Origin of the sequence: Paraburkholderia sp. J12, assembly GCF_905220215.1 — a bacterium.
Taxonomy (GTDB): Bacteria; Pseudomonadota; Gammaproteobacteria; order Burkholderiales; family Burkholderiaceae; genus Paraburkholderia.
Genome location: NZ_CAJMZC010000014.1, coordinates 55,589 through 113,259 on the forward strand (window position 1 = coordinate 55,589; position 57,671 = coordinate 113,259).

Annotated in this window: 48 protein-coding genes (1 of these 48 cut by a window edge); 2 read left to right on the forward strand and 46 right to left on the reverse strand. The window is 61.3% G+C overall.

All coding sequences use genetic code 11. The features are described from left to right. From U5760_RS25280 to rfbB, 27 genes are all read right to left on the reverse strand, one after another. On the reverse strand, positions 1–615 hold the 5' portion of the coding sequence (locus tag U5760_RS25280; protein WP_322015052.1) for a sulfotransferase family 2 domain-containing protein. Its footprint begins 237 nt before the window's first position; 615 of the gene's 852 nt are visible here — the first part of the coding sequence; it begins with the start codon at positions 613–615; its stop codon lies off the left edge, out of view. 175 nt (positions 616–790) lie between these two features. Further along, positions 791–2,671, reverse strand: coding sequence for a nucleoside-diphosphate sugar epimerase/dehydratase (locus U5760_RS25285; protein ID WP_322015053.1), 1,881 nt, complete (start codon positions 2,669–2,671; stop codon positions 791–793). 16 nt (positions 2,672–2,687) lie between these two features. Continuing rightward, positions 2,688–3,710: a glycosyltransferase family 4 protein gene (locus U5760_RS25290; protein WP_322015054.1), complete on the reverse strand. Its 1,023-nt coding sequence runs from the start codon at positions 3,708–3,710 to the stop codon at positions 2,688–2,690. After that, the gene (locus tag U5760_RS25295) at positions 3,710–4,672 is read right to left on the reverse strand and encodes an NAD-dependent epimerase/dehydratase family protein (protein ID WP_322015055.1); all 963 of its coding nucleotides are present in this window, start codon (positions 4,670–4,672) and stop codon (positions 3,710–3,712) included. The genes U5760_RS25290 and U5760_RS25295 overlap by 1 nt, the downstream gene beginning before the upstream one ends. A 186-nt stretch (positions 4,673–4,858) precedes the next feature. Continuing rightward, positions 4,859–6,802 carry a hypothetical protein gene (locus tag U5760_RS25300; protein ID WP_322015056.1) on the reverse strand — a complete coding sequence of 648 codons (1,944 nt, stop codon included), beginning with the start codon at positions 6,800–6,802 and terminating at the stop codon, positions 4,859–4,861. Positions 6,803–6,954: 152 nt separating this feature from the next. Beyond that, complete coding sequence (locus tag U5760_RS25305) at positions 6,955–8,274, reverse strand: NAD(P)/FAD-dependent oxidoreductase (RefSeq protein ID WP_322015057.1); 1,320 nt, start codon at positions 8,272–8,274, stop codon at positions 6,955–6,957. 13 nt (positions 8,275–8,287) lie between these two features. Further along, positions 8,288–9,313 carry a lysylphosphatidylglycerol synthase transmembrane domain-containing protein gene (locus U5760_RS25310; protein WP_322015058.1) on the reverse strand — a complete coding sequence of 342 codons (1,026 nt, stop codon included), beginning with the start codon at positions 9,311–9,313 and terminating at the stop codon, positions 8,288–8,290. A 102-nt stretch (positions 9,314–9,415) separates the two neighbouring features. After that, positions 9,416–10,189, reverse strand: coding sequence for a glucose-1-phosphate cytidylyltransferase (gene rfbF, locus U5760_RS25315; RefSeq protein WP_322015059.1), 774 nt, complete (start codon positions 10,187–10,189; stop codon positions 9,416–9,418). A gap of 10 nt (positions 10,190–10,199) precedes the next feature. Further along, positions 10,200–11,162, reverse strand: coding sequence for a glycosyltransferase family 2 protein (locus U5760_RS25320; RefSeq protein ID WP_322015060.1), 963 nt, complete (start codon positions 11,160–11,162; stop codon positions 10,200–10,202). Beyond that, entirely contained in the window at positions 11,159–12,010 is an 852-nt protein-coding gene (locus tag U5760_RS25325; RefSeq protein ID WP_322015061.1) for an NAD-dependent epimerase/dehydratase family protein, read from the reverse strand. Before U5760_RS25325 ends, U5760_RS25320 begins: the two co-directional genes overlap by 4 nt. Continuing rightward, positions 12,007–13,083 (reverse strand): CDP-glucose 4,6-dehydratase, encoded by a 1,077-nt coding sequence (rfbG, locus tag U5760_RS25330; protein ID WP_322015062.1) that lies wholly within the window; start codon positions 13,081–13,083, stop codon positions 12,007–12,009. The genes U5760_RS25325 and rfbG overlap by 4 nt, the downstream gene beginning before the upstream one ends. A 382-nt stretch (positions 13,084–13,465) precedes the next feature. Continuing rightward, on the reverse strand, positions 13,466–14,608 hold the full coding sequence (locus tag U5760_RS25335; protein WP_322015063.1) for a glycosyltransferase: 1,143 nt from the start codon (positions 14,606–14,608) through the stop codon (positions 13,466–13,468). Then, positions 14,605–15,489 (reverse strand): NAD-dependent epimerase/dehydratase family protein, encoded by an 885-nt coding sequence (locus tag U5760_RS25340; protein ID WP_322015064.1) that lies wholly within the window; start codon positions 15,487–15,489, stop codon positions 14,605–14,607. Before U5760_RS25340 ends, U5760_RS25335 begins: the two co-directional genes overlap by 4 nt. Before the next feature lies 1 nt (position 15,490). After that, positions 15,491–16,537, reverse strand: a complete 1,047-nt coding sequence (gene gmd / locus U5760_RS25345; protein ID WP_322015065.1) for a GDP-mannose 4,6-dehydratase — start codon at positions 16,535–16,537, stop codon at positions 15,491–15,493. A gap of 42 nt (positions 16,538–16,579) precedes the next feature. Then, positions 16,580–20,380 carry a glycosyltransferase gene (locus U5760_RS25350; protein WP_322015066.1) on the reverse strand — a complete coding sequence of 1,267 codons (3,801 nt, stop codon included), beginning with the start codon at positions 20,378–20,380 and terminating at the stop codon, positions 16,580–16,582. Positions 20,381–20,401: 21 nt separating this feature from the next. Beyond that, positions 20,402–21,373 (reverse strand): glycosyltransferase, encoded by a 972-nt coding sequence (locus tag U5760_RS25355; protein WP_322015067.1) that lies wholly within the window; start codon positions 21,371–21,373, stop codon positions 20,402–20,404. 65 nt (positions 21,374–21,438) lie between these two features. Further along, a complete protein-coding gene (locus U5760_RS25360) occupies positions 21,439–22,635 on the reverse strand; it encodes a glycosyltransferase (protein WP_322015068.1) in 1,197 nt (398 codons plus the stop codon). After that, on the reverse strand, positions 22,628–23,749 hold the full coding sequence (gene wecB / locus U5760_RS25365; RefSeq protein ID WP_322015069.1) for a non-hydrolyzing UDP-N-acetylglucosamine 2-epimerase: 1,122 nt from the start codon (positions 23,747–23,749) through the stop codon (positions 22,628–22,630). The genes U5760_RS25360 and wecB overlap by 8 nt, the downstream gene beginning before the upstream one ends. Next, entirely contained in the window at positions 23,746–25,338 is a 1,593-nt protein-coding gene (locus U5760_RS25370; protein ID WP_322015070.1) for a polysaccharide deacetylase, read from the reverse strand. Before U5760_RS25370 ends, wecB begins: the two co-directional genes overlap by 4 nt. Next, positions 25,335–26,717, reverse strand: coding sequence for a phenylacetate--CoA ligase family protein (locus tag U5760_RS25375; protein ID WP_322015071.1), 1,383 nt, complete (start codon positions 26,715–26,717; stop codon positions 25,335–25,337). Before U5760_RS25375 ends, U5760_RS25370 begins: the two co-directional genes overlap by 4 nt. Positions 26,718–26,810: 93 nt before the next feature. Further along, complete coding sequence (locus U5760_RS25380) at positions 26,811–27,623, reverse strand: ABC transporter ATP-binding protein (protein ID WP_322015072.1); 813 nt, start codon at positions 27,621–27,623, stop codon at positions 26,811–26,813. 4 nt (positions 27,624–27,627) lie between these two features. Further along, complete coding sequence (locus tag U5760_RS25385; protein ID WP_322015073.1) at positions 27,628–28,449, reverse strand: ABC transporter permease; 822 nt, start codon at positions 28,447–28,449, stop codon at positions 27,628–27,630. After that, positions 28,449–29,864 carry a mannose-1-phosphate guanylyltransferase/mannose-6-phosphate isomerase gene (locus U5760_RS25390; RefSeq protein WP_322015160.1) on the reverse strand — a complete coding sequence of 472 codons (1,416 nt, stop codon included), beginning with the start codon at positions 29,862–29,864 and terminating at the stop codon, positions 28,449–28,451. The genes U5760_RS25385 and U5760_RS25390 overlap by 1 nt, the downstream gene beginning before the upstream one ends. Before the next feature lie 502 nt (positions 29,865–30,366). Continuing rightward, positions 30,367–31,305, reverse strand: coding sequence for a dTDP-4-dehydrorhamnose reductase (gene rfbD / locus U5760_RS25395; protein ID WP_322015074.1), 939 nt, complete (start codon positions 31,303–31,305; stop codon positions 30,367–30,369). Further along, positions 31,298–31,849: a dTDP-4-dehydrorhamnose 3,5-epimerase gene (gene rfbC / locus U5760_RS25400; RefSeq protein ID WP_322015075.1), complete on the reverse strand. Its 552-nt coding sequence runs from the start codon at positions 31,847–31,849 to the stop codon at positions 31,298–31,300. Before rfbC ends, rfbD begins: the two co-directional genes overlap by 8 nt. Continuing rightward, positions 31,834–32,727 carry a glucose-1-phosphate thymidylyltransferase RfbA gene (gene rfbA, locus U5760_RS25405; protein ID WP_322015076.1) on the reverse strand — a complete coding sequence of 298 codons (894 nt, stop codon included), beginning with the start codon at positions 32,725–32,727 and terminating at the stop codon, positions 31,834–31,836. The genes rfbC and rfbA overlap by 16 nt, the downstream gene beginning before the upstream one ends. 11 nt (positions 32,728–32,738) lie before the next feature. Further along, positions 32,739–33,800: a dTDP-glucose 4,6-dehydratase gene (rfbB, locus tag U5760_RS25410; protein ID WP_322015077.1), complete on the reverse strand. Its 1,062-nt coding sequence runs from the start codon at positions 33,798–33,800 to the stop codon at positions 32,739–32,741. Positions 33,801–34,123: 323 nt separating this feature from the next. Between rfbB and U5760_RS25415 the strand changes: the two genes are divergently transcribed. Continuing rightward, positions 34,124–34,975, forward strand: coding sequence for a symmetrical bis(5'-nucleosyl)-tetraphosphatase (locus U5760_RS25415; protein ID WP_322015078.1), 852 nt, complete (start codon positions 34,124–34,126; stop codon positions 34,973–34,975). A 38-nt stretch (positions 34,976–35,013) separates the two neighbouring features. On the opposite strand, the gene U5760_RS25420 is transcribed toward U5760_RS25415, so the two are convergent. From U5760_RS25420 to U5760_RS25450, 7 genes are all read right to left on the reverse strand, one after another. Next, complete coding sequence (locus tag U5760_RS25420; RefSeq protein ID WP_322015079.1) at positions 35,014–35,760, reverse strand: lysophospholipid acyltransferase family protein; 747 nt, start codon at positions 35,758–35,760, stop codon at positions 35,014–35,016. 63 nt (positions 35,761–35,823) lie between these two features. Beyond that, complete coding sequence (locus U5760_RS25425) at positions 35,824–37,101, reverse strand: dihydroorotase (protein WP_322015080.1); 1,278 nt, start codon at positions 37,099–37,101, stop codon at positions 35,824–35,826. Between the two features lie 25 nt (positions 37,102–37,126). Further along, a complete protein-coding gene (locus tag U5760_RS25430; RefSeq protein WP_322015081.1) occupies positions 37,127–38,149 on the reverse strand; it encodes an aspartate carbamoyltransferase catalytic subunit in 1,023 nt (340 codons plus the stop codon). Positions 38,150–38,257: 108 nt separating this feature from the next. Continuing rightward, entirely contained in the window at positions 38,258–38,716 is a 459-nt protein-coding gene (ruvX, locus tag U5760_RS25435) for a Holliday junction resolvase RuvX (protein WP_322015082.1), read from the reverse strand. Beyond that, entirely contained in the window at positions 38,713–39,291 is a 579-nt protein-coding gene (locus tag U5760_RS25440; protein WP_322015083.1) for a YqgE/AlgH family protein, read from the reverse strand. Before U5760_RS25440 ends, ruvX begins: the two co-directional genes overlap by 4 nt. Positions 39,292–39,611: 320 nt before the next feature. Further along, entirely contained in the window at positions 39,612–41,105 is a 1,494-nt protein-coding gene (locus U5760_RS25445; RefSeq protein ID WP_322015084.1) for a hypothetical protein, read from the reverse strand. Positions 41,106–41,282: 177 nt separating this feature from the next. Next, the gene (locus U5760_RS25450) at positions 41,283–41,453 is read right to left on the reverse strand and encodes a rubredoxin (RefSeq protein WP_008342674.1); all 171 of its coding nucleotides are present in this window, start codon (positions 41,451–41,453) and stop codon (positions 41,283–41,285) included. A gap of 281 nt (positions 41,454–41,734) precedes the next feature. On the opposite strand from U5760_RS25450, the gene U5760_RS25455 reads away from it, so the two are divergent. After that, positions 41,735–42,619 (forward strand): hydroxymethylpyrimidine/phosphomethylpyrimidine kinase, encoded by an 885-nt coding sequence (locus U5760_RS25455; protein ID WP_322015085.1) that lies wholly within the window; start codon positions 41,735–41,737, stop codon positions 42,617–42,619. A 43-nt stretch (positions 42,620–42,662) separates the two neighbouring features. On the opposite strand, the gene U5760_RS25460 is transcribed toward U5760_RS25455, so the two are convergent. The 12 genes from U5760_RS25460 to U5760_RS25515 form a co-directional block, all read right to left on the reverse strand. Further along, positions 42,663–43,949 (reverse strand): O-antigen ligase family protein, encoded by a 1,287-nt coding sequence (locus tag U5760_RS25460; RefSeq protein ID WP_322015086.1) that lies wholly within the window; start codon positions 43,947–43,949, stop codon positions 42,663–42,665. Positions 43,950–43,962: 13 nt separating this feature from the next. Next, a complete protein-coding gene (locus U5760_RS25465) occupies positions 43,963–44,856 on the reverse strand; it encodes a glycosyltransferase family 9 protein (protein ID WP_322015087.1) in 894 nt (297 codons plus the stop codon). A gap of 370 nt (positions 44,857–45,226) precedes the next feature. Then, on the reverse strand, positions 45,227–46,867 hold the full coding sequence (groL, locus tag U5760_RS25470; RefSeq protein ID WP_322015088.1) for a chaperonin GroEL: 1,641 nt from the start codon (positions 46,865–46,867) through the stop codon (positions 45,227–45,229). Between the two features lie 46 nt (positions 46,868–46,913). Continuing rightward, the gene (locus U5760_RS25475) at positions 46,914–47,204 is read right to left on the reverse strand and encodes a co-chaperone GroES (protein ID WP_028218320.1); all 291 of its coding nucleotides are present in this window, start codon (positions 47,202–47,204) and stop codon (positions 46,914–46,916) included. A 534-nt stretch (positions 47,205–47,738) separates the two neighbouring features. Continuing rightward, a complete protein-coding gene (locus U5760_RS25480) occupies positions 47,739–48,431 on the reverse strand; it encodes a phosphatase PAP2 family protein (RefSeq protein ID WP_322015089.1) in 693 nt (230 codons plus the stop codon). 765 nt (positions 48,432–49,196) lie between these two features. Further along, entirely contained in the window at positions 49,197–50,105 is a 909-nt protein-coding gene (locus U5760_RS25485) for a glycosyltransferase family 2 protein (RefSeq protein WP_322015090.1), read from the reverse strand. Positions 50,106–50,298: 193 nt separating this feature from the next. Beyond that, positions 50,299–51,120 carry a glycoside hydrolase family 16 protein gene (locus U5760_RS25490; protein ID WP_322015091.1) on the reverse strand — a complete coding sequence of 274 codons (822 nt, stop codon included), beginning with the start codon at positions 51,118–51,120 and terminating at the stop codon, positions 50,299–50,301. Then, on the reverse strand, positions 51,117–52,325 hold the full coding sequence (locus U5760_RS25495; RefSeq protein ID WP_322015092.1) for a glycosyltransferase family 4 protein: 1,209 nt from the start codon (positions 52,323–52,325) through the stop codon (positions 51,117–51,119). The genes U5760_RS25490 and U5760_RS25495 overlap by 4 nt, the downstream gene beginning before the upstream one ends. Positions 52,326–52,374: 49 nt before the next feature. Further along, positions 52,375–53,673, reverse strand: a complete 1,299-nt coding sequence (locus U5760_RS25500) for an oligosaccharide flippase family protein (protein WP_322015093.1) — start codon at positions 53,671–53,673, stop codon at positions 52,375–52,377. Then, the gene (locus U5760_RS25505) at positions 53,666–55,045 is read right to left on the reverse strand and encodes a hypothetical protein (protein WP_322015094.1); all 1,380 of its coding nucleotides are present in this window, start codon (positions 55,043–55,045) and stop codon (positions 53,666–53,668) included. Before U5760_RS25505 ends, U5760_RS25500 begins: the two co-directional genes overlap by 8 nt. Before the next feature lie 88 nt (positions 55,046–55,133). After that, positions 55,134–56,351 (reverse strand): glycosyltransferase family 4 protein, encoded by a 1,218-nt coding sequence (locus tag U5760_RS25510; protein WP_322015095.1) that lies wholly within the window; start codon positions 56,349–56,351, stop codon positions 55,134–55,136. Then, on the reverse strand, positions 56,339–57,442 hold the full coding sequence (locus U5760_RS25515; protein ID WP_322015096.1) for a glycosyltransferase family 1 protein: 1,104 nt from the start codon (positions 57,440–57,442) through the stop codon (positions 56,339–56,341). Before U5760_RS25515 ends, U5760_RS25510 begins: the two co-directional genes overlap by 13 nt. Between the last annotated feature and the right edge of the window lie 229 nt (positions 57,443–57,671).

Here is a 57,671-nt window from a genome sequence, read left to right on the forward strand (position 1 = left end):
ATGATCGATGCGCAATGCCTTGATGTATTCGTACTGCGGCATCCAGTGGGCGTCCGGCGTGGCCTGCCGGTCCGACATCAGGAACTTCATGAGTCGGCGCAACCAGAACTCGCACGGATTGCTCTGCGCCCGGGAGTCGGACGCCTCGCCAAAGGCTTCGACCACCTGCCTCGAATGCCGCTGAGCCATCGGATTGGCGGCTTCCTGCACGAAGAAGTGGTTGCACGCGCTGACGATCCGGTCCAATGGATCGCGGAAAACGGCAACGCGAAGATACTCTGGATCCTTCAGGATTTCGTCCACGCGTGCAGGCGATAGATCCTTGAGCAGCAGCCCCGTATTGTTGCCTCCCAGCACGGCGTGAATCTTGTCCTCGTCCGTACCGAACTGCGCGTCGAGTTCGTCGACAATCGGCAGCGCCCGCCAGTCGATGCCGCGGTATTTCAGGAACCCAGTCAGAATTGACGTGTGCGCGTTCTTGGCGATCGGCACGAAGACGAGCTTCGCCTCCTCGAGGATGCAGATTTTCCAGGCCACCGGCATGTTCGGAATCTGCAGAAGGTGATCATTTCTCTTGAACTCTTCAGAAGCGACAATCGCGCGCTCGACCTCCACCGGCGAATCGTATTGCTCGAAATGTTCGAGCCCCGATGGATCGGCCGGGCGGTCCAGGTGTCTTTCGTAAAACCCGCAAACGATTGCTTTTTCGACTGTCATCAGTTCTTCCTGCTTCGTGTGGTGTGCGAGGCAGTCCCGCACACCCGGACTCGCCTATCCCTCGTCCCTTGCCTTAAGAGACGCTTCTTTTCGCCACGACGCTGCGCAGCGTCGGCAGCGCCGGCATCTGATATTCCGGCACCCACCGGTGCAGATCCCTGCGTACCTGATCGTCATTGAGGATGTGCCGCTGCATCAGCCACGGCATCAGTTCCTCGAGCAGATTGGCGGGCACTTCGCGCGAGCGGGCAATACGAAGCTTCGAGTGGGGCGTACGCGTCGTCGTCTCGTCATCGGCCAGCAATTCTTCGTAGAGCTTTTCACCCGGCCGCAAACCGGTGAACACGACAGGAATCTGCTCGTTGGTGAATCCGTAGAGACGGATCAGGTCGAGCGCCAGATCCGCAATGCGTACGGGTTGCCCCATATCGAGAATGAAGATCTCGCCCCCCTGCCCCATGCTCGATGCCTGCAGCACGAGCAGCGACGCTTCGGGTATCGTCATGAAGAACCGCGTGATTTCCGGGTGCGTCACGGTGACGGGGCCACCGCGAGCAATCTGCTCCTGAAACTTCGGAATCACGCTACCTGCGCTTCCGAGCACATTGCCGAAACGCACGATCTCAAAGCGCGTTCGATGTGTCGCGCCCTGCTGCAGGGCAGAGCACACCATTTCGGCCAACCGTTTACTGGCCCCCATCACATTGGTCGGATTAACGGCCTTGTCGGTGGAGATCAGAACGAAACGCGCCACGTTGTGCCGGATCGATGCCTGCGCTACCCGGTACGTGCCCAGCACGTTGTTACGCACGGCCTGCCAGGCGTTGTTCTCCTCCATCAAGGGAACGTGCTTGTACGCCGCCGCGTGAAACACGATGTGCGGTCGGTGGCTCTCCATCACCTTGTCGAGCACGAGTGAATCTTTCACGTCGCCGATCGTGGGCAACACCGACACCTCGGGATAGCTCTCCTGCAACTCTTCATTCAGGCGGTAGAGCGCATACTCCGAACTGTCGAGCGCGATCAGTTGCGCGGGACCGAAACCCATGATCTGGCGGCACAATTCGGAGCCGATCGATCCGCCCGCGCCCGTCACCATGACCACCCGGTTCTTCAGCAGCTCCTCGACGTGTGCGGTGTCGATGTACACCGGGTCCCGGCCGAGCAGATCTTCGAGATCGATCAGACGGATACGCGCGAGCGACGCCTGCCCTTCGCTCAGTGACGTGAGCGCCGGCAGCGTCAATGCCTTGACGCACGCGCGAACGCACAGCGTGGCGATCCGCCGATGCACCTCCGGCGAAGCGGAAGGCACGGCAATGATGACGTGCTCGACCTTCATCTGCGCGCTCAAACGCTGCAGATCGTTGATCGTACCCAGCACACGATAACCATAGAGTTCGCGGCCCTGCTTGACCGGATCGTCGTCGAGCAGGCCCACGAGCCGCCATTCGCCAGAACGCTTGAGCTCGCGCACGAGATTGGCGCCGGCCGTGCCCGCGCCAATCACGAAGACCGGCTTGCCCTGCCCCACGAGACCGCCGTAACGGTAGAACTCCTTCGCACTACGATAGAGCGCCCGCGAGCCGCCCATGATCAGGAACAGCAACATCGGGGAAACGAGCCAGACCGAGCGCGGCACAATAGGCTGCGGCTGCAGCAGGGCCGTGCCGATCACGACCGCGAGAGCCCCCATGCAAATGGCCTTCGCAATACGAACAAGATCGGGCAGGCTCGCGAACACCCACATGCCGCGATACAGCCCGTAGCCGCGGAACATGACCGAGTAGGCGATCAGCACCCAAATGAGGGCGCGAAGTCCGCTATGGAGGTAGTCGTAAGGTACCGGTCCGTTGAACCGGATGACGTAAGCCAGCAGCCATGCAGCGATGACTGCGCATAGATCGAAGGCAAATGCGCCTAACGAAAGCCAGCGGCCCTTGAATTTTTTCATCGACGCAAGATAACTTTCAGGTTTGCACAAGACGGGACTGGTGCCTGCGCCAGCGCCTGTCGACATACATCCCGGCCACCCCTAATACTGCCGCCCACACGGCAACCGCGAGCCACTGATGGACGGGGGCGAATCCCCTTGCTGCGATAGCGAGTATTATGCCTGCCGCCATAACCGAGTACCAAATTCGCGCTGTGAGGGCGTGCCCACAGCCCATCCGCACCATGCGCTGGTAGTAGTGCTCCCGATGCGCCTGCCAGATCTTTTCGCCCCGAAGCAAGCGCCGCGCCAGCGTGACAGAAGCATCGGCAATAAAGGGCGCGAACGTTAGCGCGGGAAACCAGATTGGCCACGCTCCGTCACGCCACCCCCAATAACCCAGCGCGCCGGCGAGAAAACCCAGTGGAATCGATCCCGCATCGCCGAGAAATATGCGTGCCGGATGAAAATTGAACAGCAGGAATCCACCGGCCGCCCCGGCCGTCAGCGCACCAGTCAAGGCAAGCGGCATGTCCGGACGCGCGGCCGCGAGCGCCGCTACGGCGTAAGCACCGAACCCGAAGAGCGCCATGCCGCCGGCAAGGCCGTCGGATCCGTCCATGAAGTTATAGAGGTTGACGAGCCAGATCATCAGGAAGGCGATGATGACGAGCGCCCACCATGGCACGGGTGCGGGATAGACGGTGACGAGCGCAGCCACGGCCAGCACGTGGGCGCCGAAGCGCGCCCAGACCGGCAGCCCGCGACGATCGTCGACCTGGGACAGTGCAGCGAGAAACGCGAAGACAAGCGCGACCAACCACAGCGAAGGTGCCACCACCCCGGTCAGGACGGCCACCACCGGCACGATGCCCCAGCCGCCCGTACGCGGCACGGGAAGCGTATGAAGCGAGCGCTCATTGGGAATATCGGTAGCGAGCCGCCATGCAAGGCCGGTCTTGAGCAGCGCCCACAGAACGAACGCGCAAAGACCGAACGCGAGGATGGCGCAACCGGCTACGTACAGGATCGGGTCCAATGGCATCGAATTCGAGAACATCAGTGCGTCGCGCGATACCACGCCGCGGTTTCGAGCAGGCCCTGCTCGACGGTATAGGGCGGCTGCCAGCCCAGCACACCCGTAATGTGCCGACTGTCTACCCGGAATTCGTCGAGCAACCGCCCGACCTGGGCGGAGCGGCCCGTCAAACGGCCGGCGACGCGCAACAATGCGGGCGGAACCGAAAGGAAGCGGCCCGGTGCGTGCAGTTGCCAGGCGAGCATACGCACCAGTTCCACTACGGAAAGATCGTGGCCATCGGTGACATGGAAAAGCCTGCCCACAGCGTGCCGATCCATTGCGCAATGCACGATTGCATCGGCGAGATTGTTGACGAAAACCATGCTTCGGCGAGCTTCGATCGCCGCGAACGGGAGTGGTACGCCCCTCGCGATCGCATTCATCAGCTGCAGGAAATTCGCACGCACGCCCGGCCCGTACACGAGCGGCGGTCGAACGATGACCACATCGAGGCCGGATGTACTGCCGTACTCGGTCAGCGCCCGTTCGGCTTCGAGCTTCGACACGCCATAAGGATCGACTGGGCGGGGCGGTACCAGCTCGCTGAGCGGTTCGCGGCCGTCGCTCGACTCCGCCACCGCCTTGATGCTGCTCACGAACACGAAACGGCGTGCGCCAGCACGGCGGGCGGCGCGCGCGACGCGCAAAGTCCCGGCGACGTTGGTTTCCCGGTAGGCCGCGAGTGGGTCCTCCGAACGATCGCGCATCACATGGACACGGGCAGCAAGGTGCACGACCGTGTCACATCTCAGGTCGGCAGGCCAACGGGATTCGATGTCGTTGAAATCGTCGGTGTCGAGCAGCCATGAATGGAGTCCGTCGACTGAAGGGGCCGGCCGGCGAACGATACCGGTAATCTGGTTGCCCTTCGCGAGCAGGAGACGCGAAACCGCCTGGCCGACAAAGCCGTTCGAACCGGTCAGCACTATCCGTTGGGTCATCGAAGTCAAATAGGCGATTTCAGCAGCGAGGATTGTAGTCGATTGCCGTCTCTGCACCCCGATAGCCGAAAGCTCGTTACATACCGCAACAATTTAGGTCCCTGAGCGGGAACGAGCGCCCGAGCCACGCCCGCTCGTTGCGCCAAGCCGTCGGAAACGCCTCAGAGACACCGGCCGGTCATAGCTCTAGATGGGCTTGCCGTCGCCACCAAGAAGCAAGATCGACTTCACATAGAGGCCCAGTTCGCGCATGTCAGCCGATACCCCCATCGCATTCGGCGACACGGCGTCAGGAAGCAAGAATTTGATCTGAATGCTGGACGCTCCCGGCGGGACCGGAAGAACCATTGACTGATCGTGTGTCGAACTATCAAACATGAATTCGCGAGGCACCCCGCCATTGATCGAGATCCCGACATGTTGAACGTGTGTCGATGGGACAAAAGCAAAACCAGAAATGCGGATTGATTCCGGATAGTCTGCGAGGTGCTCCGGCATATCACAATGAAATGTCGCCACTTTATTATCCGTCCATGTCCCCTGCTCCTCAGGCCAGCTAAAACCTTGCAGGAAGCGAGAATCTGTCAAATGCATCTCTCCGCGACAGAAGCGACGATTCGGCATACTCTTTGCGTAGCACGGACCATCGATCACGGTAAGAGTAGCATCAGGAGATCGCAATCGACACTCCGGTGTGTCATAGCGTGATATCTCCTTGCCAGTAACAATCAAACCAATTTGATCCGCAAGCGAGAGATCCCGATTCTCCAAAACATCGATCGTGTTAGCCGATCTTGCCGATTTGAACACGCCAAGTGAGAACATATAGTCGACCAATGGCGGCTCACCGGGGAGTTGTACCGCGTAGGTAGAGGTGCCAGCGGGAGTTGTCGGTTGAGACGATTTAATCGCTTCTAACCGGTGTTCCATCGAGACAAGGTTCGACAGCGACAGGTACTTTTCCTTCGGAAACATCGCAAGAACAGCAACCGTCACGACAATACCAACGGCACAGTAATCGAATATCTTGCCTGGAGTAGTCAGACCCGGTTTCGCCACCTGTTTCGATCCAAAGCGCTGCGCTAACAGCAAAGACGCGTTAACCAGCAGAACCGTCCATAATCCAAAAGCATATTTGCGACAAGCGTACTCGGACCCGCGCCCTATAGCGAGTGCGATCATCTGCAAAGAACAGAGGATCGCAATAGACAGACCAAAAATCGCAAAATATTGGATTAGCAGTTGCTCTTTCTGCAACTGAGGATCTTTCAGCCCTAACCAGCACCTCATGGCCAAAATCGATGATATTGCCACTAGCAACACTAACGCTAGAAGTGCCAGCTGATCTGGAACAAACGACAGGTAAAGTACACCATCGTTTTCACTGATTGTCGCCATTGCCCGAAATACTGGATTGACAACGACAACAAGTAAAGCCACGACCGGAAAGGCAGCGCTGATCAGCAAATTCCGCCAATCCCATTTGCGTACCTGCCAATATTGATCAAAAACAACTAATAAACCAAGAAAGCCTAGCAGTTCGACCGCCGGCAACAGATGGATCGATTCTACGACCCAGATTCCAGCGATCAACAAACTATAGACGGCAAACCGGGACACTCCTGCCTGAGAAAGTCCCAGTGCAAGCGCCAAAACCACAAGTGCGGCAGCCTGAGCTACAAATTGAGCGTAGAAATAATTGTAGACGACTTCCATGCCCCAAAAATCAACGTGCATGAAAAGGCCGCCAACGAGCAGACCCAAGAGCAGGATCCAGGTCGCTCGACGGGCCTGGGAAAGCGGCAGGGTCCAAAGCATCCAACCCATTCCCACCCAGAGAACAATCGTCGACAGGAAGGCTACAAACTGCATGCCTGCGAGCGGCGATCCCCAGAGGTGACCTAATGCAGCGGCTATTCGGTGACTCATTCGCGGATAGATTTGCATCTCACCGAGAGACGGATCGGTTAGATGAGGCAAATTCCCGAACTCTGTAAGCCGCGCTACCAGCGCATAATGATGCGCTAAATCAACACTGTGAGTCCAGATGTCGTCCCAGAAGTGGAGACAAAGAATCACACCACACATTAGCGCAAGCAAGATTTGCAATATGCGAAGCCGATATTTCATTGAATTAGTCAACTAATAGTTTCAGCGTAATCTGTGCTCGATCGGGTCGATGTGTGTAAAAATTCTAACCAGCCACCCGAAAAACCTGCCGCCAGCGGACCAATACGTCCCAAATCTATTCGTTTGAGGACGTATACGGCCATTCGCGATCTTCAGGCTAATAGTTCGTTAATTTTGACAGCGGCAGATCGGCCTTCGCGAACCGCGTAATTTGTCCCGCGATCTTCCGGATAGATCTGCGCCATAGTCGAAATCATGGCATTCGAAAATGGCGTATCCGCCGAGGGCACATATTTCGAGTAGTCGCGCTCGGTCACTGGTTGCGCATACTCCGCCCGCCAGACTTTTGCGTCCTGAATCCACGATCGTTCCATTGCCGGGAACATCCGCTGAAGATGTTTGATAGCGAAGTCAAGATACTCGTCGTCGCTGTAACTCCAGACCGGGTCCTGTGTCGCAAGATAACGCGAAATAAACACGAGGTGCTTCCCGTGATAGTTCTCAGGCGGATCGAAATTCGTGTGTTCGATAACTCCAACGAACGGAAAACCCGGATCGTTGACGTTTAGCCAGTATGTATCCGACAGACTGCGATCCAGTTGCAGAACCAGACACATGTTGCCCAGATAGTTGACCCGTCGAAGTGACTCCAGCCACGCGGGATTCGCCACCTGGTCAAGGATGTTCGCAATAATCGGGAAAGATGGAGTAAACAAAAACTGCCTGGCCGAAATATCACCGCCGGACGTCTTTAATGATTGAATTTTTCCGTCTTCTATGTTGGCCCCGGAGACATCTACCCCGTAGCGAATCTCACCTCCGCTCGCGCTGATCGCATCGGACATATATTGTGCGAGTCGACCAAATCCTCCACGGAAGTAAGCCAATTGCTCGCCGCCCTGCTTGTCCCGTGTACTGCCTCTAAGCACCAGTTTTTTCCAGAACCATACTGCATTCACAGCATCGGCATAAACTGAAAACTTGGATTCGATAAGCGGTTGCCAGACGATTTTGAATACATTTTTCCCGCAAAGCGGCTCAAGCCATTCTCGAATCGAAAGATGCTCGATCGTCTTCCAGTCCCGAATCTTGCGTACCTTGAACACAAGAAGCCCAAGACGAATTCGGTCCAGAATGGAAAGCGGTGTGAACTTGAGCAAATCAAGCGGCGTGGAAAGGCGCCACAGGCGTCCATTAAAGTACATGCCTGTACGGGACGGCTGCGTTACGATCAGATTCTCCACTCCCAGCTCCCGTGCGATTTCGGGAATATAGTCGTCGTTATTAAACCAGTGGTGGTAGAACTTCTCGACGGTTACCCCGTCCTTAAATTCAAATGTCCCTGCGAGGCCGCCGGGACTACTGTCCTTCTCCAGCACGAGGACCTTCCGCCCGGCGCGAGCGAGGTCCAAAGCTGCTGTTAGTCCAGTAAAACCAGCGCCGATGATTACGACATCGTATTGATCATGCATTACGTGATCCAGTTCAAAAGGTATTTTCTACAGCCTTGCGCTGCGCAAAAAGCGATGGCTTCAGCAGAATTGCAATTCCTCCTGCCACTGTGGTCGGTATCCAGAGTGCAAGGTGTGACAGCACAGCGAAACTAGCCGCGGCTGACGGTGAACTGCCGGACATGACCGCCATTGTATATGCAGCAAAATGAAAGGGACCCACGTATCCCGGCGACGACGGCACCAACGTAGACAACGTGGTCACAGCCATAATCATGAGCGCAGCGGGAAAATCCACATCGATGTTCAGGCCATGAAGAATTGACCAGAAAAGTCCGGTTTCCCCAGTCCATATGCACGCCGACAACACAACAACAGGGAGCAACACACTCAGTCGCGACATGGCTCCCGTGTTCCCGACAAGGTCCGCCACGGTGGCAATGACCTTGGCCGCCTTCGGACTTTGGGGCGCAATTCGAGCCTCAAAATACGCGAGCAACCTGACAACGTAGCGGCCCAATATGGCAATCAAAAGGAGTGCTGTACATCCAGCAACTGAAAGCAGCACTACGGACTTCTGCAACCATTCTGGAATGGTCGCAGAGGAACTGACGAGCACACCGATTCCGAGGCAAGCGAGCAACGTAAGCATATCAATCAGCCGCTCGAAGACCAGACTGGCGGTTGCCGTTACTCGACTTATGCCGAGAGCGGCGGGAAAGACGAGGGCTCGAACCACGTCACCGGCCCGAAACGGCAGAACATTATTCAGCGTAATTGAACCCAGGAACGGCGCTGCACAATTGCGTGAGGCAATGGTCGCGCCACCGGCACGTAACATGACCGCCCAGCGGATGATTCGAATGGAATAGTCCATCGTAAGCGCAAGCAGTCCAGCGACGAGATAGTGCCAACGAAAGTTCTCAACCGCAGCTTTAATCTGGCCGAAATCCACTTTCCGAAAAACAAGCGCCAGGCAAACAATCGAAATCACGATTCCAATGACCTGTCTGGCGAAGACCTTCTTCGAGTGAGTTGAATTTGGTGATTTTTTCGTCATTTCCTTCCAGTAAGAAGTCCGCTGTATCAATCGGACCCCGTTCAAATGCGAGGCGCAGGGATTCCCGCTCAACGCCTTAAGTCGCAAGCGGAATTTCTTCACCTACGACCAGACCCGCCATGGTGCCCGATTGCTTGACCATAGGGATTCGAGTTCCCGCTTGTCGCGGAGCGTGTCACATGGTTGCCAGAACCCCGTATGCTGAAATGCGACCAATTGCCCGTCGCGCGCCAGATTTGAAAGCGGGGCCCGTTCCCAGGAAGTTTGATCGTCATCAATATATGAAATTGCCCCCGGTTCCAGAACGAAGAAACCTCCGTTAATCCAGCCAATTTCATCGTTCGGTTTTTCCTCGAAACTCGTTACCAGTTTCGAGCCGGAAATATTCAGAACACCAAATCGTCCCGGTGGCTGAACAGCAGCCACAGTGGCAAGCTTGCCGTGCTTGCGGTGGAATTCAATTTCTGCGCCAATATCGATATTCGACAAACCATCGCCGTACGTAAGGCAGAACGTCCCTTGGTCTATGTAAGGTGCAACACGTTTCAGGCGTCCGCCAGTCATGGTGTCGGGCCCTGTATCGACTAACGTGATCCGCCAATCCTCTGCTTGAGTGTTGAGAATCTGATGATCACCGGTTTTCAAATCGATAACCATGTCGGACATGTGCCGGTAATAATTAAAGAAAAATTCTTTAATTACATACCCCTTATAGCCAAGACATATTACAAAATCATTTATCCCATGGTGGGCATAATTTTTCATGATATGCCAAAGCAACGGCTTACCTCCCACCTCCACCATCGGCTTTGGCTTGGTATCTGACTCCTCGGCAATACGCGTCCCAAAACCACCAGCAAGAATAACCGCCTTCATAACTTCCCCATTAGAGCTTCAATTCGGAAGGTTGCATGTTGAGACTTTGCTCAACGACAGCAACAGGATCTGCCCGGAGCACGAGATAGATTCTTAAAATATATTCCCCAATGATCCCAAGCAAAAATGAGTTCAACCCAATTCCAAATAAAACAAGTATGTGTATGCTCGCCAGCCCCTGAGGAAGAGTCGGGTGCGATATCTTCAAAAAAATATAATAAAGCGCCCCGGCAAGACTCGCCAATAAAATGAGAACCCCGACAAAGGAAGCTGCACGCAAAGGTACCGTGGAATGATTAAATACTGCGGTCAAACCAAGCCTCAGCAACCTTCCGACATTAAATTTGCTCTTCCCGGCAGTTCTTGCATCGCGGTCATAGGGAATACCGGTCTGATTAAATCCCAACCCAGCGATCGTTCCGCGCAAATATGGGTTGGCGGTTTTTACCTGAGACAGCAGGTCAACAATTTTTCTATCGATCAACCGGAAGTCGCCAACATCCTTTGGGATAGGGTGCTCGCTGATCTTATCGATTACCCAATATCCAAATTTTCGAAATGCCCTGAGCAAAACCCCCTCAGGGCGAGCTTTTCGGACTCCGTACACGACCTGATAGCCACTACGCCATTTCTCGTAGAAAGCCTCGAGCATTTCAGGCGGATCCTGCAAATCTGCATCGACCTGCATTACCGCATCGCCTCGAGTGTGCATGTAATTCGCCAATATCGAGCGCTGAAAGCCGAAATTTTTCGAGAACCGAATGGCTCTTACTCGACTATCTTTTTCTGCCAGACGAGATAACAGAGACCACGTACGGTCATCGGAATGATTATCAGAAAATACGAATTCCAGTTCGCACCGGTCGGCCATCCTCTCTGCAAGAGCACATAGGCGTCCGTACAGCATTTCGATATTCCCTTCCTCGTTAAGCACAGGAATGGAAATGGAAATGAGTTGTCTCCTGTTCGTCATTGAACGCGTTCCTCTCCGAGACCGGGGTCCTTCAATAGGCATGTCTTCAGATACTCAGCAATCGCCGGCAACGAATCACGAAATTCAATCGCCCATGGCAGCACTGCTGGTTCAAAAATTCTTTCGTAATTCTCTTCTTCGGAATCGGGCAGGGCACCGACCTCCAGCAATTCACTTTTACCAACCGCACGGAAGATGATTTCTGCGATTTCCCGCAGCGTCACCGGCTTCCCATGGCTCAGTGCGACTGTGCCTCGTAATCCTGATTCGACCAGCGATCGAATGGCACGAGCGTCGTCGGCCAGATGATGGTATTCACGTAGTTGCCGTCCAGACGTCATCCGAAATACCTCTCGCTGACGAATGGCCGCCAGAATCTGCCCAAGAAACATAAATGGCGTCGGTTCACCCTCACCGTAAAGAGTGTGAATCTGGAGATGCAGCCCGGCCCCACCTGCACTAACGGAATCGTTGATGTATCTACTTAGGCGTCGCTTACTTTCGATATAGGGATTGTTGGCGCGAGACAACGCCTCCATGGCGGTACCAAAAGTAATCACCCGCATCCCAAGCGGCGACACAGCATCAATCACATGCTTCGGCAGGAAATAGTTGACTCCCAGAAGAGCTTCTTCCGGCAAGCGTGGATCAAGCAATCCAGACGTTACGAAGATCAGTGTGTCGCTTGGCAGACGGTCGAAATATCGGGCGACCTGTCCCGCAGCCCCCTCCCTCGACCAGACCTCATAGACCGTTCTATCGAGCGCAACGACTTCATCGTTGGCGTACTCACGAGCGAGAGCCTGCCCCAGTCGACCTCGCCCTCCTATCAGGTAGATCCTCTTCACTGGATATCGGCCCGCCAGGCATTTATCTGATTTTCGGTAATAAGCCGCACTGCGTCGGGATTTTCGTAGAAATCCCGATACCAGGCTGCGGTTTGTCGCACCGAATGCTCCGTATTCCAGGGTGGCAGCCAGCCTAGCTTGTTCCGTGCGAGTGCACTGTCCAGCGCGAGTGCCTGCGCCTCCGGTAATGGATTGTCCATATACTGGAGCGACGGTCTCCGCCACGACTCACTCATCAGTTCGAGTACATCGCGTACTGAGTACTCCGTAGCATCGTGCGGACCGAGGTTCCACGCTTGAGCGACCTTGGCAGGTTCTGCGCCGGACAACCCCGCCAATAGCATCAAATATCCTTGTACGAGCGCCAACACATGCTGCCAAGGCCTTGTAGCATTCGGGTAGCGAAGCGTGAGGCTTTCGCCGCCAATCACAGCTCGCACAAAGTCGGGAATGAGTCGATCTTCCGACCAGTCTCCTCCACCGATGATATTGCCGCCCCGGGCCGTCGCGATGGCAGGTCCTTTGCCCTCAGACCACGGATACGACACCGCATAACTTTGGATAGCCATCTCCGCGGCCGCCTTGGAGGCGCTGTACGGATCCTTTCCGCCTAGCGGGTCATTCTCCCGATAAGACCAAGGCCATTCGTTGTTTTTGTAGACCTTGTCCGTAGTGATGCATAAAACCCCTTTGACGCTCTTCACCGAGCGCGCCGCCTCGAGCACATGCACCGTTCCCTGCGCGTTGACGAGGAAGGTGTTCAGTGGCTCGCGATAAGAGCGGCGCACCAAAGGCTGTGCCGCAAGATGGAGAATCAGATCGGGCTCAAACGACGAAATGGACTCGAGCAAATGGTCATAATCGACAATATCGCCGAACGTAGTTGATACATCCTTCTCCAGACCCGCAGCAGCAAACAGGGAAGGTGAAGTCTCCGGTGGAAGAGAGTAGCCCGCAATTTCAGCACCGATCATTCGCAACCACAGGCAAACCCAGCTTCCGGTGAAGCCGGTGTGGCCAGTCACGAAGATCTTCTTGTCGGCCAACGCCAGTTCAAAGGTAGTCGCGCTCATCAGTTATCGACACATCCAAAAATATTGTGCGGCCCGCATCCAGGAGATCAAAGACTGAAGGTTTGCGATCTTCACTGTTTCGAGTTGAGATTCAAACGAACGCTCAATGCCGTGATCCCAAATACTCCGGGCCCTGCTTGTTCATGCATCTCACATGCCCGATGGAAAGACGGGCCATACGTCGCGCCAGATTCTAATAACTAATACGGTACGCAGATCAACAACTTCGCAAGTTTACTGAGCGAGCGCAGCAGTGTCATCCGAATATTCTTATTTGGCCCCATATTTCCTGCACCGCCTGAGCTGGACAACCGCTCGCGAGAACCTGACACAGATGCCCAACAAACAAACGATCGTAGTCCTGTCGGTCCGAAATTGTGGACTAATCCCTGGCAGGGCTGTCGCCGAGAACATGCTCGTAGAGTGAAACGTAGCTGCTACCCAGCGCCTCGTCGGAAAACAACCGTTCATACCGTCGCCGCGCCGCCGCGCCCATCTCGCGGGCCCGCTGCGCATCGGTCAGCAATGCGTTAACTGCACCCGCGAGTTCACCCGGCGTTTCGGGCGGCACGACGAACCCGGTCACGCCGTGCTCGTTCACATACGATGTACCGGATCCGATTTCGCAGCACACCAGCGGCTTCGCGAACATTGCCGCCTCCACCAGCACCATGCCGAATGCCTCCGAACGCACCTGCGAAGGCAGCACGAGCCCATGGCAACCCTTCAGCAGCGCGACCTTCTCGGCATCGGAAACCTGGCCGGCAAAGATCACGTTCGTAGCGCCCCGTTCCTGTGCCAGACGCCGCAGCCGGGGCATCTCTGGCCCGGAGCCCGCAATCACGAGTTGAGCCGGAATGGACGAGGCCGCCTCGATCAGCGTATGCAGGCCTTTGTAATAGCGCAGCACACCCAGCGAAAGAAAATAAGGGCGGTCGTCGAGTGCCAGGCGTGCCAGCGGATCGCGCTCTGAAGCCAAAACATCGTTCTTTGCGTAGTCGGCAATGCCGAGAGGAATAACGCGCACACGCTGCGGATCGACGAGCTCCGTCAAAACCGGGCTGGACTGCGCGTAGGCGGGCGATGTTGCGACAACCGCCGACATGGAATCCAGCATCCTCCGCATGACCGGTCCGTAGACGTATCCCAGCCAGCGCTGCCTCACGACATCCGAATGGTAGGTCATGACGGCAGGCTTGCTGCGATCGCCGAGCAATCGCAACACGTCGCCGAACGGCCAGGGGAAATGGAAGTGGAGCACATCGGCCCAGTCCGCGAGTTCCCGATAACGCCGCACCGAATCCAGTCCGCCGAGATCGCACGACGCCGGCGCCGCCCAGGACTTCGAGCGCCACACCTGGGCTTCTGGAAAATCCACCTCGCGGGGGTGCGGATTGGGCGACAGCGTGAAAATACGCGGATTCACGCCCTTTGCCTGTGTGGCGAGGCAGATCTGCCGGATCGCCTCCTGAAGACCACCCGGCGGATCGGGAAAATACGTGCGATAGACATGAAGCACATTCATGCTTCATACATCCAGCGCAGCGTCTCCTCGAGCGAAATCCGGTTTAGCGGGCCGATTGCGGCCTCGAGCTTCGCGTTGCTGCCGCGCAGGTACTTGACCTCGCCGTGACGCAGGAAGGCCGGATTGACCTTCACGTTGATCCGGTATCCCGCGAAGCCTTCCAGCATCCGGACGACGTCGCCCAGGCCATATGCCGTGCCGGAGCAGACGTTGTACACCTCGCCCGTGCCCGGAATTTCGAGCAGCTTCGCGTAGGCATCGACCACGGTACGCACATCGGAAAGGTCACGCGCGACATCGAGCGCGCCCATTTCGATATCGGCCGCGCGGCGCCGGAAATGATCGACGATCTTCGGCAGCACGAAGCTTGTCGACTGCCCCACGCCCGTGTAATTGAACGGACGCACGAACGTGATCGGCAGGCGATCGGTCCACAGCCTCGCCATGTACTCCATAGCGAGCTTGCTCACCCCGTAATCGTTGGCCGGCGCGGGCGCAATGGCCTCGGTTAGCGGATCGACGGGCGTGTTGCCATAGATGTTCGCACTGCTCGCGATCAAAATGGACCGGGGATTGCCCCCGGAACCATGCACCACTTCCAGCAGATTGCGCGTACCGACAACGTTCGTTCTGTAGATCGCGTCCACGTCGCCGTGCGCTACGAATGCGATGGCGGCAAGATGGACGACATGGTCTGGCTTGACCTCGTTCACGACACCGGCAAGGGCACTGCTATCCAGCAGATCGCAGCGATACAGCCCCTTGGCCGGCGCGTGGACGTCGCGCGCGAGCCCGCTCACGCGGTAGCCGCGGCTACGCAGCAAGTCTGCGAGATGCCGGCCGGTGAAACCGTCGATGCCGGTGATCAGGACGTTAGACATGTCAGAAGGACGCGCCCTTTTCGTTGCGGCGCAGGTCGGCCTCGACCATCATCGCGCACAGTTGCTCGAGCGTGGTCTGCGGCTTCCAGCCCAGTTCGCGCGTCGCCTTGTCCGGGTCGCCGATCAGGAGGTCGACCTCTGCCGGGCGGTAGAACTTCGAATTGATCCGCACGACGGTCTTGCCGGTCGTTGCACACACACCCGTCTCGTTCTCGCCCTCGCCCTTCCAGGTGACCGGAATGCCGGCGGCCTTGAAGGCCATCGTCACGAAGTCACGCACCGTTTCGGTACGGTTCGTCGCCAGCACGTAGGTGTCGGGTTTGTCTGCCTGCAACATACGCCACATGCCTTCGACGTATTCCTTCGCAAAACCCCAGTCGCGCTTCGCGTCGAGGTTGCCCAGTTCGAGCACGTCGAGCTTGCCGAGCTTGATCTTCGCGACCGAGTCCGTGATCTTGCGCGTCACGAACTCGCGGCCGCGCAGCGGCGACTCGTGATTGAACAGGATGCCACTGCAACCGAAGATGCCGTACGACTCGCGATAGTTCACGGTGATCCAGTGCGCGTAGAGCTTCGCCACACCGTACGGGCTGCGCGGATAGAACGGCGTGCTCTCGGTCTGCGGCACGGCCTGGACCTTGCCGAACATCTCCGAGGTCGAGGCCTGGTAGAAGCGGATCGCCGGATTGACGATGCGAATCGCCTCGAGCAGATTGAGCGGCCCGATGCCGGTGATCTCGGCAGTAGTGACCGGCTGGTCGAACGACACGCCCACGAAACTCTGCGCCGCGAGGTTGTAAACCTCGGTGGCCCCGGTGCTCTGCAGCAGGCGGATGCTGGACGAAAGATCGGTCAGGTCGTATTCCACGAGGTGCAGATCCGGGTGATTCTGGATGCCGAGTTCCTCGATGCGCCAGAAGTTCACGGAGCTCGTACGCCGGTAGGTGCCGTACACGGTGTAACCCTTGTCGAGCAGCAGTTCTGCGAGGTAGGCGCCGTCCTGGCCTGTGATGCCGGTGATAACTGCGGTTTTGCTTCGATTATTCATCAAAATATCTACTGTAAAAGTCGAATCTGCCAAGCGGAAGGACTAGTTCGTTGCGGCAGCCACCGCAGCGGTACCGCTGCCGTGCAACTGCCCGGCGACCAGCCCGCCGAACCTGCGGGCGCTCTGTGCCCACGTGTCCCACGTCAATGTACTGGAGTCTGGTACTGCGCCTCGCTCCCGAAGCGACAGCCACATATTGATGGCGCGCTCCAGATCTGCGCCGTCGGTGCCTGTGAAATAAAACGCGCCCTCTCCCGCCACCTCCCGGAAAACAACGAGGTCACGCGCGATGATCGGAACGCCGTGCTTCGCGGCCTCGATCAAAGGCAATCCGTAACCCTCGCCTTCGGAGGCCGACAGAAGGCACGATGCGCTCGCGTAGATCTTCTCGAGGTACTCGTCGGTGATCCCCTCGAGCCAGAAGAGACGCTTGCCCAACTCCGCCGAACCCCTCATGGCGTCCACGATTGCCGGGATGGTTCTGCGATCTTCGGGCGGCAAGGGCTTCCAGCCTTCGTAACCGACGATCACGAGATTGACGTCCACGCCGGCCGCCCACAGGCGCTCGAACGCCCGCACAGCTTGCAGATGCCCCTTGCGAGGCTCGATGGTCCCCACCATCAGGAACGTGGGCCGAGCGCGAATTGCGTCAAGGGTGTGTGATGCGTCGTCGGGCAGGCCCGAGGTTGGAAACGACGCCGCGACATCGGCGCCGTGATGGGACACGAGGAGCACCGGCTCGTTCCCGCCCTCCGGGCGACGTGCTGCAAGCCAGTTCTTGACGTCTCCGCGCACGTGATCGGAGATGCAAACCAGCAAATCCGAATTCGCGCACACCGTCGCGAACCATTCCGTATGCGACCCGCATGCCCATGGCGGAAAGAATTCCGGGCGTGTGATGGGCAGCAAATCGTGAATCAGGAAGCCTATCTTTGCGCCGCTCTGACGCCAGTACGAGTAAAGACCGAACCGCGCAGCCCCAAGGACTCCGTCCGGGAACAGGTCGAGCCCGATCAATGCGTCGCCGGGCATCGGGATAACCACCTCGTCGCGAGACTCGACCAGACCGAAACCTGGCTGTGCAGCCAGGTAACGCTGTGCGCGCCGCACGCGCCAGGTTCCGTTGTCGTTACTCAAATAGACGGGAACCACGTCGAAGCCCGCCGGCGGCTCGAGTAACAGTTCGCGCAACAGAGAGCGCGCGACACGCTCGATCCCGGTCTTCAGGTCATTGCGTACCGTTGCCGAGATATCGAGGTAAATGCGCGGCTTGCGCGGCGCGACGACCACTTCGGCAACCGTCTGTGCCGCCTCGTCGCGCACATCGGCCGTACTTGCGGGATAGCGCTGCCACAAGCGCGTCACCTCGCGCTTTTCACGCTGCACCTGCGCGTCGGAAAGCGCGTCCTCGATTGCAGCGGCATAACCAGCCGAGGTTTTGTGCGGCTCATGGACTGCCGCGATATAGTCCGGGCCGCGTGCGCTCAACTCCCTGCGCCGTGCGGAATCGGTGCGCAGGCGCGTAAGCGCGGCGACGAGATCCTCGACCTCCAGTTCGTCGTCGAGCTTGATCAGAACGTCGTCGGGGTACTCGGCCATCGGGCCATTGGCATTGACGATCAGCGGCACGCCGTGAGCGAGGCAGTCCAGCACCGTACGGGACGTTTCCCCGCGCGACATCGTGCGCAGTTGTACGGCGATGTCGGCCGCCGAAAGATAGGTCACGAAGGTATCGCGATCGGCAAAACCCGTGATCTTGATCCGGTCGCGACCAGCGAGCCCCGCCATCGTCTCGCGCAGACTGCGTCCGTACTCCGACTCGTCCTGACCGCCGACGAAAACCAGCGTGCATTTCGCATCGTCCGCAAGACCGGAGCGGGCCCAGGCTTCGACGAGAACATGATTGAGCTTGGTCATGTCCATGAAGCCGAACGCGCAGACCAGAATGTCGTCGTCGCCGTATCCCAGCCGCTGCCGCGCCTCGATACGGCAGCGCAGGTCCTCGGCCGCCCGATGTTGCCTGACGAGATGAATCTTGTCGGTAAATGCCTCGCCGTAATACTGCGCGACGAGATCCCGGCTGTAATTCGAGTGCACGACGAGCTTCAATGCATCGCGCACGACCTCGTAGCTGCATGGCCAGCGCCACTTGGCTGCAAGCTCGCCTTCGCGCGCCAGTTGCTCGAGGGCGCCATAGCCGTGCGAGCGAACCAGCGCCTGCTTGAACGCGTCGCGCCGATAACCCGTCTGCTCGGCCCACAACATCAGGCTGCTGATGAAGAAGTCGTGCAGCACGACGACACCGGGGTAGCGCTGCATCAGGTCGGGCATGTGCGCGTGGAACGGCGAATTGCCCATCTGATACACAATCCGGTCAAAATCCGACGCGTTCTGCTCGAACCACTGAACGGGACGGACTTCAAACCGCTCGCCCGTAGGTGCGGGCCAGACTTCGGCCTGATCCGAAATCACCGTGATGTCATAGGTCTCCGCTAGCGTCGGCAGCAATTCTGCTACGTAGTCGGCAATCCCGGTCTGTTCCGGCGGCAACGGTGAAACCATCGCAACGCGCGGTTTTGCGGCACTCGGCACCTTGCTTGCGGGAACTGCTGGTGCCGCATTCGGCCGCTTGTGCCGCGCAAGCTGGGTCTCGATCGCCTGCAACGCTCGCTGAGCCGTCTTGTCCCACGAGAAAGCCGCGGCCTGCCGGATACCGTGGTCGCGCAGCGATGCGCGATAGCCCTCGTCCGTCAGGGCACGCGTCATCATCGCGGTCAGTTCGACCGACGATTTCGGATCGAAAAGTGCGTCTTCACGACCGATCACCTCGGGCACGCTCGTCGCGTTCGACCCGAGCACCACCGCGCCACAAGCCATCGCTTCGAGCGGCGGCAAACCAAAACCCTCGTGCAGGGACGGGAACACAAACAGTTCGCATGCCTGATAAAGCGCAAGGAGCTCTTCGTCGGTCACATGGCCCAGCACGCGCAATTGATCGGGCGCGAGGCCCGCATCGAGCGCTTTGCGCTGGATCGCTTCAACCCGGTCGGCATCGGCACCGCCCGCGAATACGAGCAGGCGGCCTTGCCTCAATGCCTCAGGCAGCGCACCGAACGCGGACACCAGTTGCTCGAAATTCTTGCGCGATTCGAGACTGCCCGTGGACAAGACGAACGGCTTGTCGAGACGGAATTTGCCCTCGATCACCGGGTCTACATCCCCCGTGCGCGGGCGGAACATGTCGTTACACGCAGAGGACATATTGACGACACGGTCCCCCAGTTCCGCAATCGCGCCAATGCATTCTTCGCGCGCATAGCCGGAAATGGACAGCAGCAGGTCAGCCCGCTTGAGCGAATCGATCTTCAGGTCGTAGTAGTTCTTGTAGTGACCGGGCCAGTTCGGATCCGGATTCAGATAGGGAATCAGGTCATAGAGCGTGACGGCGGTGAAAGGACCGTCTTCCAGCAGTCCTACCGAAGTCACCGCTTCGTCCACGAAGCCCTCGAACAGGCTGGTCAACAGCACCGCGTCGGGAGCGACCGACTGGATCAAACGCTCGCGAGCGAGCTCGGCAAGCCGGGCGCGCCCAGTGTTCGCGGTATCGAATTCGGCAACGGGTCCATCGGCCGTGAAGACCAGGATCTCGTCCACGGCGAGTTCGCCTTCGAACGTCTTGCGCAACTCGTCCAGCCCTTCGGGGTAAAGGCCGTTCAGCAGCAACTTGATCGAGTGCGAACCACGATTACGGACAATCGCCTGGACGAGAGCGAGCGAATACCGCCCGATACCCCGGAAGCGACTGGCAGATTGACAACCTTGCAGATCGATTAATAGTTCCACGTTGGTTCGCGACCGTAAAGGCTACAGAAGTTTATTGTAACAATTGACGATTTCTGGGGCGATTTGCGGCCAGAGCAAGCGGTGCCGTGCTGCCCAGATCGACTTCTCCGTCGAAGCATTGACCACTTCTGCAATACCCGAGCGCATGGAGTCATGGGACCACGGATCGATGTACGTCACAGAATCGCCGAAATATTCCGTGGTCGATCCGACCTTCGTGAGCAGCACCCTGGCGCCAATCGCGGCAGCCTCGATCGCCGCGATGCTGGGCGTCTCCAGCAAGCTCGGCATCGCAAAGAACTCACAGCCCGCCATCGCCGAGCGAATCAGTTCCGAGGCATAGGGCAGATAGCCGATGATGCGCACCCGGTCACCACCTTCCCGGATGCAGGCATCCGCATAGTATTGGTCGCGAATGCCGCCGGCAATGACGAGCTTCAGATCGGGGCGCTCCTGCATGAGCAGCCGCAGAAACTCGAGCTGATTTTTGCGCGGCTCGACGTTGCCGACGTTCAATACGAACGGCCCTTCGATGTTGAAACGATCCCTGAACACACGTGTGTCGGCCGGCACGAGAAACTCGGTTTCCGCCCCGTTGTACACCGTATGGAACTTGTCGCGCCCCATGCTGAATACATCGCTCAGGGTATCCCCTTCCATGTTCGAATTGACGATCACACGATCGGCGACTTCGAGGATGTTCCAGATGTCCGAATACGGATAGTTGTCTCTCGTCTCCGGCGTAATCCAGAGATTGGGATTCACGACGACCTTCATGCCACGGCGCTTCGCGTAGTCGCACATTTCGATGACGTTCGGCATCACCGAAAAAACATGGAAAATCTGGTATTTGTCGAACTGCGGGTTCCACATGTCGAACAGATCGACCTCAACGCCGCAGCTGCGCAGGTGCCGCGCGTATGCGTACATCTGTCGCTCGCCGCCACCGGGGGTATCCATCGCCCAGGGATAGCTATAAAAGAGCACATTCATTCAAAAACCCTCTCTGAACCCGGTCAAAGCCGGGCACTAACAAAGACGTAGCCGCGTAGCAACCCTCAGACCTGCGCCAGCATCCGGTCCACCCGGGCGTCCCACGTATTATCGCCTACGCAGGCAAGCGACTCGTCAGGGGTCAGGCGCCCCCGGCGTAGCTGGCGTTCGATGGCCGCGACGAACGCTTCGGGGGTGCCCCCCACCTCCAGCCCGCCGAACTGGCCGCTTGTGAAGTCCAGCGGTGTCGATACCACGGGCAACCCCGCTGCGAGATATTCGAAGAACTTCATGGGAAACATCGACCGCGTATAGCCGTTCAGCAAGGTCGGCAAGAGGCCGACCTGCATGCCCCGCAGATAATCCGGCAGATCCTCATAGCGCCGGTATCCGAGGAAGTGAACGTTGGGCAATGCCTTGAGCCGGCCGACCCATTCGCTGCGCTGCCCCTCGCGCTCTTCCCCGATGAAAAACCACTGCCACTCGGGCCTTGAGCGCGCCGCCTCGAGGATCAGCGCAAAGTCCACCTTGAAATCCGACAATACGCCGTGGTACACGAGACGCGGTTCGGCGAGCGCTGCGATCTCCGGCGGCAGCGCCGCCCCCGCCTCGAGCGCCCGGCCGAAATGCGCGGTATCGACGACGTTCGCGAAAAAATGCGTATTCGCGTTATAGGGCGCGCACTTCTCCTTCAGCGTTTGTGCCGTGGTGAAGACCGCATCGCACGACGCCAGCAGTTGTTGCTGCGCCGCATTGAACGCTTCGACGTCCACGCCCGGAATCGCTGCAAGATCATCCACGCAGTGATACACGAGCGGCCCGCGCGGCAGCGACGCGATCGCGTCCTGCATGAACGGGTGATAAGTCCACACCACGGGGTCGCTGAGGCCATGCCCGCGGGCAAACCGGTCGATGCCGTGCCGCAGCAACCACTGGTTGAGGCGCCTCACCACAGGCCAGTGATGGCGCGCGGGAAACATCAGCGGCGAAAGCACCCAGACGTTGGGCTCGCGCTGCGGCGGTGCAATGAAGTTCGAACGCAAACCGCTCCATAGCCGCCGGGCAATGCGCTTCCAGTCTTTACCGCTCGCGAGCCTCGGCGCGCGCAGTCCCACGCTTTCGACGTAGAGGACACGCCATCCCCGACGCGCCAGCGCGCGGGCCGTGTGCTGCTTGTTGGTCCAGTAAGGCTCGTCCCAATCCGCCGTGGAAAAGAGGATGCAGTCGCGCGGACCCTGTTCGAGGTGCGCGGCGTCAGTCACCAGGCACCTCGACCGCCTCGCTCACGAGGCTCGCCACGATGCGTTGCGCGGCACGACCGTCGCCATAGGGGTTCGCGCGATCACGCAGCGCAGCGCGCCGCTGCGGATCGTCCAGCCAGGCGCTCACTGCGGCTTCGATGCGCTCGGGGGTCTGCCCGGCCAGCGTCGCAAACCCGGCATCCACGCCCTCACGTCGCTCGGTATGACTGCGCATCACGACGACCGGCACGCCGAAGGTCGGCGCCTCTTCCTGAATCCCGCCCGAATCGCTCAGCACGAGCACGCTCTTGCTGATGAGATACAGGCTCGATGCGTAGTCCACGGGTTCCATGAGCGTCAGGTTCGGCACCGCTCCCAGCTCGCGGAGCACGGGCTCTCGCACTGCCGGATTCAGATGCACCGGGAATACCCAACGATGCCCCGCATAGCGCGCGCACAAATCGCATAACACCTTGCAGATGCCGTCGAGCGTGGCGCCGAAATTCTCACGCCGATGACACGTCACCAGAATATGCGGAGTTTCCGTGCCGCGCCATCCTGCGCGGGCAAGCGACGGAGGAAGTTGCTCCCAGGCGTGACGCGCCTGCATGATTGCGTCCACAACGGTATTGCCCGTTACCACAATCCGTGCATCGTCGATTCCCTCGCGCACGAGGCACTCGCGGGCTCGTTGGGTCGGCGCAAAATGTCTCGACACGATCTGGGCCAGCAGTCTGCGATTCGCTTCCTCGGGAAACGGGTTCGCCAGATCGCCCGTGCGAAGCCCCGCTTCCACGTGTGCCACCGCCACGCCGCGATGAAACGCGGCGAGTCCGGCACAGTAAGCCGTCGTAGTATCGCCCTGAACGACGACCCAATCAGGACGCACGCGCTCCAGCACGCCGTCCATCTCCATGAGCAGCCGCGAGGCAAGCACGTTGAGCGAGCGCCCGGGACTCATGGTGTCGAGCGTGACATCGGGCTCGATACCGAAGAAGTCCAGCGCCTGCGCCAGCATTTCCCTATGCTGGCCTGTCGCGCACACCACCGTCTGCGCGACGGGCCGCAAGGCCTCGATTACCGGTGCCAGCTTGATCACTTCCGGACGCGTGCCGAGCACGACCAGCACCCTCATCGTGGCAGCCCTTCGCCAGTGACCGGTACACGCTGGCCGCGATATTCGACTGCGAACGGCAGCGCATGGGGGGCGGCAACATCGACGGTACTAAAACCGCCTATGAAGCGAAAAGCCCCGGCCTGCTCGACGACCTGCAGCGAGGACTTTGCCGCCAGGAAATCGAGCGCGACGTTTTCGTTCATGAAAAGAGGCTTGTGCGCACGTGCCCGGATATAGGCGACGAACTTCTCGTGTGCGTCGATCCGCACGGCCTCGTCCGGCCAGCCGTACTGATAGCGCGGCGAGAACGGATGATCGAGGTAGCCGAACAAGGTTTTCGTCTCGTACGCGAGATCGAACGCCTCCTTGAATACAGCAAGCGGATCCCCGGATACCAACATGCAATCGCCGTGCAGCATCGTCTGCTGGCTGTGTCCGGTGAACCCTTGCGACAGGCCCGCCAGCGAACCACCTCGCGCAATGAGGAACTCGGGATCGTTACGGATGATCCCGCCCACGCACCCTGCGTAACCGGCGTCGCACAACCCGGCAAGCGCATAGTCCGGACTCTGGTGAAACGGCGAGACCGCATAGCGAACGCGCTGCCCGGTCACCGCCTCGATGCGTTCCATCGACTCCGCGCCCTCTGCACGGGCCGCCTCGTAGCTGCCGCCCCAGTTCGGCGCATGCGTCGCGGTGTGCGACAGGAGCGCCGTATCCGCCGCCGACGCGAACTCGCGCAGCATGCCGAAGTGCGTATCGTCGCGCAGATTGGAGGTATGAATGGCCAGCGAAAACGGAACGCCGAGCCGCTGATACGCCTGCCAGAGAGGACGCGCCGATTCGATGTCCTCGTCGCAGTCGAGACGCGACGTGATCGCGGCGTCATACCCCCATGGAATCTCGCTCAAGACCGGCTGACAAGGCAGATCGGCAGCGCGGTGATCGCACAGGAAACGCTCGACGAGGCGCCATTCAAACGAGTCGCACGGTCCGACCGCCCGGTTGAACCAGAGCACGCTTGACGGCCCCTGCTGCCAGAGCGCGGCATACGCGAAAGTGGACGCGCCGTCGATTTCGACCGATGCGAGGCGCGCCGCGTCGGGCACATCGAGCGGTTGGCTTACTGCCCAGATCGACTGATCGGCACGAATCGCGCCGTAGCCCAGGTTATTCCATTCGTCGGTGAAATCGAAGCGTTCGAAAGGGCGCACCCACGCGCGCCCGCCGAGGACTGCGGCATGTTCGCCATAGCACACCTGCGCGGCGCTCGATGCATCGTGACCGGACAGGGCAGGCGCGCTACGCGCGGCCGCAACCAGATTCTCCGGCCATGTGCGTCCCTCGCAACCCAGGCGCTGCGCAAGCGCCCGCGGCAGACGACCGAAGGCGACCAGCTTGACCGCATGCGCGTCGAGCCATTCGACAAGTACATCGCCCCAATCGTCGGGTGCATCGACCACGACAACGATTGCGGGTGCGGGCTGCGTGGACAACATCGCACGTGCGATAGGGTACGCCTGCGTCGCGCTAACGGAGCGGCGCAGCGCAGCGAGCACCAGCCGCCCAGCTTCGCTCGACGTGGCAGGAAACAGGACGCCAATCATGCGGTCACCACATGGCGGAACTTCGAACGGCGCCCGACGCGCACGAGGTCGTCGTGACCGACATAGGCAATCGTGAAGGCATCCTGCCAATATCCGCGCAGCTTCTTCGTCGTGTCTTCCTCGTTGGCCCACGGTTCGAGCACGATACGCAACGTCGGCGGCAAAGTGCGCAAATCGATCTGGAACTCCTGGATGCCGCCCACACGGTGATCCAGCATGTCCTGAATGTGATGCGTGGGATGAGCGACGCCGTTGATCGGCACCACGTCATGGATGCGTCCTACCACGTCGGTCAGGAAGAAACCGTTATCGCGCTCTTCGACCCGCGCCATGTCGCCCGTCGCGTAGCGAATGAGCGGCATGAGCCGGTTGCGAAAGCCCGTGAGCACGAACTCATGGGTCCCGTCGATGCCGTCGTGGGCAATGCGGCTCTCGGGCCAGCCCTCCGAATCGAGGATCTGGAAACCGCGTTCGTGTCCGTCGAGCTCGTAGGCCATCACGCCGAGTTCGGCGAGCCCGTAACGGTCGATCACACGGCAACGCAGCGCCCGTTCGATCACTTCGCGCTGATGCGGCTCCAGCAATTCGCCACTCGATTCGAAAACGGAAAATGCCTTGTCGCTGCCGTACTTGCGCTCGACGTAGCAGGCAAGCGCATACATGGTCGAGGGGTGTCCGTGCGCAAGATAGGGCTTGCGACGCTTCAGCGTACGCCACATCTCCTCGAGTCCGGTGTCGTCGATGCGGTCGAAGAAGATGTTGCTGCGGTTCATCGCGAAGCATTTGAAATCTTCGCGCGACGGCCACGGCGGAACGACCTCGTCGGGAAATCGGCAGGCGAAGTGCAGCTCGGAGCGGTAGCCGTGCTTGCCGATCCTGCGGCGCGCGTAGAACGTAACGGCAGACGAATAATCGGCTGCCACCTGATCATAGAAGATCGTGCAGGAGAGCCCCGTCGACCCGCCGGTCTTGCAGGCGTGATGGCGCACCTGCTCGAGGGGGCGAGAAAAGAGCCGCCCCCCCTGCTCCCGGATGATGTCCTTGGTCAGGTACGGCAGGTCCTCGAGATAGCGTGGATCCTTGCCGGCCTTTGCGGGGTCGAAATTCCGTTCGCGGAACAGGTCGCGATAGTACGGCACCTGTTCGCCGGCGAATTGCAGGATCGACTCCAGACGCTCGAGCGCAATCTTGCGCCGTTGCGCGAACGGTTGCCGATAGTAGCGGCGCAACTCGGCGATCTTCGGCCGCACGCTGCGCTGCTCGCGACTTTCGGCAATCGGATAGGCCACGTACGCGCCGGCCACGCCCTTCAACAGCCGGAACGGTTGGTGAAGAAAGAGAGAACGGCCGTAGCGAACCAGCGGATGATCAGCGCGCATGGAATACATGCCTTATCTAGCCCTTAAACTCAAGCTCGGAGAATAGCGACTGCCTTTTATGCAGAACCCTGGCGCGGGCGCCAGGGTTCTGTATCAGGCAGCCGAGCGGGAATCGGTTGCAGCGGCCGAAAGACCGGAAACTTCCGAGTCGGCACGAACACCATTTTCACTGGCAGGCGGCGGAGCCGCGACCGGCTCGTCCGCGACAATCTTGCCGTGCTCGAGGCTGATCTTGCGGGTGCACACCCGCTGAACCAGCGCAGGTTCGTGGCTGGCAATCACGACAATGGACGCCTGGCCGACCAGGGCCTCGAGACGCTGGGCCGCCTTCGCCTTGAAGTCCGCGTCGCCCACGCTCAGCCACTCGTCCATGATCAGGATGTCGGCTTCGATGCTGGTGGACATCGAAAAGGCGAGGCGCAGCATCATCCCGCTCGAATACGTGCGCACAGGCAGATTCAGATAGTCGCCGAGCTCGCTGAAGTCGGCGATCTCGTCGATCTTGCTGCGTATGCGGGCCGGCTTGAGACCGTCCAGAATCCCGCGCAGATAAATGTTCTCGAAGCCGGTCGCGTCCGGGTCGAGACCCATCGAGACATCGAGCAGCGACGCAATGCGGCCGTGCACCTTCAGCTTGCCGTGCACCGGCTCGTACACCCCAGTCAGCGTGCGCAGCAGCGTGGTCTTGCCCGAACCATTGTGGCCGACCAGCCCGATGCGTTCTCCGTCCGAAAAACGAAAGCTGAGCTCGTCGAGGGCGCGCACGACCGTGTGCCTGCCGGCATCGTGACCGATGCGCCCCCCCGTCGTCAGATTCAGCACCGCCTTCTTCAGCGAGCGGTGCGAGTTTTCAAAGATCGGGAACTCGACGACGATTCCCTCTGCAGCAATGGAAGAACTCGTCATGATGTCAGAGCCAGTACGGAACCCGGTTGCGCGCGCGGCGCATGAGGATGTGAGCGAAGACGAACCCGAATACGAGCAGGCCGATCGACCACGCCCATGACTCCCACTGCAACGGGCGCCCCATCAGCGGCGCGCGCACCAGTTCGATCATGTGATACAGCGGGTTGTACGTCGCCACCCACGCACGCGACTTCAGAACCTCCGGCGACCACATGACCGGCGTAAAGAAGAACGCGACCTGGATAAGGTTGGCCACGATAGGCTGAATGTCCCGAAAACGCGCACACAGCACGCCCAGAACCACGCTGAGCCATACGCCTTGCAGGAACAGCAGAAGCAATGCGAACGGAACGAGCAGAAATTCCACGCTCATGCTGCGCCCGAGCACGACGATCAGCACGACCACGACAGGCAGGCTGTGCAGCAGGATCACGAAATTACGCCAGACAATGCGACAGACATGCACGGTCAGGGGAATACGTATCTGCTTGATAAGGTAGGCCGCCCCAATGAACGTACTGCAACCTTCGTTGGCGACCGATGACAGAAAACCCCAGACGACGAGGCCGATCGCCAGATACGGCAGATACTCGTGGATGTCCTGGTGAAGCAGTTCGGAATAGAGCGCACCCAGCACGACGACCATGATGGCCGTGCTGAGCGTGAACCAGAACGGCCCGAGCACGGAGCGGCGATAGCGCTGCCGAATATCGTGCCAGCCCAGCGTACCCCATACGCGCACGGCCGCAATGCCGGCGATCAGATCGTCGCCGCCATCGTGGCTCGCCAGATCCTTTTTACCTCGATCGATTACCGCTCCACCCATTACGCACGCCCGTAAACGTCCTCGAACCGCACGATATCGTCCTCGCCGAGGTATTCGCCACTCTGAACCTCGATCATCACGAGACCGACAACGCCGGGGTTCTCCAGCCTATGCTTATGGCCCGCCGGAATGTAGGTCGACTCGTTGGTCGACACGAAAAGCTCCTTCTCGCCATTGACGACCTTCGCCATACCGCTCACGACGATCCAGTGCTCGCTGCGATGATGATGCATCTGCAGACTCAGGCTCGCACCCGGCTTGACCTCGATGCGCTTGATCTTGAAGCGCGGCCCCTCTTCCAGCACGGTATAAGTGCCCCAGGGACGATGCACGGTGCGATGCATCTTGTGAGCGTCATGCCCACGTGCCTTCAATTCGGAATAGATATGTTTGACGTCCTGCGCCCGGTCGCGATTGGCCACCAGTAACGCGTCCGGCGTGTCGATCACGATCAGGTTGTCCACACCAACGGCACCGATCACGCGGTCGCGGCTCACGAGGTAACAGTTGTCCACGTCGTGGAGGAGCGCCTCGCCTTCTACGCGGTTACCGTGACTATCCGGATGGCATAGTTCGCTGAGCGCGGTCCATGAGCCGATATCGCTCCAGCCGATGCTGCACGACACGACCGCAGCCTGCGTGCACTTCTCCATCACGGCATAGTCGATCGAATTGTCGGGCACCATGCCGAAGCTCTTCGGGGCGAGCTGCACCTGCGCCCAGCCGTCGCCTTCCGAGGTGCGCGACTCGCGCAGACACGCTTCCGTGCTCGAGAGAATCTCGGGACAATGCTGACCGAGTTCGCGCAACATCGAAGCTGCGGTAAAGCAAAAAATGCCTGAGTTCCACAAGAAGCGCTGAGACGCGAGATACTCGCGCGCCTTCTCGAGCGAAGGCTTCTCGACGAAGCGCAGCACCGTGTTGCCATCGGCTTCGATATAGCCGTAACCGGTTTGCGGGGAATCGGGGCGAATACCGAAGGTGACGATCTTGCCCTGGCGAGCCAGTTCCTGCGCCTTGCCGACTGCCTCCGCAAACGCCTCCTGGTCGGCGATCAGGTGATCGGCCGCGAGGACCAGCATCGTCGTGTCCGGACCGTTGGCCTTTGCGACATGCAGTGCCGCTGCAGCAACGGCTGCCGCCGTGTTGCGGCCAAATGGCTCGCAAATGAACGACGTTGCAACGCCGCGCTCGTTGACCTCGCGGAACTCGTCTTCAGTCTTGAAGAACAGGTCGCGATTGGTCACCGTGAGGATCTGCTTGACGTCATCGAGCGCGGCCGCCCGCAGGAAAGCCTTCTGCAGAAGGCTTTGACCATCCGCCAGACGAATGAAAGGCTTGGGATGCGATTCCCGGGATACCGGCCACAGCCGGGATCCCGCGCCGCCACACAGGATAACTGGTATCAGACTCACAAATTTCTCTCTAGATACTATGCACTTCAGACGGCGCAACCATCCCCGGGCACTACGACTACGGTATGGCCAGATCCCAGGAATGCTGGCGTCCGTCTGCCGGTCGGGGCGCCTGGGTAAGCGCGCTATGGTGGCATTTTATTCGGAGTTCGACAACAGAACTGTTCGGAATTGCTACAAAATGAAAGTGCTTATGGGCGGGCCAGTTGACTGAAAATAAAATTCGGCAGATGGGCAGCAAGGCCACGGAAAGTGCGACACGACGGCCCGCGGACACCATACATTGTCATGAATTGGTCATCGGGATCTTACACAAATCTTTCGGCGCGACGTAAGGGCATGGGCTTCCTCCGCGGAACTTCGAAGTCAACTTGACCCATCGTGCATTCAATCGATTCGCTCACAAGCGAAGGATCCCAGGTGAGCAACAGTCGATGGAGCCCAAAGGAAAGAAGCAAGCTCCAGCCCTTGAACAATAAATAGCCAAGGCTGGGAATACCTTCTATGCCGCCTGCCGATAGCCCTGCAAACACAACGCAAGCGACTCCCTCCAGTCAGGCGCCCGCAGACCGAAGACCGCGGCAAGCTTGTCGCAGTTCAATCGCGAATTCGCCGGTCGCCGGGCGGGCGTAGGATAATCGCTGGTCGCGATGGGTGTCACCGCAACATCCTCGTACTGCACGGCCTCGAAAACGGCACATGCAAAGCCATACCACGACGTCGCGCCCCCTGCGGTAAGGTGATAGACGCCTGAGCGCTCGCACCACCATTCAGGGGAAGCAACGCTCGCGCAATACCTTGCGACCACCGCTGCACTCAACGCAGCGATGGTTGCGCTCCATGTCGGCGCCCCAACCTGATCGTCGACCACAGAAATGCTGGCGTCCGCCTGCTTCGCCAGCCTCAGCATGGTCAGCATGAAATTGCGCCCTCGCGCACCGTAGACCCAGCTCGTACGGAACACGAGGTGTTTGCCGCCGACCGCCGCGATTGCCTGCTCTCCGGCAAGCTTGGTGTGGCCATACACATTCAGGGGATTCGGTTCGTCGCTCTCCACATAGCAACCTGCTTTCGTGCCGTCGAAAACATAGTCGGTCGAATAGTGGATCAAGAGAGAATCAAGCCGTGCCGCTTCTTCAGCCAGCACACGAGGAAGTCCCGCATTGAGCAGTTGCGCCGTCTCGGCATCGGCTTGCGCACGATCGACCGCCGTATAGGCCGCCGCGTTCACGATCAGCGCAGGCTTCACTTCGCGCACCAGGTCCCGGACCTGATCGAGCCGGGTCAGATCGAGCCGGCTGCGATCCACGGCGACAACCGTGCCCAGCCCCTGCAACGCGCGCACGGCCTCAAAGCCCACCTGCCCCGCCGCGCCGGTCACGAGAATGACCGGCGGTTCCGGCAAGGCAGAACGTGCATCGACTTCGTTGCGCTCACTCATAAACGTCTGCCTCCGCCAGCGTGCGGCCCTCGGCGTCCTTGGGCGCGAGGACGGGTGCGCCAGTCAACGGCCATTCGATACCCAGCCGACTATCGCTCCAAAGCAGCGACCGTTCGTGCTCCGGGTACCAGTAGTCCGTGGTCTTGTAAAGAAGCTGGGCAGACTCCGAAACCACCACGAAGCCATGTGCAAAACCCGGCGGCACCCACAGTTGGCGGTGGTTATCGGCCGAAAGCGTCACACCGACCCACTTACCGAAATCGGGCGAGCTGCGCCGGAGATCGACACACACATCGAACACCTCGCCTTCCACCACGCGCACAAGCTTGCCTTGCGCATGCTCGATCTGATAATGCAATCCACGCAGCACGCCTCTTGCCGAGCGCGAATGATTGTCCTGCACGAATTCGACACCGGACTGTACCTTTTCGGCGAACTCCCGCGCGTTGAAGCTCTCGAGGAAGTACCCGCGCGCGTCGCCAAACACCTTCGGCTCGATCAGCTTGACGTCGGGGAGCGCCGCAGCAGTTACTGTGATGGCCATGCAACCTGATCCGTGAGTAGGTTCAACAAGTACTTGCCGTATCCGCTCTTCGCAAGCGGCATCGCAAGCTTCTGCATCTGTTCGGCGTCAATCCAGCGGCGACGGTAGGCAATCTCCTCGGGACACGCCACGACGAGACCCTGACGCTTTTGCAGCGTGGCAATGAACGTTGCCGCATCGATGAGCGAATCGTGCGTGCCGGTATCGAGCCAGGCGTAACCGCGCCCCATGATCTCGACATTCAATGCGCCGTCGGCAAGGTAGCGCGAGTTGACGTCGGTGATTTCCAGCTCTCCGCGCTGCGAGGGTTTGATATCGCGCGCAATGTCGCACACCCGGTTGTCGTAGAAGTAGAGTCCAGTCACCGCGTAGTTCGAACGCGGCTGCGCAGGCTTTTCCTCGATCGAGAGCGCTCGGAAGGCCTTGTCGAACTCGATCACGCCGTAGCGCTCCGGATCGGTGACGTGATAGGCAAACACCGTCGCGCCCGTCTCCTGTGCGCTCGCATGCTCGAGTTGCTTGACGAGGTCGTGGCCGTAGAAAATGTTGTCGCCGAGAATCAGCGCCGACGGATCGTGACCGACAAATTCACGGCCGATGACGAACGCCTGGGCAAGCCCGTCCGGCGAAGGCTGCACCGCGTACTGAATATTCATGCCCCACTTGCTGCCGTCGCCGAGCATCGCTTCGAAGCGCGGCGTATCCTGCGGCGTCGAGATGATCAGAACATCGCGAATACCCGCGACCATCAACGTCGACAGCGGGTAATAGATCATCGGCTTGTCGTAGACCGGCAGCAGTTGCTTCGACACCGCATGCGTAATGGGGTAGAGCCGTGTGCCGGAACCGCCCGCGAGAATAATGCCTTTACGTGCCATCGCACTGCCCCTTATGCGCGCTGTACATAGTTCGTTTCGACCCATTTTCGATAGTCGCCCGAAGCCACTTCGTCGACCCACTGCGGGTTGTCCAGGTACCAGCGCACTGTCTTCGCCAGGCCGGTTTCGAAGGTTTGCGCCGGCTTCCAGCCGAGCTCGCGCTCGAGCTTGCGCGCATCGATCGCGTAGCGCCGGTCGTGACCGGGCCTGTCCGTGACATAGGTGATCTGGTCGCGATACGAGCCCGACGCCTTCGGGCGCAATGCGTCGAGTAGTTCGCACAACGTATGCACGACTTCGAGATTCGTCTTCTCGTTCCACCCACCGACGTTATACGTCTCGCCGACCGTGCCGCGTGCAAGCACTTCGCGGATCGCGCTGCAATGATCGCCTACGTAAAGCCAGTCCCGCACGTTCTGGCCGTCGCCATAGACGGGTAGCGGCTTGCCGGCGAGCGCATTCGCGATCATCAGCGGAATGAGCTTTTCAGGGAACTGATAGGGGCCGTAATTGTTCGAGCAGTTCGTGGTCAGCGTGGGCATGCCATAGGTATGGTGCCAGGCACGCACGAGGTGATCCGAGCCAGCCTTGCTCGCGGAATAGGGACTGTTCGGGGCATAGGGCGTGGTTTCCGAGAACTGCGGATCGGTAGCCGAAAGCGAGCCGAATACTTCATCGGTGGAAACGTGCAGAAACCGGAACGCCGCCTTGCCTGCGTCGTCCAGGCTATTCCAATGCTCTCGCGCAGCCTCGAGCAGCGTGAATGTGCCGACGATATTCGTCTGAACAAAATCCGCCGGACCATGAATCGAGCGGTCCACGTGACTCTCGGCGGCAAAGTGCAGCACCGCGCGCGGCCGGTGTTCGGCGAAGAGCGCATCGAGGGCCGCGCGGTCGCAGACGTCCACGCGGGCAAAAACATGTTTCGGATTGCCTTGCAGCGACTTCAACGTGCCGAGATTGCCCGCGTAGGTCAGCTTGTCCACGTTGACGATCGCTTCGTCGGATCCATCCAGCCAGTCAAGCACAAAGTTGGCGCCGATAAAGCCGGCACCGCCCGTCACCAGAATCATGGGACTCCCTTGCAAACGCGGCAACCCGAAACGGCTGCGGCACGTACTTCAGTTTTTCGAAAGACGACTGCGACGATGCTATTTTTTATCAAAACGGCCCGTGTCAATTGAAAGAACACCGTGCCCGGAATCTGTCAATTCGTAGCAATTATAGGGCGGCGCATTCACGGCAAAAACCATACCATGACCGCGCGCCACGCCCATGACCACGGTTTCAGCCTCACATTACAGGTCAGCCGGAACCATTGCGACTCCCCCGTTCGTTTTCCTGTGTTACCGTCTTGCGCTTGACCCAGCCACGCACGCCACCGGTTTCCGCTTCGATGACTACGCCTGCCGTCCGCCCCTCCCCCCTCGCCTTCGGCGACCTGCAGGGCTGCCACACCTCGTTTCGCGAACTCCTCGCCAAGGCCGCGCCCTCGCCCGACACACCGCTATGGTTCGCGGGCGACCTGATCAACCGCGGTCCCGAGTCGCTCGCCACGCTGCGCGAGCTGATCGGACTCGGGGAGCGTGCCGTCGCCGTGCTCGGCAATCACGACCTGCATCTGCTGTCGGTATCGGCGGGCATCCGCAAGGCGAAGAAGGGCGACACCATCGATGCCATCCTGAACGCGCCCGACACCGCGGACCTGCTTCACTGGGTCCGCCATCGCCCTATCGCGCACCACGACTTCGGCATGCTCATGGTGCACGCAGGCGTGCTGCCGCAATGGGACATCGATCTGACGCTGGAATTGGCGCACGACCTCGAAAAGGCGTTGCGCCGCGACACCTGGAAGGAGACCCTGGCGGGCCTGTACGGCAATGAGCCGAACCGCTGGTCGAACGACCTGAAGGGCATCGACCGGCTACGCATCACCTGCAACGCGCTGACCCGCATGCGCTTTTGCAACCGCGACGGCGCCATGGACTTCAGCACGAGCGGCGGCCTCGCCTCCGCGCCGACGGGCTACATGCCGTGGTTCGACGTCCCCGGACGCAAGACGAGCGGCAACACCGTCGTCTTCGGTCACTGGGCCGCGCTCGGCCTGACGCTGCGGGACAACCTGATCGGGCTCGATTCCGGTTGCGTCTGGGGCGAGCAGCTTTCGGCCGTGCGGCTCGAAGCAGACCCGGCGCGCCGCATGCTCACCCAGGTCGATTGCCAGAGCTGCCGCGCCGCCGGCGCCTGAGACCGCGCCCGGCGCTGCGGCCTCCCCGCTCCGCCCCGCTAAATCACCGCCGGCCCGCGCATCGACTCCAGCGCCGCCTCCACGGCCGCCTGCGCCTGCCCGGCGAGCTTGCGCCGGTCGCCTTCGGCCGCAATCGGCTCGCCCACATACACGTGCGCCGTGAGCGGCCCCGCCTTCAGCAGCGCATCGAGCGACTGCTTGAGCGACACATCGTCGATATACGCCGGCGCCACCGACTGCCGCCCCTGCGCATCCTCGTAGTAGATGCACAGCGGCTGCACCGGCCGCTCCGCTTCCACCGCCGCCTGGAACATGTTCGTGTGAAACGGCTTGAGCGCGCGCCCATCCGAGGTCGTACCTTCGGGGAACACGCACATCAGCTCGCCGCGTTGCAGCCGCGCCGCGAGTTCGTGCATGATGCGCCGCGCGTCGCTGCGCTTTTCGCGCTCGACGAACACCGTATCGAGGTTCTGGGCGAACCAGCCGATCAGCGGCCAGTTGCGGATCTCGGCCTTGGAGACGAACGGCGTCGGCCGCCACGCATTGATCACGTAGATGTCGATCCACGAGATATGGTTGCTGACGACGAGCGCGCCCGCGTCGAGCGTCGCCGCGTCGTTGTGCACGACGAGCTTCATGCCGCACAACTGGAGCATTTTGAGCGACCACGCGCGGTTCATGGCGTGGCGCGCTTCGGTGCTCGCGCGCGGAAAGCGCAGCGCGACGGTGAAGGCGCCGCGCAGCAGGTGGCCAAGCAGACGGGTCTTGCGTACGAAGAGGCTCATGGTCAACGAAACGAAAACGGTATCGATCGGTACGTGCTTGTTACGTGGATGGTACGAAAGCCCTCAATGGCGCTCGAAGCCGACGCGCCCCGCGACGATCGTCGCGCGCACCACGCCAGGCAATTCGTAGCCGAGGAACGGCGTATTGTGCCCCTGGCTCTTCAATGCCCGCGGCTCGACACGCCAGTGCGCCCCGGCGTCGAAGAGGCAAAGGTCGGCGTTCGCACCCGGTGCGAGACGCCCCGCCTCCGCCTGCATCACCGCAGCCGGCGCCGACGTCACGCGCGCAAGCGCCTTCGCGAGCGGCACGCCCGCTTCCTGCGCCCATTTCACGGTCAGCGAAAGCAGGAGCTCGAGTCCCGTCGCGCCCGGCGTGGCCTCGCCGAAGGGCAGCAGCTTTTCGTCGTCGTCCACGGGCGTGTGGTCGGAGCAGATCGCGTCGATCGTGCCGTCCGCGAGCCCCGCACGGATCGCTTCGCGGTCGCGCTGCTGACGCAGCGGCGGATCGAGGCGGAACTGCGCATCGAAATAGCCGATGTCCATGTCGATCAAATGGATGTGGTTCGCGCTCACGTCGCAGGTCACGGGCAGGCCTTCGGCCTTCGCCGCGCGCACGAGCGCCACGCCCGCCGCCGACGAGAGATGCATCACATGCACGCGCGCGCCCGTTACGCGCATCAGCTCGAAGAGCGTGAAGAGCGCGATCGTCTCCGCACTCACGGGCACGCCGGAGAGGCCGAGGCGCGATGCCACCGCGCCGCTCGCCGCCACGCCGCCCTTCGAAAGATACGCGTCCTGCGGCCGCAGCCAGACCGCGTAGCCATAGGTGCTCGCGTACTGAAGCGCACGCAGCAGGACCTGGGTATCGGCGATCGGATGGTCGGCCTGGGTGAAGCCGACGCAGCCCGCTTCGGTCAGCGACACCATTTCGGTGATCACCTCGCCTTTCAGGCCCACCGTGAGCGCACCCAGCGGATACACGCGCGAGCGTTCGAGCTTGCCCACGCGAAAGCCGAGCATTTCGATCAGGCCCGCTTCGTCGAGCACGGGGTCGGTGTCGGGCGGGCACACGAGGCTCGTCACCCCGCCCGCAAGCGCCGCGGCCATTTCGGAGTCGAGCGTCGCCTTGTGCTCGTAGCCCGGTTCGCGCAGCCGTGCGCACAGATCGACCAGGCCCGGCGCGATATGCAGTCCGCGCGCGTCGATTATCCTGTCCGCGCGGAAATCAACGGGCGCCTCGCCGAGCGCGACGATCTTCCCCGCCGCGATAGATACGTCCTGCCGCTGTTCGGTGCCGGCCGCGGGGTCGATCAGCGTGCCGCCTTGAATATGGATCTTCATGCGCTGCCTTTGTTGTCTCGCCTGTTCACGCGGGGTTGCCGGCGACAATGCCCATCACGGCCATGCGCACCGCGATGCCGAAGCTCACCTGGTCGAGGATCACCGACTGCGGGCCGTCGGCCACCTGCGAGTCGATCTCGACGCCGCGGTTCATCGGCCCCGGGTGCATCACGATCGCGTCGGGCGCGGCCAGCGCCAGGCGCTCCGGCGTGAGCCCCCAGCTCTTGAAATACTCCTGCGCGGAAGGCAGCAGCGCCCCGCTCATGCGTTCGTTCTGCAGGCGCAGCATGATGATGACGTCGACGTCCCTGAGGCCCTCGTCGAGGTTGTGGAACACGCGCACGCCCATCTGTTCGAGGCCGCCCGGCAGCAGCGTGCGCGGTCCGATCGCGCGCACTTCGGGCACGCCCAGCGTGGTGAGCGCATGAATGTCCGAGCGCGCGACGCGCGAATGCAGGATGTCGCCCACGATCGCCACGCGCAGGTTCGTGAAATCGCGCTTGTAGTGGCGAATCGTGTACATGTCGAGCAGCCCCTGCGTGGGGTGCGCGTGGCGCCCGTCGCCGGCGTTGATCACGTGCACGTGCGGCGCGCAGTGTTCGGCGATCAGATACGGTGCGCCGCTCGAGGCGTGACGCACGACGAACATGTCGGCGTGCATGGCCGAGAGGTTGCCGATGGTGTCGAGCAGCGATTCGCCCTTGCTCGTCGACGAAGCGTTGATGTTCAGGTTGAGCACGTCCGCCGAGAGGCGCTTCGCAGCGATTTCGAAGGTCGTGCGCGTACGCGTGGAGTTCTCGAAGAACAGGTTGAACACCGATTTGCCGTGCAGCAGCGGCAGTTTCTTCCCGTCGCTGTCGGCGGCGCTCACGAACTGAACGGCCGTGTCGAGGATATGCGTGACGATCGCGCGCGGCAGGCCCTCGATCGTCAGCAGGTGCTTGAGCTCGCCGTTCTTCGTGAGCTGCGGATTGCCCTTCAGGAAGCCATAGCGAAAGGGTCCGCTATCGGTACTGCGGGCCTCGACGGAGGCGGGCTGGGTGTTCATCGTAGTGGTCCTCTGGATGCGGGGCCGGTTCGCACGAAGCCGCGCCGCGAGCGAGCGCCCATGCCCCGGCATCCGGCGTCTCGCCAGGAGTCGTGACACGCGTGACGTTCATGACGGGGAGGCGGAGCGTTCGTCGAGATATTGCTGGAGGATCACGCAGGCGGCTTCGGCGTCGATCTGCCCGCTCGCGTGGTCGCCGCGATATTCGCCGCGCTCGCGCAAACGCGCTTCGGCATCCACCGACGAATAGCGTTCGTCCACCCACAGCACGGGCAGGTTGAAGCGGCCGTTCAGCTGGTTGCCGAAGCGTTTGGCCTGCTGCGTCATGGCGTGCGGCGTGCCGTCCGGATGACAAGGCAGGCCCACCACCAGCAGGTCGGGCTGCCACTCGCGCAGGAGCGCGCCAATCGCTTCGAAGCGGTAATCGCGACTGCGGTTCTGGATCACGGTGAGCGCGCGCGCGCTATGCGTGAGCGCATTGCCCAGCGCCACACCGATGCGCTTTTCGCCGTAGTCGAACGCAAGCAGGGTGGCCTCGGCCGCTCCCCGCCCGACGGCTACGCTCATGCGTGACCCGCCTCGCCCGAGAGCATCGACGACGAAATGCCGAGCAGCGCGAGCGCCGCTTCGAAACGCTCTTCCGCGGGCACGTCGAAGACGATCTTCGGATCGGCTTCCACGGTGAGCCAGCCGTTCTTCGAGATTTCGTCTTCGAGCTGGCCCGCGCCCCAGCCGGCATGGCCGAGCGTGAGCAGGAAACGTTCGGGGCCCTTGCCGTTCGCGACGGCTTCGAGCACGTCCTTCGACGTGGTCATCTCGAGCCCGCCCGGCACGGACATCGACGACGTGTAGTTGGTGCCCTCTTCGGGCGCGTGGAGCACGAAACCGCGCTCGGTCTGCACCGGGCCGCCGAAATAGACGGGCACGTGCAGGAGCGGTTCGATTTCGAGCTTGAGGTCGATGCGCGAGAAGAGCGCCTGCAGATCGATGTCGGTGGGACGATTGATAACGAGACCCAGCGCGCCGCGCTCGGAATGATCGCAAAGGTACACCACCGTTCCTGAAAAAGTGGGATCTGCCATGTTCGGCATGGCGATCAGGAACTGGTTGGTCAGATTGATGCGATCGTTACTCTTGGACATGGTTTGAATTCTAGCAAAGACGATGGGCAATGGCGGACGGGCCGGTGTGCCTGGACCCTCGCCGGGCACTCCTGACAGGAGACACCCCGATGCGCGCCCTGGCATGGTGCGCCGTGACGCCACTGTGCCCGGTGGCCACACGCCCTGTTGCAGGGCCTTGCGCCCACTCTAACACGCTGACGCGCCGGGCCTGCAAGGGCCAGCCACCGGGGCGCAGGAAGCGCGAAGAGGTTGGAAAGAGAAGACGGGCTGAACCGCGATCGACAAGCCGGCACGAACGGCAGTCAGCGAAGGCGCGCAAGCACGATGCCCGCCTGCGGTCATTGCACTGCCGGTGCAGGGCGCGCCGGCAATGCGGCAATCGCCGCGGCGAGCGCACGCACGGCAGCCGACGCATCCGTCTGCGGCACACCGGCCGCGATCTTGTGCAGCATCGCGCGCAAGGCCTCGCTCGCCTGTTCGATGGCATCCGGGTCCGGCTCGGCGATCGCGCTCGCCGCAAGCGGCCGCTCCGCCGCTTCGGCCTGCGACATCGCATGCGCCGTGCGCCGCCAGGCGAGACCCAGCGCATCCGCCAGCAGCCCCACGTGACCGAGCCCGAGCGCCCATGCCGCCGCGCCGAGGCGATACGCCGCCTCCGCCGAGAGCAGCGCATCCGCCGCCTCGCGCCGCGTACGGCGCGACAGCGCGCGCGCATGGTCGGTCAGCGCGACCATGGCGGCATCGGCCGTTTGCAGGAAATCCTCATAGGCGTTGGCATTGACCGCGAGGGCGCCCAGATCGCGCACGCGCGCCACGCGCGAGGCCAGCGCGTCGGCCTCGGCCGCACCCGCTTCCCAGAGCGCCTCGGAAGCCTGCGTGCCGGCGACGTGCCAATCGACCGTCAGGCCGTGATCGTTGAGCAGGTCCACGTCGGCGGTATCCTCCGCCGCCGCGCCGAAAAGCGCGTAATCGCGCCACAAGAGCGCAAGCGTCGCGCGCACGAGCGACTGCGGCGCAATGCGCAACCCGTGCGCATGGTCCGCCAGCAGCAGATTGCAGCGGGCGTAGAAGCGCCGCAGGTCCTCGTCGCCCCAGAAGCCCGCGCCACGCCGCAGCGCGCGCGCGCAGGCCGCCGCGAGGCGCCAGTAATCGTAGGGATCGGTGCTCGCGAGCTCGGCGAAACAGGCGTCCATCTCGTCGAAGGCCGCGCTCGCCCACGCGGCCGCCGCGCGGCTGCCGGCGGCGATAGTCCGCGTCTTGAGCGCGGGCAAGAGCGCCGCTTCGTAGCGCGCACGCAGCTGGGCCAGCCGGTGCGCCGGCTGTGCGCGCAGCGTGGCGGGCGCGACGGGCCGGCCGAGCAGCGCGACATCCTCGTAGTGAAGCGCAACGCCGGGCGTATGTCCGGCCAGCACCTCGAAGAGCGCGTGCTGGCGCACAAAGAGTGCGGGCGAGCACGCGAGCTCGCGCAGGTTGTGGCGCCCGAGCGCCGCCCGCAGGTCGCCGGTCGCGTCCCTGAAGCGCGCGCGCACGTCGCCATCGCCGTCCGCTTCGGCGGCAGCGCGCGACGGCTGGCTGTGCGGCGTCGCCACGGGCTCCGGCGCGGACAACGCGAGCGGCGAAGCCAGCAGCAACGTATCGGCAAACCGCGCCGCCGCGAGCCAGCCCGCGTCGCGCAACGCGCGCGCAGCGCGGCGCAGCGGCGTGGCCGCATCGCCGTGCGTATCGAGTGCGTCGAGCGCTTCGGCGAGCGCCGCCTCGGCGAACGGCACCTGGCCGCCGCGGGGATTGGGCAAGGCTTCGAAACGGGCAACGGACGTTGAACGAAGACTCATGAGCGAGCGCCGAAAACGATTGCCAAAAGATTGCAGGCCGGGGACGTCACCTTAGCTCCGACGAGGCCCGGCCTTCGCCCCGGCCGGCATCGCCGGCACCGCAGGCACCGAACAGACGGCGTGCGGACGAAGCATGCCGCCGGCTGCGCAGGCACACGGGCCCCCAGCCACGGCGCGTCAGATCTGGACCATCTCGAAGTCTTCCTTGCGCGCACCGCATTCAGGACAGGTCCAGTTGATCGGGACATCCTCCCAGCGCGTGCCGGGCGCAATACCTTCGTCCGGCAAACCGGCTTCTTCGTCGTAGATCCAGCCACAGATCAGGCACATCCAGCTTCTATATTCCATTCTTATGCCGCGTCGAAAGGTCGAAAAAATCGGTCGGGAAACAAGAGCATGAATGGTACCGTGTTGCCGATTTTGTGCCTAGCAACCGTGCGCAGGGAATCGTCGCGGCGAACAGGCAGCGATCCGGCGGCGAACGCCGGCCGCGGCATCATGCCCATGCAACCGCGCCGCGCAAAAACCCCCGCGCCGTGCGCGCCATCCGTCCCCGGACACGCGGATAAGCCGCATAATTGGAAACGCCGGCGCAACCGCGTCAGGCCATCACTCACTTCGTCACATCCATGTCCAGCGAGTCCCCTCCCATCGTCCTTACCTTCGGCCTTTCCGATCCGACCGGCGGCGCCGGCCTGCAGGCCGACCTGCTCACGCTCGCCAGCATGGGCTGCCACGGCGTGAGCGCGCTCACCGGCTATACGGTGCGCGATTCGGCGGGCAGCGACGAAGTCACCGGACTCGACCCCGAGGTCGTGGCGAACCAGGCGCGCATGCTGCTCGAAGACATGCCGGTGGCCGCATTCAAGGTGGGCGCCACCACGCGCGCCGAAGTGGTGAGCGCGATTGCCGAAGTAGTCGCCGACTACGACGACGTCCCGCTCATCCTCGCCCCCGACTTCACGCTCGACGACGAGCACGTGCTCGCCGCCGACGAACTGCGCGAAACGATTGCAGACCTGCTGGTCCCGCAGACCACGCTGCTGATCGCCGATGCCGCCACGCTGATCGCGCTCGCACAGCCCGACGGCGACGCGGAAGCGCCCAGCCTCGACGCGGCGATCGCCCACCTGCTCTCGACCGGCTGCGAGTACATCCTCTCGATGGAAACGGGCACGCACCGCGTGGTGAACACGCTCTATTGCGAAGACGGCCAGCTGCGCCAGGACCTCTGGGACCGCGCGACGCAGCCGATGCTGGGCCTGACCGACACGCTCGGCGCGGCCATCGCCGCCCTGCTCGCCAACGGCCAGGAGCCGCCCGAGGCCGTGCGCGAAGCGCAGGAATATCTCTATCAGGCCGTGCAGAGCGCATTCCGGCCGGGGATGGGGGCGTGGATGCCGGACCGCTTCTTCTGGGCGCGCAGCAACGAGAACGAAGACAGCGGCGAGGACGGCGAAAAGCCCGCGGGCGACGACGCAGACTTGCCACCGCCGGGCGAAGCACGGCACTAAAAAGCGCCCGGAGCGGACGTAGGGGCGGCGGCCGCTGCCCTATCTATCGAAGCGGAGTCGGCGAATCCGGTTTAGCGCCACCGGCCGCCGCCAGTTCCCGCTCGCGCGCATCGATCGCCGCGAGGAAAGTCGCCGTGAAAAGCGCCACCAGCACGGTCACCATGATCGGCACGAGCACGTCGATCGTCAGGCCGAAGACGATCGTGCTGGCCGAGACGGCCAGTCCCGACCATGCGGCGGTCCGCACGAACCGGTCGGCCGAGCGCCGCTTGCGCCAGAAATAAACGATCGTCCCGTAGTAGTAGAGCAAAAGGCACGCAAGCCCGACCGATCCCAGTTCCGCGATGGTCGAGAAGAAGTCGCTATGCGCGCGCGCATTGACGACCAGTTCGGGCATGAAGCCTTGCTTCGACAGATCCTCCATGGCGCCCTCCAGCCGCCCCTTGCCGACGCCGTAAACCGGATGCATCGAATAGAGATGGGCCGAAGCGCGCCAGAGCTCCAGACGGATGCCCGTCGAAGAGTTCGGGTCGCCGCTATGGAGCCGCGTGATATCGACCGAAAAGTCGTGAATGCGCTGCGCGATGCGAGGCGAGGCGAGCAGACCCGCCGTGCCGATCACGACGATGGCTGCCGCGGCCGCCAGGCGCCGGCGGTTGGTGAACCACCCGTACTGCACGCCGAGCATCACGAGAAAAACCGGAATGGCGACCCAGCCGCCACGCGTGCCCGACGAGTAGGAGGAGAAGCCGCCGGCCATCAGTGCCGCGAGCTTGATGGCCGTGGCCAGCTTGCGATATTTGCCGTCGTTCCAGCCGATCGTGAAGACCGCGAGAAATGCGAGCAGCAGCGCCGTGTCGCCATAGGGAATGGCGTTGGTGAAGTCGTTGTTCAGGCGATCGTCGTCGGTCCAGCCGCCTTCCGGGCGATGCGCGAGCGCGAGGGCGCCCAGGACCAGCGCGCCGAGCGCGCAGCCCCAGCCGAGCGCGCGGAAGTAGCGCGACGGCATCTGCCGCAGCATCAGAAAAATCGGGATCGCGAGCGCGAAGCGCGAATAGGCATCGAACTGGCGCGGCAGCCACATGCCATAAAGGATCTGCTGCACGAACGCGGCGATCACGAGCCCGCACATGCCGGCGACGAACCAGCGGTATTCGGAGAGCGGCGAAAAATAGCCGTCCACGCGGCGGTAGCGCACGGCGGCGTATAGCGCCATCGCGAGCAGGATGAAAAAGCAGTATCCGGTGCCGCCCCGCCAGACGAGATTGACGGCGGGGGCGATCAACAACAGCAAGGCTACCGCCGAGGCAGCCACGGGAGAAAAACGCATGGATTAATCAGACTCAACGAACAGTAGCGGCCGCGCTCGCATCGCGCAGCGTTTGGAATCCGGACATCACGCGGCGAACCGAAAGCAATTGCTTCCACAAGCGCTCCTTGAGTCCGCCGAACGGCACGACGTCGGGCGGCAGGACGATTTCGCCCGGCCCCCAGCCCGGCCGCCAGGAGCGTGCGAGACCACGGCGCATGAAGAGCGTGAGCGTGGGCACGCCGATCGACGAAGCGAGGTGACCCAGGCCCGAATCGTTGCCGATGAACCAGCCCGAACTCGCAATCCACTTGCCGACCTCGCCGAGCTTCGCCAGCGCGTTGACCTCGTGCCCTTGCGCGGCGATGTCGCGCCACGCCTCGAATTCGTTGGGCGCAACGAGAAAGCTCGGCTGCAGCCCGAGCTCGGCCAGCGAGCGCGCGAGCGCCAGAAACTTCTCGCGGCTCCACATCTTTTCCGGATGGCTGCCGGTCGGATGAATCACCACGCGGTTCGCCACGCTGTTGCGCACGATGCCGGGCGGCACCGTGAGCCCGTTCGAACGCGTGACATCCTTGAGCGCCAGCTCGCTGCCCGCAATCTCGACGATGCGATCGACCATATGATGAATCGGGCCGTGATACGCGGGCAGATCGGCGAGGCAAAACGGCTTGCCCGACTTGCACAGCGTATGGCCGGTTTCGGTCGGACGCAGCTCGATCACCGTGTCGAAGGCGCCGGCATGTTCGGCCATGCGCCCGACGCGCACCCAGGGAAACCAGTCGGCAAGCTGCTCCGCCACCCAGCCGAACACGACCGGCTGGTAGCCGTTGCGAACCAGGTTGTGCACGAGGACCATGCCAATGAGGCTGTCGCCGATGGGCGGTGGCAATACGACCGCCACGCTGCTGTTCGTCTCAATTTTCATTGATGATGTGAAATTCCACCCGATGCTCGATCCAGGACGGGGCGCCGACGGATCCCCAATAAGGGTCCTTGCCGACGATCGCGCCGCCGCGCCTGCAGGAAGAGCGGACCAGCGGGAGTATACCGTCCCCGCCTGGCCCTCAGCAGATTCGCCCTGGCCGCGCACCTTCCTGGATGGCTCAATCGCCCGCCACGCGGGGACTTGCGGGGAACAGCAAGATTCCTGCCCGCGCCTTGAAAAACGGCGCAGAAATAAAAAAACCCGCATCGCTGCGGGTTTTTCGTTCGGGTGCAACCGGTGCATGGCACCGGGGAAACACGCCATCAGGCGCATTTCCCTGCACGTCGATGCAATCGGGCTCGTCGCCTGATTACATGTCCATGCCCATGCCGCCCATGCCGCCGGGCATACCGCCGGGCATCGGAGCATCTTCCTTCGGCAGTTCTGCAACCGCTGCGTCCGTCGTCAGGAGCAGGCCCGCAACCGAAGCTGCGTTTTGCAGCGCGGTGCGCGTGACCTTGGTCGGGTCGACCACGCCGGCTTCAACCAGGTCGCCGTACTCGCCGGTCGCTGCGTTGTAGCCGTAGTTGCCTTGACCGGCCGCGACGGCTGCCACGACCACCGACGCTTCTTCGCCGCCGTTCGTGACGATCTGGCGCAGCGGCTCTTCCATCGCGCGCAGGACGATCTTGATGCCGGCGTCCTGGTCTGCGTTGGCGCCCTTCACGCTGGCGATCGCCGTACGTGCACGGATCAGCGCAACGCCGCCGCCCGGGACGATGCCTTCTTCAACGGCAGCGCGGGTTGCGTGCAGCGCGTCTTCCACGCGTGCCTTCTTTTCCTTCATTTCGACTTCGGTCGCAGCGCCAACCTTGATCACTGCCACGCCGCCTGCCAGCTTGGCAACGCGCTCTTGCAGCTTTTCGCGGTCGTAGTCCGAGGTCGCTTCTTCGATCTGCGTGCGGATTTGCTTCACGCGCGCTTCGATGTTCGCGGCAACGCCTGCGCCGTCGATGATCGTCGTGTTTTCCTTGCCCACTTCGATGCGCTTCGCCTGACCGAGTTCGTTCAGCGTTGCCTTTTCGAGCGTGAGGCCGGTTTCTTCCGCGATGACCTGGCCGCCGGTCAGGATCGCGATGTCTTCCAGCATGGCCTTGCGACGGTCGCCGAAGCCCGGAGCCTTGACGGCGACGGTCTTCAGGATGCCGCGGATGTTGTTGACGACCAGCGTTGCGAGCGCTTCGCCTTCGACGTCTTCAGCGATGATCAGGAGCGGACGGCCAGCCTTGGCGACTTGTTCCAGAACCGGCAGCAGATCGCGGATGTTCGAGATCTTCTTGTCGAACAGCAGGACGAACGGGCTTTCCAGCACGGCGACTTGCTTGTCCGGGTTGTTGATGAAGTACGGCGACAGGTAGCCGCGATCGAACTGCATGCCTTCGACCACTTCCAGCTCGTCTTGCAGCGACTTGCCGTCTTCGACGGTGATGACGCCTTCCTTGCCGACCTTGTCCATCGCTTCAGCGATACGGTCGCCGATCGACGAATCGCTGTTCGCCGAGATCGAGCCGACTTGCGCGATTTCCTTGTTGGTCGTGCAGGGCTTGCTGATCTTGCGCAGCTCTTCGATGGCGGCGGCAACAGCCTTGTCGATGCCGCGCTTCAGGTCCATCGGGTTCATGCCCGACGCGACGTACTTCATGCCTTCGCGAACGATCGATTGCGCGAGGACGGTTGCCGTCGTCGTGCCGTCGCCTGCGTTGTCGCTGGTCTTGGAAGCCACTTCCTTGACCATTTGCGCGCCCATGTTCTGGAGCTTGTCCTTCAGCTCGATTTCCTTTGCGACCGAGACACCGTCCTTGGTGACCGTCGGGCCGCCGAACGAGCGCTCGAGGACCACGTTGCGGCCCTTCGGACCCAGCGTGACCTTCACTGCATTGGCGAGAATGTTCACGCCTTCAACCATCTTGGAACGGGCGGAATCGCCGAACACGACGTCTTTAGCTGCCATCTTTTAACTCCTTGAATCCGGGAATATTTTTAGCGGTGCAATGAACTTACTTGTTCACCACGGCCATGATGTCTTCTTCGCGCATCACCAGCAGTTCGTTGCCGTCGACCTTGACGGTCTGGCCAGCGTACTTGCCGAACAGCACGCGATCGCCGACCTTGACGTCGAGGGCGATCAGGGCGCCCTTGTCGTCGCGCTTGCCCGGGCCCGTGGCCAGGACTTCACCTTGATCCGGCTTTTCTGCCGCTGCGTCCGGGATCACGATGCCCGAAGCGGTCTTGGTTTCTTGATCCAGGCGCTTGACGATCACGCGATCATGCAAAGGACGAAGGTTCATGGATAGATCCTCTCTCTCTTGATTGGGACTTGAAGACTCAAGCAAACCTGGCGGGCCGGTTGGCCAGCCAGCGAATTGTTAGCACTCTCGTGCGACGAGTGCTAATTATATGGACGGGTAGTGACAAATTCAAGAACGGGGGCGGATGGGAATGTGACGATCGGTTTAGCGGGGTGTTTTGCGCCTTGAGGAGCGCGCTGCAGATTTTGCGAGGCTGGCAAGGGAAGTCTTATTTCTCAATTAAAACAAAGAGATAAGAAGTTTTTTGTTTATATGACCCTTTCAGGGAAAGGTGCCCTCTGCGCACGGTTTGCGACAGGAAAGCGGCTCATCGGGAGGCGGCGGACCGGTAATCTTCGGGAAATCCCCAATCTTTTCCCAAGCCGGAATCGAAGCGCTGCAGGAATGTCTTCGATAGCACCCCATTTCTGCCGATACCGACTACCCCAAACAAAAAACGGGCTACCGCCCAAGGCGTAGCCCGTGCAGAAGTCCGGCGCGCGCAGCAGCGATGCCCCCTGCCGCCGGCAGAGATCACATGACCTTGAACGCGGATTCGACGAGCGTACGTATATCGTCAAACTGCGTAACCAGCTCGAGGCTCAGGACGAATGCCAGCATGGAGAACACGCCTGGGTACCGCTCCATCCATCGCAACGACGGAGGCCCAAACCAGGTTCGAACGGAGTCGCGGGTCAATACGCAGGTTGTAGCGATTCCGAGCGCGATTCCCGCGAGGAGATCGGTCGGATAGTGATAGCCGAGATAAAAGCGCGGCGCGCAAATGAAGACCAAGGTGTAGAGGAACGCCAACAGGCCCGCTCGCCAGCTAATCAGGAAAATTCCCGTCGCAACTGCCGCCCACAGCATGGCGTGATCGCTGGGAAACGAACTCCATGCCATCAGATCGGCGCTTTTGGCCGCCTCGAACGGAAAATGCCCGGACAAGCCGGGGGTGTACAAAGGACGCAGGCGGAACGGCAGAAAATGCGCCATGAGTCTGCCGACTATGAGCGCAAATATGGCGCTCACGATCGTGGCGATCACAACCTCGCGGCACCATGCTCGACGCACGCCAGGATAGAACCACGCCCACCACAACAGAGGGATAAGAACGAGGCCTTTGAACGTATACCGATCGGCAATCGCTCTTATTGCGCAATTTATAAGGAAACCGAAGTGAATATTCTTCAGCGCTTCCTCCAGGAGTCGGTCAAGGCCGTTCATTTTTTTATGTATGAGGTCGAATGGGATTAGCCCGGCGGAAGACCGCCTGTCTCGGATGGGCCTGATTCAGGGTCTCACAGCAAAGGGGAGGCATCAAACGTTAGCTGGTATCTGGGGTGCGGTAACCCACGCTCAAGACAGTCGTATGACCAGGACGTCTTTTTTCGTGAACGCCGCCCACCGTGGCAAAGCGCACAGTCGAACACGGCGCCGTTCATCACAATGCGCAGGCATTCCATTCAGGCGGATGGGTGCGTCGATGCCGCAATTTCGGCGTCACCGCTGCCATGGTTTTGCGGTCCGCCGCGGTCGCCTATGGCCACGCGTTCATCGTGCAACTCCCAGCATTCACAAGGACGCCGTCACGTCGCTACTGGGCCACGACTACTCGGGCAGTCTTGGTGTATTTGCCTTCTTTTTGCCAAGCGGCATATTCGTTAGCGCAAGCTACGATCGGCAGCGCTCGGCCTACTCTGGACACGGCGGGGCATGATCGTGGCTTCCCCGTGCAGCAATGTGTCTCCTCCCTCGCGCCGGCACTGGGTCCGCTCCTGGCACTGGCCATCGCAGCGCCATTTATCTTCGGCCGGGCGTCCGTGCCCTGGCGCTGCGTCGAAAAGCCCACCCTCGACGGGTGCCGCAGGCGCTTCGCCACACCGCGCCGAAGCCTCGTCGCGGCAACGCGAACGTCTGGCCGGACAGCCTGATCGTTCCGGGCGCCAGGCGCCCGACGTACAGCACGACCCTTCTCGTTTGCACACCTGGTCAGAGCTTTTCCGCGCGCTCAGGCGTCAGCCTTCCTCGCGCAAAGTCCCAAAAGCCGATCAGATTGCCGCTTAAACGACCGCGGCGGTCGATCCACGGCTCCGGAGCAAGGCTTCGAACCGCATTGCTGACGACATTGCGGAACACATGATCGAGTGCAATGCGCAATGGCATCGTCTTGTTTCGCACCAGATAGAACGGATTGACGACCTGCGAATAACCGAGCCTGCGCCCGGACACTCTCCCGCCTTTGGTCCCGAGGTGCACCCCGAGTGCGGTATTGATGCGAACGACGCGGCCGCCCCGCTTCCAGACCTTGGCGCCGAAATCGCGATCCTCCTGCCATCCATAGAGAACCAGGCGCTCATCGAAGCGCAGGCCGGCGATGCTCCGCGCCCGGAAGGCCATGTTGCACCCATAGGGGCAAAGCGTCGGAGCCGCAATCAGGTCCCCGGGAACCTCACCCTTCTCGGCGAGGATAGTCTTTCCCTCTTCGAACGAATAGCCGGGCCCATGAATGCCGTCCGCGAGTAACGTCCCCGTCACGCAGGCTACGGCCGGGTCATGCTCCAGCACCCTGTGGACTTCTGAAATCCACCTGCTGTGCATCAGGAAGTCATCGTCGAGAAAGATCACGACGTCGCAATCGTCCGGCACGTGATTCAGCGCATTGTTGCGCTGCCGCGTGAGCCCGGGCGGCCCTTTGATCACGAGCATACCGGCCAGCTCCGGAAGGTCGCGCACATCCTCGTCCGACACGCAGGAAACAATGATGAGTTCCGGCTCGACAGTCTGTGTACCGACAAAGGCAACAACCCGATTGAGCAGTTCGGCACGGCCCCGGGTGGCAAAGATCAGGCAGGTCTTTAACTTTTTGCCGGACGATGGCGGGCTATCTTTTCTGGACATGACGACTCCGAAGCTGACACTCGAATCTGTCGTTTAATCTTATGGATCACCGCCGTCTGCTCTATCGGGCAGACAGGTGGAAAGATGATATCGGCAGGGTAAACACCGCACTGCTATGTACCGCACGCATCTGCGGCGCTCATCGAGGCACTGAAGACCTGCACCGGCCGGCGCGACGAACTCCTCGACGCGGTTATTGATCGACGCACGATGCCGAATCGAGCGGTGTATATAACCGAACGTATTTGACTTTCAATACCGACGGATTCGGCGTATCCGAAATCGGATAGCCCGAGCCCAGCGCGAGATTGACGATCGGATACATTGGAAATCGATACTCCGGCGGAGTCGGCCGGTCCCATACCGCGACCCGGTCCAGAAAATAAGTGATTTTGGCCGGTTCGATCAGCACGCCATAGGTGTGGTATCCATCGACCAGGGAACCGGGCACCACCCGATTGGCGTGGACCACGTGCCGCGACTGGTCCTGCTGGTTCCCGGGATACCAGACGTGCAACGCCGACATATAGTTCGTGTCGTCGTGCCCATAGTATTCGACGACGTCGATCTCGACACCTGGCACCTGCTCGCCAACCGGTTTGAGGCTGGCCAGCCAGAATGCGGGCCATGTACCGGGACCTGGGGGCATGCGCATCTTCGCTTCGAAGTATCCGTACTTGACACCCTCTCCTCGACCGCTCGCATCGGCTGCCGCCATCAAGCCGGACGCCCATCGTCCCGACTCCGAACGTCTTGCCGTAATGTGCAGTTCCCCGTCGACAATCGAAAAGGGGCCATCCGGTCCAGGGTCGGCGAACGACGCGTCGCCGAAGTCGCCGTTCCACGGCGTATGCGCCGTCCAGCGGCCATTTCCCAATTCACGAGGTGCAATTCTGAAATCGTGAAAGTCTTCCGAAAATACAAGACGATATCGACAGATATTCAAACGCTCTCCCTGCCCGAACGAATTCCCGTGGACGCCCAACAGCAACACGAGGAAGAGCAAGACCTTCATGAGCGGTCCTGCTTCAGTATCTCCCGGCTCAAGTCCACGTGCTGGCGAACATAGGCTTGCGCACCGAAATCGTCCAGATCCGCCATACGTGCCTGCGCACGCGAGGCCCGTGCGAACGCCTGCTCAGGATTCCGGAATATTTCCTCGAACGCGGCGCGAAGCGCCGCGGCGTCGCCGACCGGGACATACCGTATCTCGTCGGGAGAGAAGTAGGCCGAGACACCGCCAACATCCGTCGCCACAACCGGCACCCCCGAGAGGACGGCCTCCTGAATCACGGTAATCCCGCTCGCATGAAGATTCTCCCTGAGCGGCACACAAACGAGCGTGGCCTCGTCGAAAGCCTCGCGCAATTCATCGTTGCTCCCCGCACGCGTGACTTCGATATTGCCGGCGCGCTTCACCAGCCGCTTCGGAACCGAACCCGAAAGTATCTTCAATTTCACGCGCTCCATGCCGCTCACGGCATCGATCAGCGTTTTCCAGTCGCGATGCCGGTCGTTACCGAGCGCGAGGATATTCACGACGTTTTCGTGGGCTCGCCGACCGCACATCCGCCTCGTTTCCGCCGGAATACCGAATTTGACCCACCTGACATCGGCAGCAGGAAACAGGGCTTTCGCACGCGCGTAATTTTCCGGCGAATGAAACGTCAGTACGTCCATCCGCGCGACGAGCGACCGGAACAACGCTTTCTTCGGCCAGCTCAGCGCGTCCCAGCTATCGATCAGCCAGATCGTCTGTGCGATCGTCGGGACCCGCTTCCCGTAGAGCAGCCCGACCATTGCAACTGCAAGATACTGCGATTCCGTGTGCGTCCAGACGATGTCCGAGCTCAGGATTGCCTCGCGGTTGCGCAACGCATGAACCACGTCCGCGCCCAGAATCGCACGCAAGGCGAGGCGCCACAGTTTCTCGACCTTGTTTTCCTTTTTCGACTTCGAAAATGCCACCCGGCAGCCCATTTGCTCGGCTCTCCCATAGCCATAGGGCGTCGGATCGTTGATTCCGACCAGGTCGCCGGCATCGCGCTTCCTGCGCCACTCCGTGGCGTCCTTATCCACCGCGAGGTGCACGAACACGTTGATTCCGGATTGCCCGGACTTGCGCCCGATCTGCGAGCAAGGCGCCTCAACCACGTCGACGGATTCGGCAAGCGCCGTTTGCATCGATCGATCATCCACTGTTAGTCCGGTCGAAATCATTTGCATTCCTTATCGAACTCATATCCGGCGAGAAGCGCAATCACCCGTGTCACTGGAGCCAGCGTGCGAATCGCGTGGCGAACGAGACCTCGTCGTTGATACCGAGAATCTCGCGAACCAGCCCCGCCCGGCATATTCCGATGATCAGCATGACCAGCAATGAGAGTTCCCCCAGCAAACGGGCCTCGGCCATACCCATGGCGCCGAAGTATCTGGACAAGGGAATGGCCATTGCCACATTCGCCAGTGCGCCGACGATGCCGCAGCGCGCCAGCATTCCCTCGAGTTTCCGGGGGATCAGGAAGTACAGGCCCAATATCTGCGTGCAAACGCTGATCGGCAGCACGAGTACCAGAACGTTCAGCACCGGAACCGCCCGGCCGAATTCCGCCCCGAACACCAGCGGCACGAACCACGCCGACAGCGATCGGGTGACGATCACTCCCACCACCGCACCCAGAAAGAAGACGGCGAATATCCGTCTTGCGATCATGTTGGCCCGGGCATTGTTGCGGCCGACCAGATACATGACCTTCGGAACCAGAATCTGCCCTGCGGGCCCCATGAGGCTCAATGCGGCACCCACGATGCGTTCGGAGACGCCAAAGGCACTCACCTCCGAAGGGGGCGCAAGCAGGGACAAAATGTAGGCCGATGCACCAATCAGCAAGATCGACGTCCCACCGTAGATGAAGATAATGGTGGACCGTTTGATCAGGTCGACAGCGGCACGCAGCGGCGCAATGAGCCCCGAGAACTCGCGCCGCACCACCACGTACGCGAGTACGAGCTGGATCGCGACAGAAACGAAAGAGAGCGGGAAAACGAGGTTGATGTCTCCCGGCTTTCGGATGAAGGTGAATATCAGCGAGGACGAAAGCAAGAAGCCCAATACTTCGATCATCACGCTTGTGCGGGCGCGCCCCGTACCGGTGAAATACCAGCCCAGGTTGAAGGCTGCGAGTATCCCGCCGAAGACCACGACCACGTAGGCGCCCGGCACATGGGAGAGGAGTTGCGATCGGGAGACCGCAATCGCGCCCACGATAAAGACTGGAATGGACAACAGGAGCCTGGCGGTGAACTGCGCGCGAAAAATCGGATCGCGCTCGCTCTCGTGCTCGGTGTGAACGATATCCCTGGCCCCGACCGTCGCGAATCCGTAGGCGACGAGCATCCACATGGTGTTGCCCAGCGACATGCCGGCCAGCACGACCCCGTAGCCGCCCGTACCCAGCACTCTCCCGTAGTAGGGAACCAGAATGAGGGGATAAAGATAGCGAAAGGCGTACGACAGATAAACCGCGAGAAGTTCGATCTTCGACAACGGCATCCGGATTTTATTCATGAACCCCCCTGGCGATCCAGCCCTCGCGTCTTGACGCGCGCGTTGGCGTACGCAACGAGAGCGCACCGGCGGCGGCCGCCATTAAATAGAACAACGAACCGAGTTCGAACACCCCGGCCGAGGACACGGCGCAGACCAGCGCCGCCATCATGCTATGCCGGGACGCGTAGCACACGGCGCGCTCCGCGAGCGGGTACTGGTGGGGCACACGTACCAGCAGGGATTTGGCAATGAATGTTCCGTAGCAGACTGCCCCCACGACACCCAGATTAGCCAGCACGACCACGAGAAAGCTCGACGCGCGAATGCTGCCCAGTCCGACACCGATTCCATAGGTATCGAAGAAGTTGGTCATGCCTTGGGTATTCCAGCTCATTCGCTCGAGGCCCGATGCGCTGCTGCTCTTGTCAAATACCGCACTATCGGCGAACTGGACGAGCATATTCGCCACTGCCGGCAGAAAAAGCACGACATACAGGGTTCCGAGCACGCCCGCACAGACGGCGAGCACCCACATGCGCTGCTTGCGCACCACGGCGGCCGGTGAAATGAGGCCCGGCCGACTGAACAGCAGTATGACCAGATACCCGCCCAAACCGACGTAGGCGGTCCCCGAAGTGGACAGCAACAACAGCGCTCCCGACGCGACGGCAAGCATGCCGGCGAGCCGGGGACGATAGCCGATCACCCATAGATTGAGGCAAAAGACAAAGAGCGGCAGGGTGAAACCGGCAAACGCCGAAGCTTCGCTGAACGTACCGCTGATACGCACCAGCCCGTCCAGTTCGACGCCGGTCATCATGGCGAACTGCGCCGTCTTGACGAACGAAAGTGCATCGATACCGACCGCGTGCGAAGCAATGTCGATCACGCCAGCCAGTACGTCGAGAAAGGTGAGCAGAAAGATCGCACTCGCAAGCGTCCGGTATGCGTCGCGATACTTCAGAAACGCATACATGCAGCCATACACCACCACGTCGCTGATGCAGTAGACGGCCTGCGACAGATTCCCGGAAACCGGTCCGAGCGGCTGCAGCAACAGCGGGCCATCCCCCGCGCCGCGGTCAACCGGGAACACGAGTGTCGAGCCGTGCAGCAGGCGAGGCAGCACGATGGCGCCCGCCACGCCCCATACGCAGTTGCAGAGCAGCCAGAAGCCCGGCTTGTCCAGCGAAAACGCATCGCCCAGCTTCTTCCCGCCGGCCAGATTGAACGCTCTCAACGCGAAGAAAGCGAGGAAGAGTTGCGCCGGCAGAATGCCGATGCTGCCCAACGACATCGCCAGCGCGCATCCGAACAGGGAATACACGATGATCCCGTAAATCACGCCGCGAAACGATGTGTAAAGCGACACCAGGCCGGTGACGACCACCAGGATACCGAATATCGTCAGTCCCACGTCTTCGAGCCCCCATCCTCACCGCACGCGCACGCGTGCGCGACATTGTTGTTGCGCCTTATCAGGCGGAACGCCAGCGCCGCAGCGCCGGCGGCGAATCGGCATAGGCCTTGCCCGCATCCATCGCGTTCTCCACGATGCTCATGAACTCGCGCTTGAAGCGCTCCGCCGTGAAGCGCAGCGCATTGCGACGACACACTTCCGCACGAAACGGTACGTGCGCTTCGAAACGCGCCACCGCATCGACGATGGACTCCACGCTCTGTTCGTCGAAGAAGAGACCGGTGCTGCGCTCGGGATCCGGCGAATCGACGACGATCTCGCGCACGCCGCCCCGGCCCAGCGCGATCACCGGCGTGCCGCACGCCTGCGCCTCGACCACCGAAATGCCGAAATCCTCTTCCGCGGCAAAGACGAACGCGCGCGCACGCTGCATGTAATCGACGAGCACCGCGTCAGGCTGGTAACCGAGCAGCGTCACATTGGGCGTCGCCGCGGCCTTCGCGCGCTCGAAGTCCGCGCCGTCACCGATCACCACGAGCTGGCGCGAAGGCATCGCCGCAAAAGCTTCGACGATCAGCGGAATGCGTTTGTACGGCACCATGCGCGAGGCGATCAGATAGAAGTCGCCGTGCTGCGTCCCGAGAGCGAAGCGCTCGACGTCGACGGGCGGATACACCACCGTAGCGTCGCTGCCGTAGGCTTTGCGGATGCGTCGTGCCACGAAGGCCGAATTGGCGACGAAGGCGTCCACGCCGTTCGCGGTGCGCTGGTCCCAGATCCGCATGTAATGCAGCACCGCGCGGGCGATCCAGCTCCGCATGCCGTGCTGGATGCCCGCTTCGGCCAGATATTGATGCTGCAGATCCCACGCGTAGCGAATCGGCGAATGCACATAGCTCACGTGTACCTGATGCGGTCCGGTCAACACGCCTTTGGCCACCGCATGACTCGACGAGATGACGAGGTCGTAGGTCGAAAGATCGAACTGTTCGACCGCAATCGGCATGAGCGGGAGATAGCTGCGAAACGATTTGCGTGCGCGCGGCAAGTGCTGGATGAACGACGTATGAGCGTGTTTGCCGCCCAGCACGCCGCGTTGCGACTCCGGGAAAAAATCCACGACGCTGTAGAGATCCGCCTGGGGAAACAACTGAAGAATCTGCTCCACCACTCTTTCCGAACCCGCATAGGCGGCAAGCCAGTCATGCACGAGCGCCACGCGGCCGAAACGACGCGTATCGTTAGCAACGGTCGAGGCAAGGGTTACATTAGCCACGGCGAAATCTCCTCGATCAACTTGACGGCGGTGGCGCGCCAGGTCAGCTCCGCAGTCCGGGCGCGGCCGCGCTGGCGCAAACTCTCCCGCAGCGCGTCGTCGGTCGTGATCTGTTCGAGCAGGCGCGCCAGTTCCGCGGGATCGTCCGGCGAGGTGTAGAGCACGGCGTCGCCGCACGCCTCTTCCACGGCCGGCAGGCGCGAGGCGATGACGGGACAGCCGAGGGCAAGCGCCTCGACGGGCGGCAGCCCGAATCCCTCGTAACGCGACGGGTAGACGAAGCACGCTGCGCGCCGGTACAGCGCGGCCAGTTCGCTGTCGCTCACGTAGCCGAGGTGCTTCACGAATCCGGGCAACGCGGTCTGGCCCGTCCCATACACGCGCGCGTCATTGCCGCCCACCACCACGATGTCGAACTTCGCGTCCGGGATGAGGCGAGCAGCCTCGGCCACGAGCCGGAAATTCTTGTGGCGGTTGAGACTTCCCACCGCCAGCACGAACGGACGAGCGTCCAGCGTCGTTGCGATTGCGTCGTCATTCTGTTGCACGCGCAACATGTGCTCGCCGCTCTCGCTTACGACGCCGATCTTGGCCGCGGGAATCCGGTAGACGTCGCTAAGCTCCCGCCGGGAGAATTCCGACACCGTGATCACGCGTTGCGAAACGCGGCCAATCCGCGGCGCCATCAGACGATACCAGGTGACGAACGACCGGCTGTAGCTTTCGGGAACGCGTGCCGGCGCCGCATCGTGCAGCACCGTCACCTGACGGGGGTACAGCAGCGGCCCGGAATTGCACAAGTTGAGCAATAGCCGCCCGCGCGCCACCCGCGGCAGCGCGAGTTGTTCCCAGCGCGCCCCGCCGCCTTTGCCGCTCGCCTGGAGTCCCACGTGCCGAAACGGATTCGGCATGCCGGCCAGCGCTTCGGGCACGACGATTTCCGCACACAGGCCCGCGACGAGCGAGTCGCGCGATTCGATCAGTTGATCGAGTGCCCTGATGGTCTCGAACGCAAAACGATCGACGCCTGTTGCGTGGCGACCGAGAAAGCGGCCGTTGATCATCAGATTGGGAACATACTCAGGTTTCATCGGCGAGTTCCAGAGCCTGGCTCGTGGCCCGGCCGTCACGCGTGCGCCAGGTCGGTTGACATGCGCCTCATTCGAGAGGTCGCAGCATGCGAATCACATGATCTGGAGTGTGACCGACGCGCGCCCGCGCGAATGTTCGCCGTCGCTCACGCGACACGAGTTTGTCCGCATGCGTTTGTCCGCATGACGCTCGTGCATGCGCTTGCATGCCCGCGCTGTCGGCCGGAAA

Coding starts and splice junctions, on each gene's coding strand:
- U5760_RS25285 (WP_322015053.1), bottom strand. CDS start 2,671: ATGAAAAAATTCAAGGGCCGCTGGCTTTCGTTAGGCGCATTTGCCTTC.
- U5760_RS25290 (WP_322015054.1), bottom strand. CDS start 3,710: ATGTTCTCGAATTCGATGCCATTGGACCCGATCCTGTACGTAGCCGGT.
- U5760_RS25295 (WP_322015055.1), bottom strand. CDS start 4,672: ATGACCCAACGGATAGTGCTGACCGGTTCGAACGGCTTTGTCGGCCAG.
- U5760_RS25300 (WP_322015056.1), bottom strand. CDS start 6,802: ATGAAATATCGGCTTCGCATATTGCAAATCTTGCTTGCGCTAATGTGT.
- U5760_RS25305 (WP_322015057.1), bottom strand. CDS start 8,274: ATGCATGATCAATACGATGTCGTAATCATCGGCGCTGGTTTTACTGGA.
- U5760_RS25310 (WP_322015058.1), bottom strand. CDS start 9,313: ATGACGAAAAAATCACCAAATTCAACTCACTCGAAGAAGGTCTTCGCC.
- rfbF (WP_322015059.1), bottom strand. CDS start 10,189: ATGAAGGCGGTTATTCTTGCTGGTGGTTTTGGGACGCGTATTGCCGAG.
- U5760_RS25320 (WP_322015060.1), bottom strand. CDS start 11,162: ATGACGAACAGGAGACAACTCATTTCCATTTCCATTCCTGTGCTTAAC.
- rfbG (WP_322015062.1), bottom strand. CDS start 13,083: ATGAGCGCGACTACCTTTGAACTGGCGTTGGCCGACAAGAAGATCTTC.
- U5760_RS25335 (WP_322015063.1), bottom strand. CDS start 14,608: ATGAATGTGCTTCATGTCTATCGCACGTATTTTCCCGATCCGCCGGGT.
- U5760_RS25340 (WP_322015064.1), bottom strand. CDS start 15,489: ATGTCTAACGTCCTGATCACCGGCATCGACGGTTTCACCGGCCGGCAT.
- gmd (WP_322015065.1), bottom strand. CDS start 16,537: ATGAATAATCGAAGCAAAACCGCAGTTATCACCGGCATCACAGGCCAG.
- U5760_RS25355 (WP_322015067.1), bottom strand. CDS start 21,373: ATGAATGTGCTCTTTTATAGCTATCCCTGGGCGATGGATACCCCCGGT.
- wecB (WP_322015069.1), bottom strand. CDS start 23,749: ATGAGGGTGCTGGTCGTGCTCGGCACGCGTCCGGAAGTGATCAAGCTG.
- U5760_RS25370 (WP_322015070.1), bottom strand. CDS start 25,338: ATGATTGGCGTCCTGTTTCCTGCCACGTCGAGCGAAGCTGGGCGGCTG.
- U5760_RS25375 (WP_322015071.1), bottom strand. CDS start 26,717: ATGCGCGCTGATCATCCGCTGGTTCGCTACGGCCGTTCTCTCTTTCTT.
- U5760_RS25380 (WP_322015072.1), bottom strand. CDS start 27,623: ATGACGAGTTCTTCCATTGCTGCAGAGGGAATCGTCGTCGAGTTCCCG.
- U5760_RS25385 (WP_322015073.1), bottom strand. CDS start 28,449: ATGGGTGGAGCGGTAATCGATCGAGGTAAAAAGGATCTGGCGAGCCAC.
- rfbD (WP_322015074.1), bottom strand. CDS start 31,305: ATGAGTGAGCGCAACGAAGTCGATGCACGTTCTGCCTTGCCGGAACCG.
- rfbC (WP_322015075.1), bottom strand. CDS start 31,849: ATGGCCATCACAGTAACTGCTGCGGCGCTCCCCGACGTCAAGCTGATC.
- rfbA (WP_322015076.1), bottom strand. CDS start 32,727: ATGGCACGTAAAGGCATTATTCTCGCGGGCGGTTCCGGCACACGGCTC.
- rfbB (WP_322015077.1), bottom strand. CDS start 33,800: ATGATTCTGGTGACGGGCGGTGCCGGCTTTATCGGCGCCAACTTTGTG.
- U5760_RS25415 (WP_322015078.1), top strand. CDS start 34,124: ATGACTACGCCTGCCGTCCGCCCCTCCCCCCTCGCCTTCGGCGACCTG.
- U5760_RS25420 (WP_322015079.1), bottom strand. CDS start 35,760: ATGAGCCTCTTCGTACGCAAGACCCGTCTGCTTGGCCACCTGCTGCGC.
- U5760_RS25425 (WP_322015080.1), bottom strand. CDS start 37,101: ATGAAGATCCATATTCAAGGCGGCACGCTGATCGACCCCGCGGCCGGC.
- U5760_RS25430 (WP_322015081.1), bottom strand. CDS start 38,149: ATGAACACCCAGCCCGCCTCCGTCGAGGCCCGCAGTACCGATAGCGGA.
- ruvX (WP_322015082.1), bottom strand. CDS start 38,716: ATGAGCGTAGCCGTCGGGCGGGGAGCGGCCGAGGCCACCCTGCTTGCG.
- U5760_RS25440 (WP_322015083.1), bottom strand. CDS start 39,291: ATGTCCAAGAGTAACGATCGCATCAATCTGACCAACCAGTTCCTGATC.
- U5760_RS25445 (WP_322015084.1), bottom strand. CDS start 41,105: ATGAGTCTTCGTTCAACGTCCGTTGCCCGTTTCGAAGCCTTGCCCAAT.
- U5760_RS25450 (WP_008342674.1), bottom strand. CDS start 41,453: ATGGAATATAGAAGCTGGATGTGCCTGATCTGTGGCTGGATCTACGAC.
- U5760_RS25455 (WP_322015085.1), top strand. CDS start 41,735: ATGTCCAGCGAGTCCCCTCCCATCGTCCTTACCTTCGGCCTTTCCGAT.
- U5760_RS25460 (WP_322015086.1), bottom strand. CDS start 43,949: ATGCGTTTTTCTCCCGTGGCTGCCTCGGCGGTAGCCTTGCTGTTGTTG.
- U5760_RS25465 (WP_322015087.1), bottom strand. CDS start 44,856: ATGAAAATTGAGACGAACAGCAGCGTGGCGGTCGTATTGCCACCGCCC.
- groL (WP_322015088.1), bottom strand. CDS start 46,867: ATGGCAGCTAAAGACGTCGTGTTCGGCGATTCCGCCCGTTCCAAGATG.
- U5760_RS25475 (WP_028218320.1), bottom strand. CDS start 47,204: ATGAACCTTCGTCCTTTGCATGATCGCGTGATCGTCAAGCGCCTGGAT.
- U5760_RS25480 (WP_322015089.1), bottom strand. CDS start 48,431: ATGAACGGCCTTGACCGACTCCTGGAGGAAGCGCTGAAGAATATTCAC.
- U5760_RS25485 (WP_322015090.1), bottom strand. CDS start 50,105: ATGTCCAGAAAAGATAGCCCGCCATCGTCCGGCAAAAAGTTAAAGACC.
- U5760_RS25490 (WP_322015091.1), bottom strand. CDS start 51,120: ATGAAGGTCTTGCTCTTCCTCGTGTTGCTGTTGGGCGTCCACGGGAAT.
- U5760_RS25495 (WP_322015092.1), bottom strand. CDS start 52,325: ATGATTTCGACCGGACTAACAGTGGATGATCGATCGATGCAAACGGCG.
- U5760_RS25500 (WP_322015093.1), bottom strand. CDS start 53,673: ATGAATAAAATCCGGATGCCGTTGTCGAAGATCGAACTTCTCGCGGTT.
- U5760_RS25515 (WP_322015096.1), bottom strand. CDS start 57,442: ATGAAACCTGAGTATGTTCCCAATCTGATGATCAACGGCCGCTTTCTC.